Source organism: Candidatus Methylacidiphilales bacterium (assembly GCA_033875315.1).
GTDB lineage: Bacteria > Verrucomicrobiota > Verrucomicrobiia > Methylacidiphilales > CAZTYG01 > JANRJG01.
This window is the reverse complement of the sequence record JANRJG010000038.1, coordinates 1-56,420: the sequence shown is the minus strand read 5'-3', so window position 1 is coordinate 56,420 and position 56,420 is coordinate 1. Positions and strand designations below refer to the sequence as shown.

At 60.9% G+C, this 56,420-nt stretch carries 54 protein-coding genes; 35 read left to right on the top strand and 19 right to left on the bottom strand.

Translation table 11 applies throughout. The features are described from left to right. The first annotated feature begins 36 nt into the window (after positions 1 to 36). The 12 genes from SFU85_10775 (at position 37) to SFU85_10720 (ending at position 12,439) form a co-directional block, all read left to right on the top strand. The gene (locus tag SFU85_10775; protein ID MDX6767261.1) at positions 37 to 723 is read left to right on the top strand and encodes a DUF4230 domain-containing protein; all 687 of its coding nucleotides are present in this window, start codon (positions 37 to 39) and stop codon (positions 721 to 723) included. A 47-nt stretch (positions 724 to 770) separates the two neighbouring features. After that, positions 771 to 3,455 carry an ATP-binding protein gene (locus tag SFU85_10770; protein MDX6767260.1) on the top strand — a complete coding sequence of 895 codons (2,685 nt, stop codon included), beginning with the start codon at positions 771 to 773 and terminating at the stop codon, positions 3,453 to 3,455. Next, positions 3,452 to 4,042 (top strand): response regulator, encoded by a 591-nt coding sequence (locus tag SFU85_10765; GenBank protein MDX6767259.1) that lies wholly within the window; start codon positions 3,452 to 3,454, stop codon positions 4,040 to 4,042. The genes SFU85_10770 and SFU85_10765 overlap by 4 nt, the downstream gene beginning before the upstream one ends. Positions 4,043 to 4,101: 59 nt before the next feature. Continuing rightward, complete coding sequence (locus tag SFU85_10760; GenBank protein ID MDX6767258.1) at positions 4,102 to 4,839, top strand: FHA domain-containing protein; 738 nt, start codon at positions 4,102 to 4,104, stop codon at positions 4,837 to 4,839. Between the two features lie 69 nt (positions 4,840 to 4,908). Further along, entirely contained in the window at positions 4,909 to 5,442 is a 534-nt protein-coding gene (locus SFU85_10755; GenBank protein ID MDX6767257.1) for an Rrf2 family transcriptional regulator, read from the top strand. Between the two features lie 215 nt (positions 5,443 to 5,657). Then, on the top strand, positions 5,658 to 5,840 hold the full coding sequence (locus tag SFU85_10750; GenBank protein MDX6767256.1) for a YezD family protein: 183 nt from the start codon (positions 5,658 to 5,660) through the stop codon (positions 5,838 to 5,840). 97 nt (positions 5,841 to 5,937) lie between these two features. Continuing rightward, positions 5,938 to 7,488 (top strand): porin, encoded by a 1,551-nt coding sequence (locus SFU85_10745; GenBank protein MDX6767255.1) that lies wholly within the window; start codon positions 5,938 to 5,940, stop codon positions 7,486 to 7,488. Between the two features lie 35 nt (positions 7,489 to 7,523). After that, positions 7,524 to 8,525 (top strand): sulfate ABC transporter substrate-binding protein, encoded by a 1,002-nt coding sequence (locus SFU85_10740; GenBank protein MDX6767254.1) that lies wholly within the window; start codon positions 7,524 to 7,526, stop codon positions 8,523 to 8,525. Between the two features lie 14 nt (positions 8,526 to 8,539). Continuing rightward, a complete protein-coding gene (locus tag SFU85_10735) occupies positions 8,540 to 9,361 on the top strand; it encodes a succinylglutamate desuccinylase/aspartoacylase family protein (GenBank protein ID MDX6767253.1) in 822 nt (273 codons plus the stop codon). Further along, the gene (locus SFU85_10730; GenBank protein MDX6767252.1) at positions 9,361 to 10,311 is read left to right on the top strand and encodes a sulfate ABC transporter permease subunit CysT; all 951 of its coding nucleotides are present in this window, start codon (positions 9,361 to 9,363) and stop codon (positions 10,309 to 10,311) included. Before SFU85_10735 ends, SFU85_10730 begins: the two co-directional genes overlap by 1 nt. Beyond that, positions 10,281 to 11,342, top strand: a complete 1,062-nt coding sequence (cysW, locus tag SFU85_10725; protein ID MDX6767251.1) for a sulfate ABC transporter permease subunit CysW — start codon at positions 10,281 to 10,283, stop codon at positions 11,340 to 11,342. Before SFU85_10730 ends, cysW begins: the two co-directional genes overlap by 31 nt. 23 nt (positions 11,343 to 11,365) lie before the next feature. Then, positions 11,366 to 12,439, top strand: a complete 1,074-nt coding sequence (locus tag SFU85_10720; GenBank protein MDX6767250.1) for a sulfate ABC transporter ATP-binding protein — start codon at positions 11,366 to 11,368, stop codon at positions 12,437 to 12,439. Here SFU85_10720 and eda read toward each other — a convergent pair. Then, positions 12,436 to 13,053 (bottom strand): bifunctional 4-hydroxy-2-oxoglutarate aldolase/2-dehydro-3-deoxy-phosphogluconate aldolase, encoded by a 618-nt coding sequence (eda, locus tag SFU85_10715; protein ID MDX6767249.1) that lies wholly within the window; start codon positions 13,051 to 13,053, stop codon positions 12,436 to 12,438. The two genes, SFU85_10720 and eda, sit on opposite strands and share 4 nt — an antisense overlap. A gap of 102 nt (positions 13,054 to 13,155) precedes the next feature. Here eda and SFU85_10710 point away from each other — a divergent pair, with 102 nt between their 5' ends. The 4 genes from SFU85_10710 (at position 13,156) to SFU85_10695 (ending at position 17,243) form a co-directional block, all read left to right on the top strand. Next, positions 13,156 to 14,241, top strand: a complete 1,086-nt coding sequence (locus tag SFU85_10710) for a M23 family metallopeptidase (protein ID MDX6767248.1) — start codon at positions 13,156 to 13,158, stop codon at positions 14,239 to 14,241. A gap of 8 nt (positions 14,242 to 14,249) precedes the next feature. Then, a complete protein-coding gene (mnmA, locus tag SFU85_10705) occupies positions 14,250 to 15,368 on the top strand; it encodes a tRNA 2-thiouridine(34) synthase MnmA (GenBank protein ID MDX6767247.1) in 1,119 nt (372 codons plus the stop codon). 200 nt (positions 15,369 to 15,568) lie between these two features. Continuing rightward, positions 15,569 to 16,348, top strand: coding sequence for an MBL fold metallo-hydrolase (locus tag SFU85_10700; protein ID MDX6767246.1), 780 nt, complete (start codon positions 15,569 to 15,571; stop codon positions 16,346 to 16,348). A gap of 10 nt (positions 16,349 to 16,358) precedes the next feature. Continuing rightward, positions 16,359 to 17,243: an NAD(P)-dependent oxidoreductase gene (locus tag SFU85_10695; protein ID MDX6767245.1), complete on the top strand. Its 885-nt coding sequence runs from the start codon at positions 16,359 to 16,361 to the stop codon at positions 17,241 to 17,243. A gap of 124 nt (positions 17,244 to 17,367) precedes the next feature. Here SFU85_10695 and can read toward each other — a convergent pair whose 3' ends face one another. From can to ilvN, 3 genes are all read right to left on the bottom strand, one after another. Then, complete coding sequence (gene can / locus SFU85_10690) at positions 17,368 to 18,015, bottom strand: carbonate dehydratase (protein ID MDX6767244.1); 648 nt, start codon at positions 18,013 to 18,015, stop codon at positions 17,368 to 17,370. A 357-nt stretch (positions 18,016 to 18,372) separates the two neighbouring features. Continuing rightward, positions 18,373 to 19,398, bottom strand: a complete 1,026-nt coding sequence (gene ilvC, locus SFU85_10685) for a ketol-acid reductoisomerase (protein ID MDX6767243.1) — start codon at positions 19,396 to 19,398, stop codon at positions 18,373 to 18,375. 51 nt (positions 19,399 to 19,449) lie between these two features. Continuing rightward, positions 19,450 to 19,923, bottom strand: a complete 474-nt coding sequence (gene ilvN, locus SFU85_10680) for an acetolactate synthase small subunit (protein ID MDX6767242.1) — start codon at positions 19,921 to 19,923, stop codon at positions 19,450 to 19,452. 407 nt (positions 19,924 to 20,330) lie between these two features. Here ilvN and SFU85_10675 point away from each other — a divergent pair, with 407 nt between their 5' ends. Next, complete coding sequence (locus SFU85_10675; GenBank protein ID MDX6767241.1) at positions 20,331 to 21,671, top strand: hypothetical protein; 1,341 nt, start codon at positions 20,331 to 20,333, stop codon at positions 21,669 to 21,671. Positions 21,672 to 21,820: 149 nt separating this feature from the next. Here the strand turns inward: SFU85_10675 and SFU85_10670 are convergent, their stop codons facing one another. Next, positions 21,821 to 22,219: a hypothetical protein gene (locus SFU85_10670; protein ID MDX6767240.1), complete on the bottom strand. Its 399-nt coding sequence runs from the start codon at positions 22,217 to 22,219 to the stop codon at positions 21,821 to 21,823. 92 nt (positions 22,220 to 22,311) lie between these two features. Here SFU85_10670 and SFU85_10665 point away from each other — a divergent pair, with 92 nt between their 5' ends. Together SFU85_10665 and SFU85_10660 are read left to right on the top strand one after the other, a co-directional pair. Then, a complete protein-coding gene (locus SFU85_10665) occupies positions 22,312 to 23,256 on the top strand; it encodes a glycosyltransferase (protein MDX6767239.1) in 945 nt (314 codons plus the stop codon). Continuing rightward, on the top strand, positions 23,256 to 24,146 hold the full coding sequence (locus SFU85_10660; protein ID MDX6767238.1) for a hypothetical protein: 891 nt from the start codon (positions 23,256 to 23,258) through the stop codon (positions 24,144 to 24,146). Before SFU85_10665 ends, SFU85_10660 begins: the two co-directional genes overlap by 1 nt. Here SFU85_10660 and SFU85_10655 read toward each other — a convergent pair. The 8 genes from SFU85_10655 to SFU85_10620 form a co-directional block, all read right to left on the bottom strand. Further along, positions 24,130 to 24,678: a hypothetical protein gene (locus SFU85_10655; protein MDX6767237.1), complete on the bottom strand. Its 549-nt coding sequence runs from the start codon at positions 24,676 to 24,678 to the stop codon at positions 24,130 to 24,132. The two genes, SFU85_10660 and SFU85_10655, sit on opposite strands and share 17 nt — an antisense overlap. Positions 24,679 to 24,681: 3 nt before the next feature. After that, positions 24,682 to 25,254, bottom strand: a complete 573-nt coding sequence (locus SFU85_10650) for a LysM peptidoglycan-binding domain-containing protein (GenBank protein MDX6767236.1) — start codon at positions 25,252 to 25,254, stop codon at positions 24,682 to 24,684. A gap of 39 nt (positions 25,255 to 25,293) precedes the next feature. Further along, the gene (gene ligA, locus SFU85_10645) at positions 25,294 to 27,480 is read right to left on the bottom strand and encodes an NAD-dependent DNA ligase LigA (GenBank protein ID MDX6767235.1); all 2,187 of its coding nucleotides are present in this window, start codon (positions 27,478 to 27,480) and stop codon (positions 25,294 to 25,296) included. After that, positions 27,477 to 27,869, bottom strand: a complete 393-nt coding sequence (locus tag SFU85_10640; GenBank protein ID MDX6767234.1) for a VanZ family protein — start codon at positions 27,867 to 27,869, stop codon at positions 27,477 to 27,479. The genes ligA and SFU85_10640 overlap by 4 nt, the downstream gene beginning before the upstream one ends. Positions 27,870 to 27,942: 73 nt before the next feature. Further along, positions 27,943 to 28,533, bottom strand: coding sequence for an anti-sigma factor (locus SFU85_10635; protein ID MDX6767233.1), 591 nt, complete (start codon positions 28,531 to 28,533; stop codon positions 27,943 to 27,945). 58 nt (positions 28,534 to 28,591) lie between these two features. Further along, positions 28,592 to 30,181 (bottom strand): TolC family protein, encoded by a 1,590-nt coding sequence (locus tag SFU85_10630; protein MDX6767232.1) that lies wholly within the window; start codon positions 30,179 to 30,181, stop codon positions 28,592 to 28,594. Between the two features lie 4 nt (positions 30,182 to 30,185). After that, positions 30,186 to 31,217 carry a GTPase ObgE gene (gene obgE / locus SFU85_10625; GenBank protein MDX6767231.1) on the bottom strand — a complete coding sequence of 344 codons (1,032 nt, stop codon included), beginning with the start codon at positions 31,215 to 31,217 and terminating at the stop codon, positions 30,186 to 30,188. 74 nt (positions 31,218 to 31,291) lie between these two features. Next, positions 31,292 to 32,557: a CHASE2 domain-containing protein gene (locus SFU85_10620; protein MDX6767230.1), complete on the bottom strand. Its 1,266-nt coding sequence runs from the start codon at positions 32,555 to 32,557 to the stop codon at positions 31,292 to 31,294. A 240-nt stretch (positions 32,558 to 32,797) separates the two neighbouring features. Here SFU85_10620 and SFU85_10615 point away from each other — a divergent pair, with 240 nt between their 5' ends. The 9 genes from SFU85_10615 (at position 32,798) to atpC (ending at position 39,699) form a co-directional block, all read left to right on the top strand. Further along, on the top strand, positions 32,798 to 33,553 hold the full coding sequence (locus tag SFU85_10615) for a F0F1 ATP synthase subunit A (GenBank protein MDX6767229.1): 756 nt from the start codon (positions 32,798 to 32,800) through the stop codon (positions 33,551 to 33,553). Positions 33,554 to 33,642: 89 nt separating this feature from the next. After that, positions 33,643 to 33,855, top strand: coding sequence for an ATP synthase F0 subunit C (locus SFU85_10610; protein ID MDX6767228.1), 213 nt, complete (start codon positions 33,643 to 33,645; stop codon positions 33,853 to 33,855). Between the two features lie 74 nt (positions 33,856 to 33,929). Beyond that, positions 33,930 to 34,496, top strand: coding sequence for a F0F1 ATP synthase subunit B (gene atpF, locus SFU85_10605; protein MDX6767227.1), 567 nt, complete (start codon positions 33,930 to 33,932; stop codon positions 34,494 to 34,496). A 1-nt stretch (position 34,497) separates the two neighbouring features. Beyond that, positions 34,498 to 34,887 (top strand): F0F1 ATP synthase subunit delta, encoded by a 390-nt coding sequence (locus SFU85_10600; protein ID MDX6767226.1) that lies wholly within the window; start codon positions 34,498 to 34,500, stop codon positions 34,885 to 34,887. 32 nt (positions 34,888 to 34,919) lie between these two features. Continuing rightward, on the top strand, positions 34,920 to 36,452 hold the full coding sequence (gene atpA / locus SFU85_10595) for a F0F1 ATP synthase subunit alpha (protein MDX6767225.1): 1,533 nt from the start codon (positions 34,920 to 34,922) through the stop codon (positions 36,450 to 36,452). A gap of 28 nt (positions 36,453 to 36,480) precedes the next feature. Continuing rightward, positions 36,481 to 36,915 (top strand): GxxExxY protein, encoded by a 435-nt coding sequence (locus SFU85_10590; protein MDX6767224.1) that lies wholly within the window; start codon positions 36,481 to 36,483, stop codon positions 36,913 to 36,915. A gap of 6 nt (positions 36,916 to 36,921) precedes the next feature. Continuing rightward, positions 36,922 to 37,806, top strand: coding sequence for an ATP synthase F1 subunit gamma (gene atpG / locus SFU85_10585; GenBank protein MDX6767223.1), 885 nt, complete (start codon positions 36,922 to 36,924; stop codon positions 37,804 to 37,806). A 38-nt stretch (positions 37,807 to 37,844) separates the two neighbouring features. Next, complete coding sequence (atpD, locus tag SFU85_10580) at positions 37,845 to 39,254, top strand: F0F1 ATP synthase subunit beta (protein MDX6767222.1); 1,410 nt, start codon at positions 37,845 to 37,847, stop codon at positions 39,252 to 39,254. Positions 39,255 to 39,294: 40 nt separating this feature from the next. Further along, positions 39,295 to 39,699 carry an ATP synthase F1 subunit epsilon gene (gene atpC / locus SFU85_10575; protein MDX6767221.1) on the top strand — a complete coding sequence of 135 codons (405 nt, stop codon included), beginning with the start codon at positions 39,295 to 39,297 and terminating at the stop codon, positions 39,697 to 39,699. A gap of 10 nt (positions 39,700 to 39,709) precedes the next feature. On the opposite strand, the gene SFU85_10570 is transcribed toward atpC, so the two are convergent. Next, positions 39,710 to 40,579, bottom strand: coding sequence for an AraC family transcriptional regulator (locus tag SFU85_10570; protein MDX6767220.1), 870 nt, complete (start codon positions 40,577 to 40,579; stop codon positions 39,710 to 39,712). Between the two features lie 89 nt (positions 40,580 to 40,668). On the opposite strand from SFU85_10570, the gene SFU85_10565 reads away from it, so the two are divergent. After that, complete coding sequence (locus tag SFU85_10565) at positions 40,669 to 42,828, top strand: alpha-glucosidase/alpha-galactosidase (GenBank protein ID MDX6767219.1); 2,160 nt, start codon at positions 40,669 to 40,671, stop codon at positions 42,826 to 42,828. 6 nt (positions 42,829 to 42,834) lie between these two features. On the opposite strand, the gene SFU85_10560 is transcribed toward SFU85_10565, so the two are convergent. Both SFU85_10560 and SFU85_10555 read right to left on the bottom strand, forming a co-directional pair. Next, entirely contained in the window at positions 42,835 to 43,971 is a 1,137-nt protein-coding gene (locus SFU85_10560) for a hypothetical protein (GenBank protein ID MDX6767218.1), read from the bottom strand. A 110-nt stretch (positions 43,972 to 44,081) separates the two neighbouring features. Further along, the gene (locus tag SFU85_10555; protein MDX6767217.1) at positions 44,082 to 44,735 is read right to left on the bottom strand and encodes a CAAX prenyl protease-related protein; all 654 of its coding nucleotides are present in this window, start codon (positions 44,733 to 44,735) and stop codon (positions 44,082 to 44,084) included. Between the two features lie 109 nt (positions 44,736 to 44,844). Here SFU85_10555 and thiD point away from each other — a divergent pair, with 109 nt between their 5' ends. Both thiD and SFU85_10545 read left to right on the top strand, forming a co-directional pair. After that, the gene (thiD, locus tag SFU85_10550; protein ID MDX6767216.1) at positions 44,845 to 45,654 is read left to right on the top strand and encodes a bifunctional hydroxymethylpyrimidine kinase/phosphomethylpyrimidine kinase; all 810 of its coding nucleotides are present in this window, start codon (positions 44,845 to 44,847) and stop codon (positions 45,652 to 45,654) included. After that, positions 45,647 to 47,971: a ComEC/Rec2 family competence protein gene (locus SFU85_10545; protein MDX6767215.1), complete on the top strand. Its 2,325-nt coding sequence runs from the start codon at positions 45,647 to 45,649 to the stop codon at positions 47,969 to 47,971. Before thiD ends, SFU85_10545 begins: the two co-directional genes overlap by 8 nt. A gap of 25 nt (positions 47,972 to 47,996) precedes the next feature. Here SFU85_10545 and zwf read toward each other — a convergent pair whose 3' ends face one another. Together zwf and pgl are read right to left on the bottom strand one after the other, a co-directional pair. After that, positions 47,997 to 49,481: a glucose-6-phosphate dehydrogenase gene (gene zwf, locus SFU85_10540; protein ID MDX6767214.1), complete on the bottom strand. Its 1,485-nt coding sequence runs from the start codon at positions 49,479 to 49,481 to the stop codon at positions 47,997 to 47,999. A gap of 79 nt (positions 49,482 to 49,560) precedes the next feature. Beyond that, complete coding sequence (gene pgl, locus SFU85_10535; protein MDX6767213.1) at positions 49,561 to 50,235, bottom strand: 6-phosphogluconolactonase; 675 nt, start codon at positions 50,233 to 50,235, stop codon at positions 49,561 to 49,563. A gap of 95 nt (positions 50,236 to 50,330) precedes the next feature. Here pgl and SFU85_10530 point away from each other — a divergent pair, with 95 nt between their 5' ends. The 3 genes from SFU85_10530 to SFU85_10520 all read left to right on the top strand — a co-directional run bounded on the left by SFU85_10530 (position 50,331) and on the right by SFU85_10520 (position 53,204). Next, positions 50,331 to 51,050, top strand: coding sequence for a hypothetical protein (locus SFU85_10530; protein MDX6767212.1), 720 nt, complete (start codon positions 50,331 to 50,333; stop codon positions 51,048 to 51,050). A gap of 43 nt (positions 51,051 to 51,093) precedes the next feature. Further along, complete coding sequence (locus SFU85_10525; protein MDX6767211.1) at positions 51,094 to 51,528, top strand: thioesterase family protein; 435 nt, start codon at positions 51,094 to 51,096, stop codon at positions 51,526 to 51,528. 104 nt (positions 51,529 to 51,632) lie between these two features. After that, on the top strand, positions 51,633 to 53,204 hold the full coding sequence (locus SFU85_10520; protein MDX6767210.1) for a glucose-6-phosphate isomerase: 1,572 nt from the start codon (positions 51,633 to 51,635) through the stop codon (positions 53,202 to 53,204). 84 nt (positions 53,205 to 53,288) lie between these two features. On the opposite strand, the gene SFU85_10515 is transcribed toward SFU85_10520, so the two are convergent. Beyond that, the gene (locus tag SFU85_10515; protein ID MDX6767209.1) at positions 53,289 to 53,525 is read right to left on the bottom strand and encodes a hypothetical protein; all 237 of its coding nucleotides are present in this window, start codon (positions 53,523 to 53,525) and stop codon (positions 53,289 to 53,291) included. 285 nt (positions 53,526 to 53,810) lie between these two features. Here SFU85_10515 and SFU85_10510 point away from each other — a divergent pair, with 285 nt between their 5' ends. Continuing rightward, positions 53,811 to 56,060, top strand: a complete 2,250-nt coding sequence (locus tag SFU85_10510) for an NADP-dependent isocitrate dehydrogenase (GenBank protein ID MDX6767208.1) — start codon at positions 53,811 to 53,813, stop codon at positions 56,058 to 56,060. Positions 56,061 to 56,420 lie beyond the last annotated feature (360 nt).

The following is a 56,420-nucleotide window of genomic DNA, read 5'->3' as shown; positions in this document are numbered from 1 at the left end:
CTTGCCCGGGCGAGGGTCTTGGTGCATCTTGGGGTGATGAAACGCGACTGGACCGGGGTGGCGGTGTTCCTGTGTGCCACCCTTGGCCTGGGCATGGTGGTAAAATCCTGCGGCGACCGCCTGGCCGAGGCCCCGCGCAAGGCGCGCGAGGAAGTGATGGCCGCGGCCCGGGACGCGGGCGCGGTCATCCAGGAAGTCTTCCATCTCCAGCCCCGGGTCACCGTGCAGGAAACCCTCGTCCTGGGCCAGTCGGCGCCGGTGGCCGAACTCGCGGTGATCGAACAGGACTTTCCCCTGACCTTCAATTGGAGCCATGAGTGGCTGGGCAGCACCAAGCGCGTCCTGGTCACGGCCACCTGGCGGGCCAAGGCGGGCTTCGACCTGATGAAGCCGTTCCATGTCGAGATCGACCCGGAAACACGCGCGGTCTCGGCCGATCTGCCCGCGGCGGAGATCCTGAGTGTGGAACTGGGCAGCGACCTGCAATGGCAGGGCGGCAGCGGATGGTGGAACAAGCTGACCGAGGAGGACCGCCAGGGGGTGATGCGGGACTTCCGGGCCCGGGCCCGGGAGAAGATCGAGGCCTCGGGCCTGGCCGCCCGGGCCGAGGCGGAAGTGCGCCAGCGTCTGCAGGAATTGCTGGATCGCCAGGAAAACCGCCGGCCCTTCGAATTCCGCTTCCGGCGGGAGCAACCTCCGGCCGCCACCGGGCCGGCCCGTTGAATTGTGGTGCGCCCCCTCCCGTCTTGGGATACCCTTAATTGCGAAATATGGCGAAGTGGTTTTCTTCCATACCCCTCGAGCGTTGGTTCATCTTCGGGCTGGGCCTGATCGCCCTCATCCTGGTTGGCATGGTGGGGATGCATTGGTATGTCAACCGGGCCTTCCGCGACAGCGTACACTGGGTCGACCACACCCATGCGGAGATTTCCCTGGCCCGGGAGATCGGGGTGGCCGTGGAACGCCTGGGGGCCATGGAATGGGCCTACGTTTCGACGGGGGACCTCCGATATCTGCGCGAGGCGGCCGGATTCCGCAAGCAGTTGGCCGACGACATCCAAACGCTCCAGGGGCTCAGCCGTGACGGGGACAGCATCGAGGGGGAACTGGATGGCTTCAAAAAGAACGCCATGGAAAGTCTGGCCCTCCTCGACCGCATCCTCCCCCTGGCCGAACAGGGTGATTACCCGTCCGCCCGCCGGTTGATCGAGGAACAGTCCGGGGCGGGCAAGGTCGCCGTCATGCAGAAACAACTGCAATCGTTCGTCCAATCCCAAGGGCAGGAACTGGCCCAATACCAGCGCAATCTGGCCTGGGCCAACAAAATGGGGAAGACCGTGGTTTGGATCTTCACCTTTTCCCTCGTCCTCATCGTCGGGGTCGGTCTGGTCATCGTGCGCTACGAACTGGCCGTCCGGCAACGGTTGGTCGCCGCTGAAACCGCCGCCCGGGCCCGGGCCGAGAACGCCGACCGCATGAAGTCGGGGTTCCTGGCCAGCATGAGCCATGAGATCCGCACCCCGATGAACGGCATCCTGGGCATGGCCGGACTCCTCCTCGAAACCCGGCTCGAGCACCACCAGAAGGATTACGTCGACACGATCAAAAACTGCGGGGAGTCGCTCCTGATCCTGATCAATGACATTCTCGATTTTTCCAAGATCGAGGCCGGCAAGCTGGCCTTCGAGACGGTGGATTTTGACCTCCGTGAAACCATCGAGGGCGTGATGGACCTGCTGGCCGATGCGGCCGCACGCAAAAAACTCGAATTGACCTCATTCATCGAACCGGATGTTCCGGTGTTCCTCTGCGGGGACCCCGGCCGCCTGCGCCAGGTGTTGATGAACCTGACCGCCAATGCCATCAAGTTCACCGAGAAAGGCGAGGTCCAGGTCACGGTCTCCAAGGTTTCGGAAAGTGCCGAATCGGTCAAAGTGATGGTGACGGTCCGCGATACCGGGATCGGGATCGAGCCGGAAGTCCAGCGCACCCTTTTCCAGCCTTTTGTCCAAGGGGATGTCTCGACCTCCCGCCGATACGGGGGCACGGGCCTGGGTCTGGCCATCTCCAAGCACCTGGTCGAGATGATGGGCGGGGAGATCGCGGTCGACAGCCAGCCGGGCAACGGCACGGTCTTCCACTTCACAGCCGCCTACCGGCGGCAGCCGTTCAAGGAGAACACCGCCCTGTTGCCCAACTTGGAGCGGATCAAGGGGCTGCCCATCCTCATCCTGGAAGAAAACGACACCGTCCGCCGCAACCTGGAGAACCAACTGGGGGCATGGCGGCTGCGCACCTCGTCCACCCGTGATCCCGACGAGGCCGGCACCCTGCTGGCGCGGGCCCACCGCGAAGGCGACGCCTTCCGCATGGTCCTGGTCGATGCCGCCCTGGTCCCGGGGCGGGGGGAGGAATGGCTGCGTCTGTTGGTGAGGGAGTATGGGGCGAAAATCGTCCTCCTGGTGCCGGTGGACTATCCGCTGAAGCACGAGGGCCAGGAAGGCCTGGAGGACTACCCGACCCTGACCAAGCCGATCAAACAAAACCTGCTCTACCAGATCATTCTCAAATACGGTGGCGTGGGCAGTGCGGTTTCACCCGCCGTCTCCACGGCGCAAAACGTCCGTCGCACGGCACGGAGCACCGGGACCCGACCCGTCCAGAGCCTGTCCTTCTCCGGGCTGAGAATCCTGGTTGCCGAGGACAACCCGGTCAACCAACGGGTGACCGTCGGCCAGCTGCGCCAGCTGGGCATCCAGGCGGAGGCGGTGGCCAACGGCCTCGAGGTCCTGCGTGTCACCCAGGGCATCCCTTACCCGGTCATCCTGATGGATTGCCAGATGCCGGAGATGGACGGTTATGAAACCAGCCGCCAGATCCGCCTGCGGGAGAGCACCGGCCACCCCAGGACCCATATCATCGCGCTCACAGCCAATGCCATGCTGGGGGACCGGGAGCGCTGCCTGGAAGCGGGCATGGACGACTATCTGGCCAAGCCGGTCAAGCCGCAGCAGTTGGAGCAGGCTTTGCGCCGGGCGATGGAGAGCCTGCCCGCGGATCGACGGGTGTCCGGGGCCGTCTCGCCGGCGGACGGTCCGGCGGTGGACCGGAACCTGGTGTATTCCCTGCGCAGCCTGGGCGAGGGGGATGGCTCCAGCATGGTGCTGGAGCTGATCCGGGTTTTTCTGGAGGATGTGTATGTGCGCCAGCAGACCCTGCGCACCGCGCTGGCTTCCGGGGACCGTGAGTCCCTGCGCCGAACCGCCCACAGCATCAAGGGATCGGCGGGCAATTTCGGTGCCCGTCCCCTGGTGGAGATGGCCCAACAGGCCGAGCAACTGGCGGAAGACGGGCGACTGGCCGAAATGCCCCGTTTGGTCGAGGGGATCGAGGCGGAGATCCGCCGGGTGCACCAGGAATTGCACCAAATCAGCCTGGAGATGCAGAGCGCATGAAAATACTCATAGTCGAAGACGATCCGGTTTCCCGCAAGATGCTGGAAGCCGCGCTGCTGCGCGAGGGCCACGAAGTGATCGTGGCCAACGATGGGCGCAGCGCCTGGGCCCTGTTTGATGCCGATCCCGTGAGGGTCGTGGTCAGTGACTGGGTCATGCCGGAAATGGACGGATTGGAACTCTGCGCCAAGATCCGCCAGCGTCCCAAGACGCCCTACACGTACTTCATCCTGCTCAGTGCCAAGGATGCCAGCAGGGAAAATGTCCGCCGGGCCATGATCGAGGGGGTGGATGATTTCCTGAGCAAACCGCTCAATCCCGAGGCCATCTGGGCCCGCTTGCACGTGGCCGGCCGCATCCTCCACTACACCAGCGAAATCCGGCAACTGCAGGAATTGCTGCCCATCTGCATGTATTGCAAAAAAATCCGCGAGGACGCGAGTTATTGGAAGCAGATCGAGCAGTACATATCCGAACGGACCGGTTCCGGATTTTCCCACGGCATCTGTCCGGACTGCTACGAGAAAGTGGTCCTTCCGCAACTCCAGCCCCGGGGCGAGGGTGGTGGGCATGGAACCAGCGTCTAATCGATTGACCTCCCCGGCGTTTGGGGGCTTAATTCCGCAATCTTTTTAAGGAGAAGCTCATGTCGGAAATGGTCACCGCCCGCAAGTTGCTCGAATTGATCTACACGCAGTTCATGAGTACCAAGAGCGGGGTGGTGATCGTGGAGGGCCCCGCCGGAGAGACGGGCGAAGTGGGGATTGAACACGGTCGCCTGATCCATGCCAGCTGGCAGGGACAGGAAGGCGAGGAGGCCTTCTGGACCCTTTTCCGCAATCCCGCGATCACCTTCCGTTTTGTCGAACACCACCGCCGCCGGCCCGCCAACATCCACCGTCCGGCCGAGCTTCTCCTGATGGATGCTTCCCTATCGCTGGAAGTTCCGCCCCAGGACAAACCCCCGGCCAGCTCCGGCGATTCCCGGAAAATCCTCCGCCGGACGACCATGGTGCGCCTGCAACCGGAAGAAACCGCCCCCAACGGGGTCAAGTGTTACGTCCTGGATCCCGGTTCCCACGCCGTCGGGCGCAATCCGGTCTGCGACATTGTCATCGCCGACGCCGGGGTCTCCGGCCACCACCTGACCGTGGATGTCGTGGGCGGGGAGGTTTACATCCGCGATGAGGCCTCGCGCAACGGGACGTATATCAACGGCGTGCCCATCACCCAGCCGGTGTTGCTTTCCGATGGGGACCGGATTGATCTGGGTTCGGTCGGGTTGTGCTACTTCCGCAGCCAGAACGGGCAGCCGGTGTTGATCGAACAGTCGAGCGCCAACCCCTCCCTCTCCGCCACCGGTTCCATTCCCCGTCCGTCGTGATTCCAGAACGATGGGACGGAATGGAGTTCTTCCGTTGCCCGTCGGCCCGGCTGGCGCCATACTGACCCCATGAAGCTTTCCAAGCGGGGAGAATATGCCCTTCGTCTTCTCATCGACCTGGGAATCGCCCCCCATGCGGGCCGCGACATGCTCCAATTGAAAGAAGTGGCCAGACATGAGCGCATCCCCCACCGATTTCTGGAGCAAATTGTCATCCAGCTCCGCGAGGCGGGATACATCGGCACCAAGCGAGGGAAGTTTGGCGGTTACTTTCTCAAGCCCAACGCCGAGGAAGTTTCCATGGGACGGATCGTCCGGCTGATAGACGGGCCCCTGGCCCCGATCAGCTGTGTCAGCCAGACCCAATACCACCGTTGCAGTTGTCCCGACGAGGAACATTGCGGTCTGCGGATGCTGATGTTGGATGTGCGCAATGCCATAGCTGAAATCCTCGACCGCTACACCCTGGGACAGGTCGTGGAGGTGACCTTGAGGAAACTCAGGCGCAACGGCCAACCGATTCCCTTCTCGTCTGATTCACGACAAAAACAATCAGGTAAGTCGGCATTAGCGGGGTTTGGTTTCTCGGATTTCGAGATATAAATTCTTAAATCACAAGGATATACAAAAGTATAGACTCGGGTTTTGTATACACTACTAAAATAGTAATTTAATTCTTGACCGTGTCACGACGATTGGGTCATGATGATTCGCATACTTAACAAGTAGTGATTCATGAAACAACGTGTCCCAGAGCGATTCAAGCCACCCGTTTCCTACCGGGTTGGCCTGCTGTCCTTCCAAGACAGGGGAGGCATATGACCGAATCGGCCACCCACCTGAATCCCCAGGAACTGACGGTTGTCCAGGCCATCCGGGGTCTGCAGTTCGGCTCGGTGGAAGTGGTGATCCACGAGGGACGGATCGTGGAAGTGAATCAGAAACGGAAAGTGCGGTTTGCTGATGCCGCCGCACTGAAGCACAAAAACCGGCGTGAATGATTTCAACAACCGACCGGAACTACCGGAGGCTGCCCAGACCCAGCAAGACGTGGAACGACCGCAACAAGCGGAGGGAAGCAGAAAAGAAAAACCAACCATGAAAATCTCCCAACCGATCATCAAACCCGCCCATGCCCTGGCCGCCGTGCTGTTGCTGGCGGCAACCTCCGCCCTCCGTGCCGACGGTGATACCGCGGCCGGCGAACAATCCACCATCGATGTGCTCCGCGCACAAATCCAGGAGTTGGATGAAAAATTGCGCATCCTCGAACGCAAACAGGAAAACGCCGACGAAACCAACAGTTCCGAGTTCAAAAAAATTCCGACGATCAAGGCGGATGACAAGGGCCTGACGGTGGAGTCCAAAGACAAGTCCTACCAGTTCCGCCTCCGCGGACTGCTCCAGACTGATTTCCGGAGTTACATCGGCAGTGGCGAACAAAATGAATCACTGCCCTCCGGCCAGTTCACGCCCACCGACCAAAATGACGGGTTTGTCCTCCGTCGCGTCCGTCCCCGCTTCCAGGGTAAACTCTGGGACCGGCTGAACTTTGAGTTCACCCCGGAACTGACCTGGAGCAACGGTGGGTCCACGGGCAACACCGTGCGCATCATCGACACCTATGGCGATTTCAAAATATATGACGAATTGAACGTCAAGTTCGGCCTCTTCAAGACCCCCCTCGGCCTGGAACGTCTCCAGGGGGCGGCCAACACCGCGTTCCCGGAGCGTGGTCTGGCCACCAACCTGGTCCCGACCCGCGACATCGGGGTGCAGTTGTGGGGCCGCACCTGGGACCAACAGTTGACCTACAGTGTCGGCTTCTTCAATGGCACGGTCAACAGTGACGACTCCCGCGGCAACCTCGATTTGGATGAAGGCGAAGACTTTGTGGCCGGTATCTTTGTCGAACCCTTCAAGAACAATGGGCCAATCTGGGCCCAGGGTTTGGGAGTCGGTTTCGCCGGTTCGATCGCGGACAACGATTCGACCAACGCCAACACCACCAGTTCGCGCCTGCGATACCGTTCCGCCGGGCAGGATCCATTCTTCGACACCAATACGGCGAATTTTGGGTTCAACGGCGAGTCTTACCGGCTCAACCCGCAGGCCTACTACTACTATGGTCCGTTCAGTTTCCTCGGAGAGTATGTCCTGAGCTCCTATGAGTTCGTCGGCCGCAACAGCGCGCTGGCCAGCTTTGGTCGGGGAGGCAAAGTGGAAAGCCAGGCGGCCACGCTCCAGGTGGGTTATGTTCTGACGGGTGAAGATGCGTCCTACAACGGTGTCAAACCGCTGCGTCCCGCCGGACTCTCCGAGGGCGGAGGATTCGGCGCCTGGGAATTGGTGGCCCGCTTCAACTTCCTCACCGTCAGTGATGATGCCTTCAAAGACTTCAATCCCGGGGCCAACAACGTCGATCGCTTTGCCGCCGGCGGTTCCGCCTCCGAGGCGATCGGCTATGGGGTGGGACTCAATTGGTATGTCAATACCAACACCAAGTTCCAGCTGGCCTACGAGCACACCCAATTCAACGGATATTCCGGACGACAGACCGCCACCAACGCCGGCCAGGCGGCCCAGGTGGGTGCCGGCGACCGTCCTTCGGAGGACTTGGTCACCGCCCGTTTCCAACTCGCCTTTTGATCACCAACCACCAAACTCAATAGCAATCCAAACGCATGAAACCTAACCTTCCCCATCTGACCGCCATCGCGGTGCTCGCCTTCCTTGTGCAGGCCTCCGCTCCGGCCAAGGAAATCAAACTCCTCAACGTCTCCTATGACCCCACGCGGGAATTCTATACCGAATACAACGCATCCTTCGCCAAGTATTGGAAAGCCAAAACCGGCGATGATGTGGTGGTGGAACAATCGCACGGTGGCTCGGGCAGCCAGGCCCGAGCGGTCATCGACGGCCTCCAGGCCGATGTGGTCACGTTGGCGCTGGCCTACGACATCAACAGCATCGCCGAGCGTGCCCGTTCCCTTCCCTTGAATTGGCAGTCCAAGCTGCCCGACAACAGCGCCCCCTACACTTCGACCATCGTCTTTGTCGTCCGCAAAGGCAATCCCAAGGGCATCAAGGACTGGGATGACCTGATCAAGCCGGGCGTCCAGGTCATCACCCCCAATCCGAAAACCTCCGGCGGCGCCCGCTGGAATTATCTGGCCGGCTGGGCCTGGGCCAAGAAGAAGTACGGCTCCGACGAGGCGGCCCAGGATTACCTGAAAAAACTGTATAAAAATGTGCCGGTGTTGGACCGTGGGGCGCGGGGATCCACCACGACCTTCGCCCAAAGAAGGATCGGCGACGTGTTTCTCTCCTGGGAAAACGAAGCCTTCCTGATCGAAAAAGAATTCCCGGGAGCGACCGAAATCGTCGTTCCTTCCCTGAGTATTCTGGCGGAACCGCCGGTGGCCGTGGTTGAAAAAGTGGCCAGCCGCAAAGGCAATCTGGACGTCGCCCGCGCCTACTTGGAGCATCTCTACTCCGAGGAAGCCCAAGAAATTATTGGTAAAAACTTCTATCGTCCCCGCAGTGCCAAGGCCAAGGCAAAGTACGGAGCAAACTTTGCCAAGGTCGAACTGGTCACCATCGATGGAGCCTTCGGAGGCTGGAAAAAGGCGCAGGAAACCCACTTCAATGATGGCGGCATTTATGACGTCATCACCCGTCCCTGATCTGAAGAACGAACATGGTCCGCTTGCTCCCTGCCGCCACCCACCGCGCTCTCCGGAACAGGCGGGCCGTTTCTGACCTAACCGCCCGGGCCCGTGCCCTGGCGGCCCGGTCGGGCCGTCTCTTTTACTCCCCTCTGCGACCCGTGGATTTGGGGGCGGGCCGGGATTATGCCATGCCCCGCTTCTTGTTTATCGGACCGGGGCAGGGTGCCGCCTTCCTCCGCTTGGGCATCTTCGCCGGGATCCACGGGGATGAAGAGGCCGGATGTCTCGCTGCCATGGCTCTTCTTGAGCATCTGGTGGCCGAGCCGGAACACGCCCGTGGCTACGAAATCTTCATTTATCCCGTCTGCAATCCTACCGGATACGAGGACGGAACCCGCTTCAACCGCAGGGGCGCCGACTTGAACCGGGAATTCTGGAAACAATCGTTCCATCCCGAGGTGCGGGTTCTCGAAGAGGAATTGTCCGGCATGCATTTTGATGGATTGGTGGCCCTGCACGCGGATGACACCAGCGAAGGCACCTACGGATTTGTGCGTGGGGCGGCCCTGACCCGGCACGTCCTGCTGCCCGCCTTGGAAGCTGCCGAAGCCCATCTTCCGCGGAATTCAGACCGCATCATCGACGGGTTCCAGGCCGCCAATGGAATCATCACCGGGGGCTATGGCGGTATTCTCAGCGCCCCGCCGCAGGCCAATCCGCAACCTTTTGAGATCGTCTTTGAAACGCCCCAGATGGCCCCGCTGGGCTTGCAAGTCGGAGCCCATGTGGCAGCCTTGCTCTCCGTTCTGGAGACCTATCGGTCGTTCATCAGTTACGGACAGGACCTCTAATGCCAGTCGAATCCGCGCCCCATCGCACCCGCCGAACCCTCAACCAACGCATTCTGCCCGGATTCGGCCTGAGTCTCGGGGTGACCGTTTTTTACCTGGGGCTGCTCATCATCATCCCCCTCGCAGGCTTGTTCTTCAAAAGCCTTTCCCTGGGTTGGGAACATTTCCTTCAGGGAGCCTTCGATCCCCGGGCCCTCGCCTCGTACAAGGTCACCCTGCGCGCCGCCCTGATCGGAGCGCTCATCAACGCGGTTTTTGGTCTGATCACCGCCTGGGTGTTGGTGCGTTATTCCTTTCCCGGGAAGCGTGTCGTGGATGCTTTTGTCGATTTGCCCTTCGCCCTGCCCACTGCCGTGGCGGGCATTGCCCTGACAACGCTCTATGCCCCTGAAGGCTGGATTGGGGCACTGTTCCAGGCCGGAACGCCCCTGGGCTCGATCTTCACGCCGGAAGGCTGGGTGGGTCGCTTCATTCCGCAGGATTCATGGTTGGGAAATTCCATCACCCCGGAAGGCCTCAAGATTGCCTACACCGAGCTCGGCATCATCGTCGCGTTGACCTTCATTGGTCTGCCTTTTGTCGTCCGAACGGTCCAGCCCATCCTGGAGGATCTCAGCGGCGAAATCGAGGAGGCCGCCGCCAGTCTGGGTGCGGGGAGGGGGCAGACCTTCTTGCGCGTCATCTTCCCCGAGCTGATGCCGGCGCTGCTGACCGGTTTTGCCCTGGCCTTCGCCCGCGCGGTCGGGGAATTCGGTTCGGTTGTGTTCATCGCCGGCAACATGCCGATGAAAACGGAAATCTCGCCGCTGCTCATCATCATCAAACTCGAGCAGTACGATTACGCCGGGGCCACGGCCATTGCGGTGGTCATGCTGGTCGCCTCATTTTTCCTCCTCCTTCTCATCAACCTCATCCAGTGGTGGAGCAGCCGGTTTTACGACAACCGCTGACCACCCGGCACTACCCAACCAACGGAACCACCCTCACCATGGGAGCCACCATCGCCAAACGCATCAAAGCCGGGAGCCGCTATGTCCACTCCCCGGCCATGGAGGACCCCCTTTTGGCTCGGGTCGTCCTCATGGTTCTTTGCTTTGGATTCATCGGATTGTTTTTGTTACTCCCGCTGGTCGCGGTTTTTTTTGAGGCCTTCCGCAAAGGAGCCGGTGTTTATCTGGCCACTTTCCAGGATTCGGCGGCCCGCCACGCCGTTTTTCTCACCCTCACCGTCGCCTTGATCGCGGTGCCGCTGAACACGGTCTTCGGCCTGGCTTCGGCCTGGGCCATCACCAAATTCCAATTCAAGGGCAAGCAGATCCTCATCACCCTCATCGATCTGCCATTCGCCGTTTCCCCGGTCATTTCCGGCCTGGTCTTCGTGGTCATCTTTGCCTCGCACGGCTGGGCTCATCCGCTATTGGAAAATTCCGTCGCCGGCCTGGCCGGAGGGTTGCCGATTCTCGGCCAGAACTTGGCGGCCTGGTTCGCCGAGCACCAGGCCGTACTGGCCCAAGGTTTCTGGGGCTTCCTCTATCACGAATGGCGCATCCAAATCCTCTTTGCCGTTCCCGGCCTGGTCCTCGCCACCTGTTTCGTCACTTTCCCCTTTGTCGCCCGGGAAATCATTCCCCTCATGCAGGCCCAGGGCAACCACGAGGAACAGGCCGCCATCAGCCTCGGTGCCGGCGGCTGGCAAACCTTGTGGCGTGTCACCCTGCCCAACATCAAATGGGCCCTCCTGCACGGTGTCATCCTCTGCAACGCCCGTGCCATGGGCGAGTTCGGCGCGGTCTCGGTCGTCTCCGGTCACATCCGGGGACAGACCAACACCATCCCCCTCCAGATTGAAATCCTCTACAACGAATATCTCTTTGCCTCTTCATTCGCCCTCGCATCCTTGCTCGCCTTCCTCGCCCTCGTCACCATCGTGGTCAAGGCCGTCCTAGAATCATTGACCAGGGCCGATATCGAGGAGTCCTGATCCCCGGAACCCCTTTTGATCTTATGAAAATACAGTCCAAAAAAATTTCCAAGACGTTCGGCCAATTCCGTGCGCTCGAATCGGTGGATCTTGAAATCCAGTCCGGCGAGCTCCTGGCTTTGCTGGGTCCCAGCGGCTCGGGCAAGACCACCCTCCTGCGCATCATCGCCGGACTGGAAGTCCCGGATGAAAGAAGCGGCGGGGTCTTCTTCGGGGACGAGGATGTCACCTACAAGTCCGCGCGCGACCGCGGGGTCGGCTTCGTCTTCCAGCATTACGCCCTCTTCCGCCACATGACGGTTTTCGAGAACATCGCCTTCGGTCTCAACATCCGGCCCGCGGCCACCCGGCCGCCGAAAGCGGAGATCCGCGCGCGCGTCCAGCGCCTGCTCAAGTTGGTCCAATTGGATGGATTGGAAAAACGCCTGCCCAACCAGTTGTCGGGAGGGCAACGCCAGCGGGTGGCCCTGGCCCGGGCCCTGGCCGTCGAGCCGAAGGTGCTGCTGCTGGATGAACCCTTCGGAGCCCTTGATGCCAAAGTGCGGAAGGAACTCCGCCGCTGGCTGCGCCAGTTGCACGAGGAGCTGCACATCACCAGCATCTTTGTCACGCACGACCAGGAGGAGGCGCTCGAACTGGCCGACCGCGTGGTCATCATGAGCAATGGGCGGATCGAGCAGACCGGCACCCCTGAAGAAGTCTACGAGGCTCCCGCCAACCCCTTTGTCTTCAATTTCCTCGGTTCGGTCAATACGTTCACCAGCCGGGTGCACGAGGGCCGGGCCCACATCGGCACCCTGGAATTCGACACCCAGAACCGCGACCTTTCCGAGCCGCATGCCGTGGCCTTCGTCCGTCCGCACGAACTCCAGATCCACCGCACCAAGCCCATTGATTCGTATTTCGAGGCGGAACTGATCCACATCCAGCCGGTGGGATCAACCGTGCGGTTGGAACTGGCCCGCAGAGACAACCGGGATTTTTTGGAAGTCGAAATCACCCGCGATCTCCACCGTTCGCTGGCGCTCAAAACCGGGGAAACCGTCTATGTCACCGCCCAGCGCATGCACATCTTCCCGCCGGATTTTTCCATCTAGTGCGTCGGCTGCTTTCCGGTCAGGAGCGCCAGATCGTCCCAGGACCCTCCTGCGTCCGGTCCCGCACAGAGGGCGGCGACCTGCGGCATTTGCAGGAAAGCCGTTGCCGAAGCCGGCGGGAATGTCCCGCGGGGCATGAAATGAAGACCGAGGTGGAGATAGGGTCCGGAAATGGCCGAGAGGAATTCGGGGCCCCCGTTTGGGTCACAGGGGAAGAACGTCAACAGGCGGCAACCCAGGGCGGAAGCGGTTTCAATCTCCGAAGGGGTGCACACGCCCGGTGCGAAGGGTAGTCCGGCATTTTGCGCGGCTTTGACCACTGCGGGATTGAACCCGGGGGACAGGGCGAAATCGGCCCCGGCCCCGTGCACGGCGGCGACTTGATGCTCGTTGAGCACCGTGCCCGCGCCGACGATCATGTTCGGGCAGGATAGTTTGATCCGACGGATGCTTTCCAGACCGGAGGCTTGGCGGACGGTCAATTCCAATCCGGTGATGCCCCGCGCATACAACGATTGGGCCAGGACTTCGGTCTCCGCGGCCGAGTCCGGATTGACCACGGCAAGGATCCGTGTTTTTCGCACCCGTTCGATCCACGGCAGGGGGAAGCTCATGCCCCACACCTTGGCGCATGAACGTCCGCAGGGAAGGAGAAAAGGGGCTGTCCAAGTTGCTCCCGGGCTTGAGCCGGACGAGTCTCCCTGCCATCGTGCGGGATGTCTGTGCAGCGCGCGCCCCGGTGGATTTTCTGTGTTTTTCTGGCCCTTGGTGTCCGCGCCGGGGCAGTTGAGCCTCTGCCTGCCCCCAACGCGCCCTCGGTCACTCGCACACCCACCGAACCGCGTGTCGTCCTGCTTTGGCCGACTGAAAACCGTGCCCTGGCCGAGGGCCGACCGCAGGATTATTACCAACCCACCATCAGCAAGCGGGTGATATCGGGCATGTTCGGCTTCGTCCGGTCCAACCTGCCCGAGCCCCCGCCCTACTTCGAGCGCTTCCATGAGGGCATCGACATCCAACCCGTCCGCCGGGATGAAAACGGGATCCCCCTCGACCCGGTCCGGGCCGCCGCCGCCGGGAAAGTGGCCTACACCAACACCGTGGCCTCCCGCTCCAATTTCGGACTCTACATCATCCTCGAACATGTCTACGGCCCTTACAAGGCTTACACCACCTATGGCCACCTGGCGCGGATATCCGTCAGTCCGGGCCAGGAAGTGGCGGCGGGTGATCCCATCGGCATCCTCGGCCACACCGGCAATGTCGACGGACGATCCCGCGCCCACTTGCACTTTGAGTTCGGCTTCCTCTTCAACGACGACTTCGATTCCTGGTTCAAAAAATATGCCGAGCCTGCCGAGGGGAAAAACATCCATGGATGTTTCAATGGGAACAACCTGTTCGGGGTCGATCCGGCCCGTCTCTTGATGGAAACCCAGGAGGGCCATCCGCCCACCCTCCGGCAGGTTTTGGAGCGTGAGAAGCCGCTCTTCCGCGTGGCCCTCCCGGCCACGGATGGGCTCACCTTCTGGCAGAAACAATTTCCCTTCATGACCGAGCCCGCCCCGCCCGGAGTGAAGGTGGAATCCTGGCTGGTCGATTGCAACCGCATCGGGATCCCCTTGCGCTTCCGTCCGTCGGTCCTCAAAGTGGGTAAGCCCGAGGTCGTCTGGTTCGATGAAAAAGTCACCCTCCAGCAATCCTTCAGCCGGGGCCTGGTGGAAAAACACCAGGGACGCCGTTGCCTGACCGAACGCACCGGACAGAAATGGGCCAGCCTGCTGCTCTGGCGGGCGGAGTGAGACCCTCGATGGAAAAAGAAAAAATACTCGTCGCCCTTTCGGGTGGCGTTGACAGCGCAGTCGCCGCCGCTTCGTTGGTCGAGCAGGGGCACGACGTCTCCGCCGCCTACATGAAGAACTGGGTCAATGAGGAGAATCTGCCCGGCGAATGCCCTTGGGAACGTGATGCCTCCGATGCCGAATCGGTGGCGGCAAAGTTGGGAATCCCCTTCCGTGTGGTCGACCTGGTGCAGGAATACAAGAACCGCATCGTCCTCTATCTCCTTAATGGTTACGAAGACGGCCTCACCCCCAATCCCGACGTGCTCTGCAACCGGGAAATGAAGTTCGGCGTTTTTCTGGAAGCGGCCCGCGCCGCCGGATTCCGGGCGGTGGCCACCGGTCATTACGCCCGGCGGGTGGCGGCCCCCAACGGGGGGTGGGATATCCTGGAAGGCCTCGATCCCAACAAAGATCAGTCTTATTTTCTTTCCCTCCTGCGCCAGGACCAGGCCGCCGCCGCCCGCTTCCCTGTCGGTCACCTGCCCAAACCGGAAGTGCGGGCGCTGGCCCGCCGCTACGACCTGCCGGTGGCGGAGAAAAAGGACAGCCAGGGCATCTGCTTCATCGGCAAGGTCAAGATGGGCGATTTCCTCGAGGCCTATGTTCCCGAGAAACCCGGAAACATCATCGACTTGGAAGGGCGGGTCCTGGGGGTCCACCGCGGCCTGCATTTCTTCACCATCGGCCAGCGCAAGGGCATCCGCGTGGCCTCACCATTCGAGGGGCGGGCCTACGTCGTGGTCGAAAAACGCCACGCGACCCGGGAACTGGTCATCGGTTTCGATGATCCCGCCACACCCGGCCTCTACGCCCAAGGGGCATGGCTGGCCGGCATGTCGTTCGTCAACCGGCCCATCGCCCGGCCATCGAACCTTCTCGCCCGTCCTCGCTACCGTGCGCCCAAAGTTGAAGTGCGGGTCACACCGCACGAGGGTGGTGGCATGGCGGTGTGGTTTGCCGAACCGCAACGGGCCCTGGCCGCCGGGCAGATCTGTGCCCTCTACGACGGCGAAACCCTCCTGGGAGGGGGATTTTTCCAGACCATCTACCACGAAGCCGGTCCAGTCCTCCCACCCGGGAACTGAATAAATCCTTGGTTGGACGCGAAGGCAGAAAAGCATTTGGGAGGCCGGTTTGTAGGGAAGCCCCGCCCTGATGATAGGGAGACGGTCCTTTTTTTCTCTCAAGTCCCGGACCGGGGAAGATGTTCCCGGCTCGGAGTGGGATTCGAAGGCAAAGATGATTTCAGACTTGGGTGACGGGGACATCCTGGATATGCTTTGGCATGAACCTGCCGCTGGAAGACGCCTTTTCTGATATCCTGGGCAAGGCTTTCCGCGGGTTGGGCCTTGGCACCGAAGGTATGGAAGGCTTGCTCTCGGGAAAGTGGGACGCCCCCGCCGCCGAGGCCGCCTGCCGGAAGGCGGGCCTGGATTTTCCCGCCCTTCGGGAGATTGCCCAAGGACTTTGGCAACCACGGCCGGTCGCCCTGCCCGGGGGCCTGGCGATGTTCACCACGCCCTTCGGCGACATGACGGTGAATGCCTACCTGGCCTGGGATGAGACAACACGCGAGGCCGCCGCATTCGACACCGGAGCGGACGCGACACAGCTGCTTCGGAAACTTGAAACCGGAAACCTGAAACTTGAAACGTTGTTCCTCACCCACACGCACGGTGACCATGTGTTGGATATGGACCGATTGGTGGAACGGACCGGTTGCCGGGTCCGGGTGTCACGCTTGGAACCATTCGTGGGGGCGGAGCCTTTTGAGCCGGGGATAACATACAAGGTCGGGAGGTTGGACATCGAATCCCGTCCCACGCCGGGGCACTCACCAGGGGGAACCAGCTATGCCATTCACGGGTTAGGTTCTCCGGTCATGATCGTGGGCGACGCCCTCTTCGCCGGGTCGGTCGGGGGGATCAAGTCCGACTATGCCGGTTCACTTCACCGGATTCGGGAACAGATCCTGGGCGGGCAGGAGAACACGATCCTTTGCCCCGGCCATGGCCCGGTGACCACGGTGGGCGAAGAGAAGAAACACAATCCGTTTTTCGCCTGAAGGGGGGCGCATGAAGAAGCCATTGATTGCCTTTGTGGGTGTCGGACGCATGGGGGCCAACATGGCCCGCCGTTTGCATGATTGTGGTTATGGGGTCGCCGCTGTTTATGACCTGCACCGGCCCTCCGCGGAATCCCTGGCAGGGGAGCTGGGGGCGCAGGTGCCGACCTCGCTCGCGCAAGTGACAGCTTCGGCGGACGTGATCTTCACCGTGGTGACGGATGATGCCGCCATGCGATCGCTTTTCGCAGGCGAAGGGGATTCTCTTCTGGTGGGCGCGCAAGGAAAAGGATTCGTCAACTGCGCCACCCTGTCGCCGGGAATGCATGGGGAAGTGGAAAAAGCGGCGGAGGCCGCCGGGGCATTCAGTCTGGAGGCCTGCATGGCTTCCAGCATCCCCCAAGCGAGGGAGGGCAAACTCATCCTCATGTGCGGCGGAAGGCGCGCGGTCTTCGAGCGCGTGGAGGGCTTGTTGAAGGATCTGAGTGCCTCCCTGCGCTATGTGGGAGAAACGGGCCGGGCGGCGCAGGTGAAGGCATTGGTCAACATGGTCATGAACATCAACACCGCTGGACTGGCAGAGGGTTTGGGCCTGGCCGATGCCTTGGGCCTGGATCTGGCGATGGTCCGGGAAATCTTTTCCGAAACCGGGGCGGCGTCACGTGTTTTGCAAACGGATGGTGAGGACATGCAACGCCGGGACCACGCCTGCTTTTTCTCGGCATCGCACGCGGCCAAGGATTCGGGCATCGCCCTCGACCTGGCCAGGGCGGAAGGACTCCACCTTCCCTTGGCGGAAGCCACGTTGCAACAATACCTCCGGCTGGTGGACAAGGGGCTTGGGGAACTGGACAAATCGGGTGTGGCCGAGTTGACGTTCAAGGGGCGGGGTTAGAGCATTTAATCAGCACTCGTTCTCATACTCTTTCTCATTCTCGTGCTCACTGAATGGGAGAGAACGAGCACGAGAGCGAGTAAGAGAAACGAGTGGGAGCTGCCGCCCAACAGGAAGAGGATAATCAAACACTCCGAAGGGCGATGGCCTGGCGGTAGTTTTCCAGGACCTCGGCCTCGTGGCGGCAGCACATGCCAAGGTCACGGAGGAATCCGTCGTCGAGGGAGTAGATCCAGCCGTGCAGGCTGACGGGCTGTTGCCGGGCCCAGGCATCCTGGACCACGGTGGTGCGGCTGACGTTGAGCACCTGTTCGATGACATTCAATTCACAGAGCCGGTCTCCCCGGGCCTTGTCATCGGGACTGCGGTCCAGGGCGGGTTTGTGCTGGTGGCCGACGTCCTGGACGTGGCGGAGCCAGTTGTCGATGAGGCCCATCTTGCGCCCGGAGAGTGCGGCTTGGACGCCGCCGCAGCCGTAGTGGCCGCAGACGATGATGTGGCGGACTTTCAAGACATCGATGGCGTATTGCAGACAGGACAGGCAATTGAGATCGGAGTGGACGACCACGTTGGCCACGTTCCGGTGCACGAAGACCTCGCCGGGCAGGAGACCGATGATCTCATTGGCCGGCACACGGCTGTCCGAGCACCCAATCCAGAGGTATTGGGGGCTCTGTTGGTGGGAAAGTTTCTCAAAAAAACCCGGGTTCTGGGCCTTGATCCCGAGGGCCCAGTGGCGGTTGTTTGCGAACAGGTTCGGCAGCTCTTTCACGTTGGGAGTTTACCGTGAATAACGCAGAGAACGCCAAGGGGAAATTGAGTGGTAGACTGGAATACCAAAGCGCACTGACCGAGCGACAGAATCAGCGGGAGGGCGAGGCTCCCGCCGAGCCGGTTCGAGGTTTGTCTTCCCAGGGCGGCTCAGCCCCGCAGGCCAGCGGGGGAGCCAGGAGCTTTGCCCTCCCGTAAGGCGCTTGATCGTCTACTCAATATGATTTGGTATAACTGCGAGTCATTGTGACCACGCTCGCAGGGGGGCGGGCAAAAGACAAAAAAAGGCCGGGCGTCACCGCCCGGCCTATGTTCCGACAGCCGACTTCCGTCGTCTGTCCTCAGTCTTCGGTCCCGATCAGTAGGCTGCCTGGGCGCCCTTGATGTCGCGCTTTTTCATCCACGGCATCATCGAGCGGAGCTTGGCCCCGGTCTTTTCGATGGGGTGCTTCTCGCCCTTCTTGAGGAGGGCGTTGTACTTCTTGTAACCGGTTTCGTATTCCTTGACCCATTCGCGGGCGAACTTGCCGGTTTGAATATCCTTGAGGGCGGCTTTCATCCGTTTTTTCACACCCGCGTCGATGACTTTCGGGCCGACGGTGATGTCGCCCCATTTGGCGGTTTCGGAAATGGAGAAGCGCATGCCGGAGATGCCGGACTCATTCATCATGTCGCAGATGAGTTTGAGTTCGTGCAGGCATTCGAAGTAGGCCATTTCAGGGGAGTAGCCGGCCTCGACCAGGGTTTCGTAACCGGCCTGGACGAGCGCGCTGGCGCCGCCGCAAAGGACGGCCTGTTCGCCGAAGAGGTCGGTTTCGGTTTCTTCCTTGAAGGAGGTTTCAAGCACGCCGGCGCGGGCGCCACCGATGCCCTTGGCCCAGGCCAGGGCGATCTTCTTGGCGTCCTTGCCGGGATTCTGGTAGATGGCGATGAGGGTGGGAACGCCTTTGCCTTCTTGGTATTGGCGGCGCACGGTATGGCCGGGGCCTTTGGGGGCGACCATGATGACGTTCACATTCTTGGGGGGGACGACGGTCTTGAAGTGGACCGAGAAGCCGTGGGAGAAAACGAGGGTTTTGCCCTTGGTGAGGTTCGGCTCGATGTCCTTTTTGAAAAGCTTGGGCTGCTTGGTGTCCGGGGCGGCGATCATGATGACGTCGGCGCGTTTGACGGCTTCGGCGGTTTCCAAGACTTCAAAGCCTTTGGCTTTGGCGACGGCAATCGATTTGCTGCCCGCGTAGAGGCCGATGATGACGTGGACGCCGCTCTCCTTGAGGTTGAGGGCATGGGCATGGCCTTGTGAGCCGAAGCCGATGACGGCGATGGTTTTTCCTTTGAGCACGCCGAGGTCGGCGTCTTTTTCCGTGTAGATTTTAGCAGGCATGGGGCTTCTTTCTGGGTTGGTTTTGAAGGGATTGAAGTAGAAGAACGACGGTCAGTTACGGGGCAGGGCGACTTTGCCGGTCCGGGTGAGGTCGAGGACGCCGAAGTTGCGCATCAGCTCGATGAACTTCTCCACCTTGCCCTCGTCCCCGGTCAGTTCGACGGTCAGGCTCTTCGGTTGGACATCGACAATTTTGCCGCGGAAAATGTCGCAGACCTGCATGACTTCGGCGCGGGACTTGGAGTCGACCTTGACCTTGATGAGGATGAGTTCGCGGTCGACGGACTCGCCTTCTTTGAAATCACGGACGTCGATGACATCGACGAGGCGGTTGAGTTGTTTGAGGACCTGGTCGAGAACCTTGTCATCCCCCTTGACGACCATCGTCATGCGGGAAGTGTCCGGGTTCTGGGTCGGGGCGACGTTCAGGGTGTCGATGTTGTAACCCCGGCCGCTGAAGAGGCCGGTGATGCGGGTGAGAACGCCGAACTTGTTCTCAACCAAAACGGAAATGGTGTGTCTCATGGGGTCTTTCGGTCCGGGCCCTCCTGGCCGGGGCGGGAAGGACCGGAAATGGCCTGTCTTCCCCTGTCCGGGAGGGGCAGGCGAAGGGTGATTAACGCAAGGGGCCGTGGCAGGGTCAACCGGAAAAAATGGAAGTCTGAAGTCCCAAGTTGGGCGAGAAAAGCTGTTTTTTCATCGTGTGCACTGTTATTGGGTGTGTTGGAACGATCCCCTATTCGTTCAAAGCCCTGCGTGAACAATACTCCCCAAGCCAGCGTCGTGGTCGCCTGTCTGCCGCTTAATGACCGGTGTCCGTGGATCATTCCGGGCTACTGCCCCAAGACCCTGCCACGGCATACCCCAAAGAGAGGCATCAAACTTTAATGAAGTCCGAAAATGCTCGGGGAGGGTTGTTGTCTGGCTGCTTGATGAATCATCGCCTGCCGGGGGTCTTGGCAGCGCTGGTTTTCCTCGTGTTGTTTCTGCGTCTCTACTGGTTCGTCGACCACCATGCGGTGAATATGTTGTTTTGGGATCAATGGGACTTTTATCTTCCCCTGTTTAAAAATCTCAGCTGGTGGGATTTTTTTCTTCTGCAACACGGGCCTCATCGACAGGGGATCGCCTTTGTGCTGATGGGCGAATTGATTCCGCTTTTTGGTTGGAATTCACGGGTGGATGCCTGGGTGGTTTTCGCATGGATGACGCTGGCGGCCCTGGGGGGCGTATATCTGGCACGACTTTGCGGGGTCGGTGCCCTTTGGGCCTGGTTGGCGGGTGGATTGTTTTTCTTCAATTTGCGGATGTTTGAAATCTATCTCAGCGCCGCCAATCCCTCGCTGGCAAGTGCACCGCTTTGCTTGATTGTGATGGCGGGTTGTTGTTGGTTTTTGCCCTCGACCGGTCTGCGGTTGTCGCTTCTGGCCTTGCTGGGTTTTCATCTGGTTTTCAGCGGTTTTGGATTGTTCATGGGGGGGGTCCTGCTGATTTTATTCGGTGTGGAAGCCGTGCAAGCCTGGAAGGCCGGGGAAAAGCGGCGTGCCGGTTGGGCGCTGGGAGCGTGGGTTATCTTGGTGTCCGGCTGGGCTCTTTTTTTCCATGGGTGGCGTTTTTCGCCGGCCGTGGATCATTTCCAATTTCCCTGCGAAAGACCGCTGGACTATCTGATTTTCAGCAGCCACATGCTGGCCCATCTGCATGGGATATCCGGCACTTCGGGGTTTGCCCTGGCTTTGGGCTTGGTGCCGTTCCTGGCACTATCCGCGTTGTCGGCCTGGAGCGGTTGGCTGATGATTCAACAAGATCTGCTGCACCGCCGGGCCCTGGTGGTCATTTTCATGCTTTCCACGTTTGCCTTGTGTTTTGTGATTCATACGGCAATCGGGCGTGTGAGCCTGGGTATGGAGGCATCCCAAGCATCCCGCTACCTGACCTTGATGACGACGGGGGCGTTGGCCTTCTTTCTTTTTTTTGCTGGAGTATCCGGATTGAAGAAATGGCGCTGGTGGGGGGTGCTTTATCTGGGTTTTTTCGCTTGGGGGAACCTGCAGCCCAGTCAGGATGACTGGAGAGCCATCAAGTATTTCCACGACGGATTGTCCAATTGGAAGGCGAGCTATTTGGAAACTGGAGATGAATTGGCTGCCAATGAAGCCAGTCACTTCAAAGTCTATCCCAAACCGGGGGTCATCACCGGACGACTGGATTACCTGGAAAAGCACGGTTTGAATCTCTTTCTGCCCACAGGCGAAAAGCCATCACGCCCTTGATGATGTCGTGCCTGCATGGGGTTGGACCGTTCATACACCTTCTCGTTCTCCTGCTCGGGTGGGTCGAGAAAACAAGCACGAGAACGAGTAAGAAAAAAGAGATCCAAAACGGGCGGGCTAGAGGGGAAGCGATCCAAACACAAAACGCACTACCCCGACCGGGCAAGGACCTCGCGGACATAGTCTTTCCCGATGACTTCCTCGAGGGACTTTTCTTCCTTGGTCTGGGCGTGGCGCAAGCGTTGCTCCGGGGCGATCTCCCCGTGGACAAAGAATTCTTTCAGGGTTCCCACGGTAGTGGGGCCGTAAATGGCTTCCCGGTCGACGAGGATATACCAGACCATGCCGAGCGCTTTGAACTCATGGACATGGATCCAATGGCGTCCGTCGACGGAGATTTCATCCATGGGATGGAGGTGGGCCCAGTCGGCCAGGGCCCGCAGATCGGTTTCGGTGAGGCCGCTCTGGCATTCCGCCTGGCCCATCCGCCGCAGGGAAAAAGTGATGCCCGACTTTTCTTCTTTTTTGCCCCCTTTTTTGCCGCTCATATGAAAAAATTAATTTCCGAAGGCAGGCAAGGCAAGCCCACGAACTTGTCTTATTGCTCCGCCGGACATTGTTTGTTATGCACAGCCTGACCATGACCATCCCCCCAAAAATCAGTGTCATTGTCGTATGTGAGCCCATTGACGACACGCACAAGCTGGTCTTGCCCGATTTCAAAGCCCAGACCCTTCCTTTGGCAGATTACGAGGTTCTCTTTGTCGATGGCACGGGCGACGGGCGTCACGTGGAAATAATCGAGTCCATGGCAAAAAGAGAGGGCGCCGGGGCATCGTTTCGCCATCTTCCCGTAAGCAGTCTGAGCAGGTCCTACGCGCGCAACCGGGGTTTGGAGGCGGCCGCGGCCCCGCTCGTGTTGTTGCTGGCGGAGGATTTTCAAATCAGGGCGGAAACATTGGAGGCCCATGTCCGCTTCCATGAGCGACATCCCGAACCGCACATCGTGGGCGTGGGGGCGGCTTTTTTCCCGCCAGATCTGGCCTCGGATCCGTTCATGCGCTGGCTGGACGAAACGGGCACCCTGTTTGGCGTCAGCTTTTGCCCAGGCTCCATTCCGCCCCATTTTTTTTACGGGGCAAACACCTCGCTCAAAACCCATTTCCTGCGCTCGGTCGGGCCGAGCCATGAGGCCTTTCCTTTCCATGCCTGGGACGACTACGAACTGGGACTGCGATTGCAAGATGCGGGGATGCGGTCGTTGCTGGTTCCCGGAGCGGAGGTGGACCATGTCCACCACGTGAATCTGAGGGGCCGGTGCAAGCAGGTGGGGGAAGGCGGGGCCTCGGCGGTGGTTTTTGAGCGCATCCAGCCCGCGCGTCCACGCTCCTGGGGCGCACTGGTGGACACCCCGCTTGCCTGGCTGGCTTGGAAGGTTTGGCTCGCCTGGCTGGGAAAGACCCTTCTGCCACATGTGAAGACCCATGATCGTTACTATCGGGCCCGCCTGGATCAGGCCTTTGTCCGTGCTTACCGGGCCGCGAAATCGGGCCCTGCGACGGTCAATGGAGTGGGTCTCCCCTGATGCAGCGTTTTCTTGCTGGAGGTTGGCCGTCTTGGCTCATCCGCTTGGGACTAACCAAACCCCGTGTGCTGATTTTCGGCCAAGGTAAGTCAGGCAGCAGTGCGTTGTTCCATGCCCTCCGGGAGCAGACACCTTTCCCTCCAGGAACCACATTCTTCGAGCCATCGCTTGAAATCCAAGCCGCCTTCCCCAAGCAGGGTCGTTTGTTGGCCAAAATTCTGATCAAGAACATCGACTCTCAGCAGGCGTGGGGTGGTCTTGCGACGTTCAACCGCCGCATCCTGTTGGTGCGTGATCCGCGGGATCAACTGGTCAGTCGTATGCTTTACAAAATTTGGGATGTCCCCGCTTTTCGTGACGATGTCGCCATGGGGCGCTGGCTGGATTTGCTGCGCCGCAAAGAGACCTCCCCGGGTTCTATTAGTCTGCTGGAGCTTCTGCGCGAATATGGCTCGTGGTTCGGGGATGATTGGGAGTATCTTCTTCGCGACAACAGGCGGGACTATGACAGGCGTTGTGCCATCGTGGAGGCGGTGGGTGGTTTTTTTGTGTTTCGATACGAGGACTTTGTTGATGGACGGACGGAGGGACTCTCGGCCTTTCTGGGGATTCCAATCCACAACAGGGTCGAGGTTCCGCAGGAATTGGCGCGGGTGCGGCGGACCAAACAGCGGGGGGATTGGCGTCATTGGTTCATACCCGGGGATGTGGACAAGCTGAGGCCCTGGCTCCAGAAGCCTCTGGCCGAGCACTACCCTGGAAGCGATTGGGAACTGAGTCCCGCACCGCACATCAATCCGGGGCATGCCTCCGGCTATGTCAGGCGCATCGTGAATGAAAGGCGGGCCTTGGACGGCCTTCCGCCCCTGCCGGTCAGTTCTTCTTCTTGAGCTGCAAGAGTTCCTCGCTCACGCGACGGTATTGGTGCATGAGGAGATCGTAATCCTTCTTGGTCTTTTCCAAGTCGGCCTCGAGCTGGTTGATGCGCAACTCGCGTGCCACCTCGAGGGTTTCCTCGAGCTGGGGGTTGTCGGCCTCGGGATTGTCTGCCGCGTCGACGGCGGTATGGGCGGCGAGGAAGGCCTCCCCCAGCAATTCGGCCACAGTCTGGGTCTGGCCGTTGGTAACATGGGATATTTTCTGCTCCTTGGTCAGCTCGCCCGCGCTGAAGAATTCCCGGATGGTGCCGGTGCTGGTCGGGCCATAGGTCTGGCCGTCTGCCATGACCACCTTCCAGATCATCTCCAGGTCGGGCCATTCATGGGCCAGTTTCCAATTCTGGCCGTCGGTGGAGATTTCGTCCTCGGGGGCGACGTAGGCCGTATCGACCAGTCCCTTGAGATCCGGGAAGTCCATCGGGCCGAAGACCTCGGTTTCATTTTTTTTGCGGAGGCTGTATCGGATGTTAGGGGAATCGCTCATGGTTTATTTCCTGGGGATGAAGAGTTTTTGGCCGGTGTGGAGATTGTTGTCCTTGAGGTGGTTGGCGTTGCGGATGTCTTCGACGCTGACCTTGATGCCCTGGTCCTGGAAGGCCTTGGCAATGGACCAGAGGCTTTGGCCGGCCTGGACAATGTGTTCAAATCCCTCCTCGGCGCCTGCGCTTGGTGTGGGACCGGGGGCAGCCGGTGGCGTCGGGGGCGCGGGGGTGCTTTTCCCGGAGGCGACGATGTTGCTGACTTCTTTGAGCAGGGCTTCTTTTTCGGCGGCGCGGGCTTTTTCCTGGGCGGCCAGGGTCTTCCGCAATTCGGCGTTTTCTCCGCGGAGTTTGTCGATGTCGGCCCGCATTTCCTGGACTTGGAGGCGAAGTTGCTCGTTTTGTTGGACCAAGAGTTCGATCTGGTCGGAGGCCTTGAGGATTTTCTGGCGTTCGATGGCGGCATCCTCGGCCGCAGCGGGATCGAAGGCTGCCGGCAGTGTGGAGGCCAGCCCGCAGAGGATCATCCCCAGGATGGCCGGACGGCCAAGAGGAACAAGGGAGGGCAGGCAGGCGGGCATGACAGGTAGAGGGTAGTTTTTACTCAGGTTTCGTAAAAGCTAAAAATTGCCCCAGGTGCGCGAGGCGAGGGCTTCGAATTCCGATTCCGAAAGGACGGTGACGCCCAACTCCCGGGCTTTATCCAATTTGGAGCCGGCTTCCTCACCGGCCAGCAGGTAATCGGTTTTGGAACTGACCGAACCGCTGACCTCTCCTCCAAGGGCCAGGATGCGTTTCTGGAATTCCGGGCGGGGTTGGCTGAGGGTGCCGGTGATGACGAATTTCTTGCCGGTGAATGGGGTGGGGCCGTCTGATTTTGAAGGTTCTGAGGAAGGATGGATTTCCCATGCGGCCAGACGTTTGAGGATGCGGGAACCCGTCGGAGCTTGGAAGTAAGCCAGAACCTGAGCGGCCACGACCGGACCGACCTCAGTCACGATATCGTCCTCATTCTTGGAGGGTTGGGCCATGCCGGCGGTGAGCAAGCGGCCATGGGCCGCCTGCAGGGCGGCCAGGGCCGTTGCATGGGCCTCGGGTCCGGCTTTTTTGGCTGGAGAAATCGCGGCACGCAGGCCGGGGAGGGCGGCGATGTCGGTGAGAAGAGGGGAAGCCGCCAGATCCGGCAGCGAGGAATGGAAGCGGGCCAGGTCGCGGGCGGTGGTTTCTCCAACTTCCGGGATGGCCAGGGCGAGAATCCAACGGGAGAGAGGCAGGGTCTTGGCGCGTTCGAGGGCTTCCGCGAGCTTGCGGGCATTTTTGGGACCGAAGACGCGGGGTTCCTCCGGGGAGCCGAGGTTGAGGGCGGCAAGCCGGTCCTCCGTCACCCCGAAGAGATCGAGGGGTTCATCGACCAGACCGGACTCGACGAGTTTGTCGGCCACAATCCCGCCGAGGCTGGCCAGGTCGAGGGCTTCGCGCTTGGCCATGAATTCGAGGCGGCGGGTTTTCTGGGCCGGGCAGGAAAGGTTCTCGCAACGCCAGGCGACGAATTTTTCATCACGCGTGATCGGTCCGCTGCAGGCCGGGCAGCGGCCGCCGAGGGAGGCGAAGAGGTCGAAGGGAACGGACCCAACCGGGCGTTTTTCCGCAATGGCCTGTACGACGGCTGGGATGACGTCGCCGGCCTTCTCTATCACGACGGTATCGCCTATTCTCAGGTCTTTTTTCCGCACTTCGTCCTCGTTGTGCAGGGTGGCGCGGGAGATGGTGCTGCCGGCGAGGAAGACGGGCTGCAGTTCGGCCACGGGCGTGAGGACGCCGGTGCGTCCGACCTGCACGGTGATGCCGAGCAGGAGGGTTTCGGTTTGTTCGGCGGAATATTTGTAGGCGATGGCCCAGCGGGGAGACTTGGCGGTATAGCCCAGTGGCTTGTAGAGGGAGAAGTCGTCGACCTTGATCACCGCGCCGTCTGTCGGGTAGCCGAAGGTGCGGCGGCGTTCCTCCAATTCGGCCACGGCGGCAAGGACTTCGTCCTCAGAGACGCCACGGCGCCACCATTCGGGGGCGGGGAGGCCGGCGTCCCGAATCCAGCCCAGGAGGGCATCCTGTGTGTGGACCTGGAGGCCGTCGGTTTCGCCGGTGGCGTAGAGGACAATCGAAAGGGGCCGGCGGGCGACCAGGCGGGAGTCGAGGAGTTTGAGGGTGCCGGCGGTGGCGTTGCGGGGGTTGGCGAAGAGCGCTTCACCGGCTTCGCGGCGTTCATCGTTGAGCCGCTGGAAACCGGCATGGGTCATGTAAACTTCGCCGCGCAATTCAAGAATCCGGGGGGCATGGTCCAGGTGCAGGCGGACCTGTTTGAGCGTGCGGATGTTTTCGGTCACGTCATCGCCGCGTTCGCCATCACCGCGGGTGGCCGCCTGGACCAGGTTTCCATTTTCCCAGCGCAGCGTGACGGCCACGCCATCGACTTTGGGTTCGACGGTGAAGGCAGGCGGGTGGCCCGGGGGGAGGGCCTTGCGCACCCGGGCCAAAAAATCCGCCAGTTCCCCGGGCGCATAGGTGTTGTCCAGGCTCATCATGGGCTGGCGGTGGACGACGCTGCGGAAGGATTCGAGGGGGGCGGCACCGACTTTCCGGGTGGGGGAATCGGGGACGATCCATTCCGGGTGGGCTTCCTCGGCGTCGCGCAAGCGGCGGAAAAGGGCGTCGTAATCCCGGTCCGATATGGTGGGCGCGGCATGGACATGATAGGCCACGTCGTGCCGGCGGACTTCGTCCACCAGGCGCAGGTAGTCGTCGCGATTCATGGGTCGGAGGGGGGTGGGGATGGGCGCTTGCCGGGAAAAATCTTTTGCAGGATGGGGTAAAGAACAGGAAAGAGGACAACTCCACAGGTGATGCCGAGGGCATCGGCGACCCAATCGAAGACGTCGGGTGAGCGCCCGGGAGTGAAGGCTTGGTAGGTTTCGTCAAACCCTCCCAAGGCCATACCGAGGGCGATCATGGCGAGAGGGGCGAAGCCGGTTCGGGCCAGAAGGAAACCAAGGATGCTGTAAACGCCGAAGTGGATGATTTTGTCGCCAAAGGTGAGGTCGGTATGGGGAATTTGGGAGCCGGGGATGGATGAAAGGATGAGGATGAGCGCATAGAAGCTGAAGGGGGTCAGCAGCGGACGGAGCCTGGAGAGTCCGGGCATGGAGGGCACAGCGAGTTGAGGGTTGTAGGTTGGGTGATGTGGGAGGACTTAGGGTGGGAATAGGGTGGCGGGTTCAGCGTGTTTCCAGCGAACCTTGGAGCAGCGTCTTTTCGCGCATGTTCTTCTGGCCAAGGGCATCGCCGAGCGTGAGGACAAACTTCTGGGCTTTGAGTATCCGTTTGGGCGGAGAGAAAGCGCGGCGGATCGAGCCATCAGGGGCGGGTTCGAGGCGGGCGCAGGGCAGAAGGGTGCCGCTGCCGTCATCGGCCCAGAGGAAGAAGGCCTTGCCCTGTGGGGGCGGGGGTTCCGGGAGATGGGCCACGAAGACAAAACCTTGTTGGAGGGACTCGTCCCAGACGATTTTACCCCGGGCGGATCCCCCGTCCTCGATGGGGCCGAGCACGGCGACGCGACCCTCGACCTGGCCGAGCATTTTTTTCAGGAGGGTGTTTTCTGCTTCCAGACTGATTTGGGCGGGGGTTTTGGGAGCGTTGTGGGTGCGGTTGCGTTCCAGGGTGCGCATGTTGAAGAAGACGGCCAGGAGGACCCCACCGGCTAGGATGGGGAGCATGAGGATGCAGAAGATGACGGGCCGAGCCCAATCGGTCTTGGGGGTGGGGTTGGAAGTGGGAGAAAGGTCTTCGGGAGCGGCAGGCGTGGTCATGTTTCCGGATTAGACGAGGATCGGCGCTTTGCCACCGGTAAATGTGTTGTGGATGCGGTCAAGGAGTGGAGGTTGGACCCGTAGGCGAGACAGCTTCCGATGCCGAGGGGGTCTTTTCCACCCGTACCCCGCTGAGCGGGGTGAGGATGCCCTGGGCGAGGCGGAGGTTGACCAGCGCGAGGTGGTAGTCGGTGAGTGCGCGGAGTTCCTGGGTGCGGGCCGAGGCCGCGTCGCGCTGCAATTGGAGGACGGTGTAACTGGTGGAGATGCCGGCCTTGAGTTTTTCCTCCTCGGCGATGGCGCTCTGTTCGGAGATCGTGCTGGCGACCAGGTTGGACTCGTATTTTTTCCAAGCGGATTCGACGGTTTTGGCGGCGTTGTCGACTTCCAGGAGGATCTGTTGTTCGGTGTTTTTCAGGCGGAGGAGGGTCTGTTGCCGGACCAGTTGGGCGTCCTGATGGCGGGCCTTTTCGGCTTGGCTGCCCCAGGGGATTTCCACGCTCAAGCCGACGAACCAACCCGGGTCGCGGGTGTCGGCGACGCGGTTGAAGCTTTGCACGAGGTCGCGGTCAAGGCCGTTGAAGCCGTAGCTGCCTTCGAGGTCGACCTGGGGCAGGAGTTGGTTTTTGGTGAACTCCAAGCGCAGGCCGTCGGCCTCGGCCTGGCGTTGGAGGGCGAGGTAATCCTTGCGGTTTTGTAGGGCCAGGCCGAGGTCGACAAAGGAAGGTGAGAGAGCCTCGGGGGCGGGCAGAGTTTCGCCGGGTTCCAGGGGTTGGGCCAGGGAGGTGGCAAGGTCCCGGCTGATCAGACGGCGCAGGCGGTTGAGGTTTTGATCGACGGAAAGTTGGGCCTGGATGACATCGCTGCGGCGGAGGGCGGTTTCGCTGCGGGCCTGGGCGACGTCGAGCGGGGTCATGATGCCGTTATCCAGGCGGCCTTGGTTGTCCTTTTGCAGACGTTCGGCAAGAAGGAGGGTTTTTTCCTTCGAACGCAGGTCATCGAGGGAAAAGATCCATTCGTAATAGGCCCGGTGGACCTCGGCCACCAGCTGGTCGATGCGGTTGAGGAAGGTGGCGTCGCTTTGTTCCTTTCCTTTGGTGGCGATGCGGAACTGGGCGCGGTTGGCGGTGGGGCCGGCGTTCTTGAGGAGGGGGTGGCGGAGGGTGGCGCCGGCAAAGGCGGTGTATTCGTCCTCGAAGTTGTTCGAGGTGTTCATGCGGTTGGTGGTGTTGGCGGCGAGGCCGACTTCGGTCCCGAGGATGGTGGGCTGGGTGACGCCGGTGGAGGCGTTGAAGGTGCGGGATTCGAAGGAGGGAAAGCCGTCGGCGGCCTGTTGCTCGGAGGAACGTGGGGTGCTGTTTTCGCTATAGCGGGAGGCGAGGTTGAAGCGGGGGTCGAAGGCGGCGCGGGCGGCGAGGATGTTGGTGGCGGCCCGTTCGGGGTTCATGCGCTCGATGGCGAGGTCGAGGTTTTGTTCCAAGGCCAGCCGTATGGCCTCATCCAGGGTGATCACCCCCTGGGCGGGCGCGGTGGAGGAAGGGGACGGGGGCGCCGGTGCAGGCGTGGGCGTGGGCGTGTATTGGGCAACTCCGGCCAAAGGTGCCAGGAGCAGGACCAACGCCAAACCGGGGATGCGGTTCGGTTTCATGCCCCTAAGATGATGGACGGAGGGCTTCGTCCAGAGCCCCCCGGAGCGCCGGCAATCCGGTGCCGGTGGAAGCGGAGACGGGGAAAATGGCGTGGCGCACTTTGCGGCGGAAGAGTTTGAGTTGCTCATCGGCGCCGGGCACGTCCATCTTGTTGGCGACCAAGATGTGAGGTCTGGCGGCGAGGGCGGGGTCGTAGTTCTTCAGTTCCTTGCGCACGGCCCGGTAGTCGGCCACCGGATCGCGGCCCTCGGTGGCGCCCATGTCGATGATGTGGGCCAGGACGCGGCAGCGTTCGATGTGGCGGAGGAAGTCGAGGCCGAGGCCGACGCCGAGGTGGGCGCCTTCGATGAGGCCGGGGATGTCGGCCAGGGTGAAGCGGTGGGCCAGATCGACCTCGACCACGCCGATCATGGGTTCGAGGGTGGTGAAGGGGTAGGGGGCGATCTTGGGCCGGGCGGCCGAGAGGGCGGCCAGGAGGCTGGATTTGCCGGCATTGGGAAACCCGACGAGTCCGACATCAGCGATGGATTTGAGAACGAAAAAGAACTGCCCTTGTTCGCCTGGAAATCCCGGTTCGGTCCTGCGCGGGGCCTGATTGACCGAGCTTTTGAAGCATTGGTTGCCCCGCCCCCCGCGTCCGCCCGCGCAGAGGACATGGCGTTGACCGGGTTCGATCAAATCGATGACCTGGGTGGCCAGGGACAGGTCGCCGGAGCGTTCAAAGTTTTCCAAGGTGGTGGGGATGACCATGACGACGGTCCCCGGGGGGACCTTGATGACATGGTCTTTGCCGGTGCGGCCCGTGCGCTGGCTGCCTTTGCCATTCTGGCCCTTGTCGGCAAAATGGTGGGGGGACAAGCGGAGGTGGAGGAGGTTGTTCAGGTGGGGATCGACTTCGAGAACCACGTCGCCGCCTTTTCCTCCGTCGCCACCATTCGGTCCGCCACGGGGAATGAATTTTTCGCGGCGGAAGGCGCAACAGCCGTCTCCTCCCTTTCCTCCGCGGGCCCAGATGCGAACACGATCAACGAACATAACAAAACGAACGCTAGCGGAGTTTTCCCCGAAAGACAGGGTAAAAGCGATGCAAGAGCCTTGCCTTTGGGCTTTTAGGTGCTTTGGACGTCCGGGGTGGTGTTTTTGGAAGCGTCCCAATCCAGGAGTCCCCGCCAAGTGAAGGCCAGTAGCCAGGAGCTGGCGATGGCGGTCAGTACGGCACCCAGGGGGAGGGTCATCTTCAACACAAAGAGCGAAAAAGCACTATCGAGAGCCAGAAAGAAGAGAAGCCCGCCCAGTCCCAACAGGGCTTGAAGTGTCTGGTCGAGTTGTCCGGCCCATGTGGCCATCACAGCGGCGGCCAGCAGCAGCACAAAACCGACGAGAGGTGGGGCAAATTCGCGTGTTTCCCGCAAAAGCAATTGTTGCAAGACGTGTGCCTGGATGCCACCCGGATAGGCCATTCCGTCCGGTGTAACCACCGGGGTGACGGTATCCGGGTGTTCCATGGAAACGAGCACCAACTGACGCCGCATTTTGTTCAAATCAAAGAGGGGGCGGGCTTCGTTGTGGATTTGTTCGGCGGAAAGAACGGCGGTGTAAAATTCGACCTCTAACGGGGGTGGCAACAGACGGGAGGGAACCATGCGGAGGCGTCCCTGGATGTCGACCGGAATCCGGGCCAGCACGGCTTTTTGGTAGTCGCGTAGAATGATGTCTTCGCCGGGTTGCCATTCGCAGTGGGGCCAATACACCCCGATGGATTTGCCATAGATCACCAAGGGGAAGGCCGGAACCAGGGAACGCCCCAGACGGAAGATCAAGGGCACCCGGCCGGATTCGACTCCGGTGGTGGCGGACAGGCTGATGCGGTTGTTGCCCTGGTAGCTCTCGATCGGCCAGCGGGCGGAGCCGGCGAAAGGCAGTCGGAAGGAAATCCCGCTTTCGGAGAGCGGTTCGACACCGGGAGGGACCTGGTTTGGGCGCGTTTCCAGGGAAGGTTTGGCGGCCAGGACGACATCGCGGAAGGATTTCATCTGGCGGGAGAGCTGGCGTTCGTAGACCGGGTGCAGGGTGTCCGGGTATTCCAGAGGAAGGTCCAGGGCCAGAACCTCGGGTTGGAAAGGAGCTAGGGCGTGCAAGAGAATGGCATAATCCAGGTGAGGCCAGGGCCAGGCTTCATCCGACAAATCCTGGATCTTGATCTGCACCAATCCGCTTTCCCTGGCGGGGCCTGCACCCTGCCACTCCATCATCCGGTAGTGGGCGATATCTTCCCATTGGGTGTGCACTTCGCCCACCCAGACCATCCAGCCCGCGATCAAGCCCCCTGCGGCGAGCAACACCCAAGCCAGCCGGGCGCGCGCCCGGGCGATCATCCGGGAAGTGTCATCAGGCGTCGTCGTTTTATCCAAAGCGGGCCTATTTAAACGGATTCGCGAAAAAACAAAACATTCTCTTCCGGCAGAAAAAACCAACTTTTGCTTGCCATCGAAATAGAGTTGGCGAATCTTTCACACCCTACTAAGCGTTTTATGTTCATTTTGGCCAAGACAGAAGGTTTGCCAATGGCGGCTCCGGTGCTTTTCAGTCTCGGACCCCTCCAAGTCACGAATTCGATGATTGTTGCTTTGGTGGTGGCTGCGTCTTTGATCGCATTCGCCCAAGTTTCATTGCGTCAGCCCGCCTTGGTTCCCGGTCCTCTGCAGAACTTTTGGGAAGCGCTGATTGAGGGCTTGGCCAGTCTGCTCGAAAGCATCCTGGGCTGGAAACTGCTCCAATCGACCTTCTGGTTTTTTGCCACCATCTTCATTTTCATCCTGGCCTCCAACCTTCAGGCCCTCATGCCTGGTGTCGGGACCATCGGTTCCGGCTACGGCGAGCACTGGTGGGCCTTGGATCATATCACGATGCCCTTTATGCGTGGGGCCAATGCGGATGTCACCCTGACCTTTGCCATGGCTGTTTCCTTCTTTTTTCTCTGGTGGTATTGGGCCTTCAAGTTCAACGGCCCCCTCGGCGTGCTCAAACATCTCTTCGGTTCCCAGGCAAAACTCGGTGGCGTTCTCGGCCTCTTTGTCAGTGTCATCTTCCTATTCGTCGGACTCATTGAGGTCGTTTCCATCATGGTCCGCCCGATCTCCCTCACCTTTCGTCTATATGGCAACATCTATGGCGGCGAGGCCATGATCGATCAAATCAAGCACATGACCGGCTATTGGGCTGGTTTGGCGCTCATCCCTGTTTATACATTCGAGTTGCTCGTCGCGCTTGTGCAGGCGTTGGTGTTTTGCCTCCTGACGGCGGTCTTCACCGCCCTCATGTGCAAGCACGACGACTCCCACAGTGAAGAAGGAGGCCACGGCCACCATTAAGCACGGATCTCTCTTTTGCCTTCCGGACCGTGGGCCACTGCGGGGGAAGGCGGAAAACCTAAACAACAAAACCAACGAAAGACAAAACCATGCTCCCCATGTTCGCTGAAATCTCCGGTAACTTCCACTTTGCCCTCGCTGCCGTTGGCGCCGCCATTGGTGTTGGACTCATCGGGGCCAAGGCCGCCGAGGCCGTCGGCCGCAATCCTGGCGCCGCCACTCCGGTTCTCGTCCAGTCCATCATCGCCATGGCGCTCGCTGAAGGGGTGCTTTTCATCACCATCTTCCTCGGCGGCAAATAATCCACCGAACCAACCTCCCGGAGCCCCGGTTCGCGTAAACGAACCACGAACCGGGGCATCCAATCCTGCCCGCTATGTTTACATTCCTCTTGGCCGAAACCGCCCATGCTGAAGCAGCCGCTTCCGGTGACATCGCTCACGACCTCGCGGCCAAATTCCATGACCTGGGTGTCTATCTTCCCGGTCTGGTTTCTCAGATCGTTGTCTTCCTGCTCCTCGGATTGGCCTTAAAAAAATTCGCCTTCGGGCCGGTTCTGGCCGTCCTGGATGAGCGGAGAAAGAACATCGAGCAGAGCCTCCGCAACGCCGAACGCATCAAGCAGGAACTGGAAGAAGCCGAAAAAACCCGTGCTGAATTGATCAAAAAAGCCAACGAACAGGCCACCGCCCTGATCGAAGAAGCCCGCGCCAGTGCGGACAAGATCGGGGGCCAGAAGATCCAGGAAGCCATCGCCCAGGCCGAGAACGTCCTGCGCAAGGCCGAAGAAGCCTCTGCCCGCGACCGCGAGCGCATCATGTCCGAGATCAAGCAGCAGATGGGCCAGTTGGTCGTTGCCACCACCGCCAAGGTTGTCGGCCGCACGCTGACCCCGGAAGACCAAGCCCGCCTGCAAAAGGAAGCCCTGGGCAGCCTTTCCTGAAATGAAGATCCCCCGCAAAGCCCGCGCTTCCGCCAAGCGCCTCCTCCAAGTCTGCCGTCCGGAAGGACGCCTGGATGAGTCGCGTGTGCGTGAAACGGTGAAATGGCTGGGCGCGGAAAAACCCCGCCACTACCTCGCCATCCTCCAGCACCTCGCCCGCCTGGTTGCCGTCGACGAGGCCAATTCCACCGCGGTGATCCAGAGCCCTGTCCCCCTGGGCGCTGCCGAGGTCGGCATCGCCACCGCCCTCCGCCAACGGTTCGGAGAGCGCATCCGCATCCGCTCCGAGGTCAAACCCGAACTCCTCGGCGGACTCCGCATCCGCGTCGGCTCCGACGTCTGGGATGGCTCCCTCCGCGGACGGCTCGACACGCTGGCCAGAACCTTTTAACGGAATCCTAACCCCCGAAACCTATCCCCATCATGAGCACGCTCCTCGACGAAATCCAAGCCTCCATCCAGGGTCTCAAGACCCAGGCCAACCGAACCAACACCGGCACCGTCCGTGAAATCACCGACGGCGTGGCCAAGATCGAAGGCCTCACCGATGTCGCCTACAACGAAATGATCGAACTTCCCGGTGGCGCCACCGCCCTCGCCCTCAACCTCGAAGAAACCGAGGTCGGTGCCATCATCCTGGGCGACTATCAACACGTCAAGGAAGGCGACGAAGCCAAGACCACCGGGCGTCTCCTCTCGGTTCCCGTTGGCAAGGGCCTCCTCGGCCGCGTGGTCGATGCCCTCGGCCGCCCGCTCGATGGTAAAGGTGCCGTCAGCTCCGACACCACCTACCTCGTCGAACGCATCGCCCCCGGCATCATCAAGCGCAAGGCCGTCAGCCAGCCCGTCCAGACCGGCATCATGGCCGTCGACGCCATGATCCCGATCGGCCGCGGACAGCGCGAGCTCATCATCGGCGACCGCGCCACAGGAAAAACCACCGTCGCCATCGACACCATCATCAACCAGGCCCGCATCAACAAAGAAGCGGAAGCCCGCGGGGACAAGGATTTCCGCCCTCTCTATTCCATCTACGTCGCCATCGGCCAGAAGCGCGCCAACATCGCCCGCGTCGTCGGCGTCCTGGAGGAAAATGACGCCCTCCGTTACACCATCATCGTTGCCGCCACGGCCTCCGACACCGCCACCGCCCAATACCTCGCTCCGTTCTCCGGTGCCGCCATGGGTGAATGGTTCATGGAAAACGGCATGGACGCGCTGATCATCTTTGACGATTTGTCCAAGCACGCCGCCGCTTACCGCCAGATCTCCCTTGTGCTCAAGCGCCCCTCCGGCCGCGAAGCCTATCCCGGCGATGTGTTCTACCTGCACAGCCGCCTCCTCGAGCGCTCGGCCCGCCTGAACGAGAAATCCGGGAACGGATCGCTCACCGCGCTCCCCATCATCGAGACCCAGGCCGGGGACGTTTCGGCCTACATCCCGACGAACGTGATTTCCATCACCGACGGTCAGATCTTCCTCGAGTCCGACCTCTTCTACCAGGGTGTCCGCCCGGCCATCAACGTCGGGATCTCCGTCTCCCGCGTTGGTTCCTCGGCCCAGATCAAGGCCATGAAACAGGTCGCGGGCAAGGTCAAACTCGAATTGGCCCAGTTCCGCGAACTCGCCGCCTTCGCCCAGTTCGCCTCCGACCTCGACGCCGCCACCAAGGCCCGTCTGGAACGCGGGGCCCGCATCGTGGAAGTCTTCAAGCAGCAGCAGTACAATCCGATCCCGGTCGAGATCCAGTCCTGCATCCTGTGGGCGGTCCAGAACGGGCACTTTGATTCCGTCAAAGTCGAGAACGTCAAAGCCACCCAGATCAAGCTGACCGAGTTCCTGGCCAACCGCAAACAGGCGATCTTGGAAGAACTCAAAACGAAGAAAGCCTTCGACGACGGCCTCACCGCCCAACTCAAGGCCGCCATCGAAGAGTTCAAGACCATCAACAGCTGAAGACAAAATTTTCACCACGAAGAACGCGATGATCGCGAAGATGAAAGATATTGAGGAAATTGGAGGCCAGGTTCTGGATGCCGCTTTGGCGGTACACCGCGAACTCGGTCCCGGTCTACTTGAGTCGACTTATGAAGCCTGCCTGCTTCATGAGTTTTCTTCCCGCGGCATCCATGCACGCGCTCAAGTTGCCCTGCCGGTTGCGTACAAGGGACTTGAGCTGGATGCGGGTTATCGCATCGACATTTTGGTCGAGGGGCAAATCATCGTGGAACTTAAATCAGTGGAACAGTTGCTGCCGGTACATCAGGCTCAGATGATTTCATACCTCAAACTTTCGGGCCTATCTTTGGGCTTCTTAATTAACTTCAATGTCCCTCTGCTCAAGCAGGGATTCAAACGGGTGGTCCTCGGGGCTTCCGACATCAAAAACACTTCGCGGGCTTCGCGCCCTTCGCGGTAAAACATCATGGCCAACACACGCGACATCCGCCGGCGCATCAAGTCGGTCAAAAACACCGCCCAGATCACCAAGGCGATGCAGATGGTGGCCGCGTCCAAGATGCGCAAGGCCCAGGAGGCCGCCCTTTCCGGCCGTTCCTATGCCGAGGGTCTTGACCGCATGATCCACGATCTCAAGGAACGGGCCGAAGACATCCACCATCCTCTTTGGGGCAGAAGCAAACAGGGATCGAAGCAGTTGGTTCTGGTCATCAGCACGGACAAGGGGCTTTGCGGGGCGCTCAATACCAACCTTTTGCGCGAAACCAATTCCTTCCCGGATGATGCCTCCTTCGTCACCATCGGCAAACGGGCCAAGGCCTTTGTCGCCCGCACCGGAAAACACCTCCTGGCGGATTTCGAAATCAGCGAGAAGGCGTCCTTCTTGGAGTGCAAACAGGTTTCCCAGTTCCTCATCGACCGATTCACCGCCCTCGAGGCCGATGCGGTCACGGTCCTCTACACCCACTACATCAACACCCTGGTGCAGAAGCCCGTGGCGACCCGGATTCTCCCCATGGAAGAATTGACCGGCGCCGGGATTGCCCTCGCGGGCAAGGATGCCGGCGAGTCCCTCGACAAGGCACCGAACATTGATTACCACTACGAACCCAGCTCGCAAACGGTCATGTCGGAATTGCTCCCGGCCTACATCCACTTCCAAGTTTACCACATGATCCTCGAAGCCCGGGCCTCCGAGCACAGCGCACGCATGGTCGCGATGAAGAGCGCGACCGACAATGCCAAGTCCCTGATCAAGGACCTGACCCTCGAATACAACAAGGTGCGCCAGGCCGGCATCACCAACGAAATCCTCGAAATCGCCGCCGCCCAGATGGCGATGAATTCCTAAGAATCTCAAATCAGAAATCACCAATCAGAAATAACTCCATGAGTAACACCGGTAAAATTGTCCAAGTCATTGGCGCTGTCGTCGACGTGGAATTCGACTCAAAAAACATGCCCTCCCTCCTCCAGGCACTGGAAGTGAAATTCACCTCCCAGGGCAAGGAACAACGCATCATCCTCGAAGTGCAACAACACCTCGGCGATGGTTGGGTCCGCGCCGTCGCCATGACCTCCACCGATGGTCTCAAGCGGGGCATGCCCGTGGTCGACACCGGCGGGCCCATTTCCGTCCCCGTCGGCGAGGGCATCCTCGGACGCATCTTCAATGTTCTCGGCGAACCTGTTGACGAACTCGGTCCAGTCCCGCACACCAAGCGTTACCCCATCCACCGTCCCGCCCCGGATCTCACCGAGCAGGACACCAAGGCGCAGATCCTTGAAACCGGCATCAAGGTCATCGACCTCATCTGCCCGTTCACCAAGGGTGGCAAAGCAGGGGCCTTCGGCGGCGCCGGCGTCGGCAAGACCGTCGTCATCCTCGAACTCATCAACAACATCGCCAAGGCCCACGGCGGTTACTCCGTCTTCGCCGGCGTCGGCGAACGCTCCCGCGAAGGCAATGACCTCTACCATGAAATGGCCGATGCCGGCGTCATCAACCTCAAGGACATCGGCAAATCCAAGGTCGCCCTCTGCTACGGCCAGATGAACGAACCCCCAGGCGCCCGTATGCGTGTCGCCCTCTCGGGTCTCGCCATGGCGGAATACTTCCGCGATGAAAAGAACCAGGACGTGCTCCTCTTCATCGACAACATCTTCCGCTTCTCCCAGGCCGGCTCCGAAGTGTCCGCGCTCCTCGGACGTTCCCCGTCGGCGGTGGGTTACCAGCCCACCCTGGCCACGGAAATGGGCGAGCTCCAGGAACGCATCACCTCGACCAACAAGGGCTCCATCACCTCGGTCCAGGCCGTTTACGTGCCCGCTGACGACTTGACCGACCCGGCCCCGGCCAATACCTTCGCCCACCTTGACTCCACCATCGTGTTGGAACGGTCAATCGCCGAATTGGGCATCTACCCCGCCGTCGACCCGCTGGCCTCGACCTCCAAGGCCCTGGCCCCCGAAGTCGTCGGCCAGGAGCACTACGAGGTCGCCCGCGGTGTACAACGCGTGCTGCAGAAGTACAAGGACCTCCAGGACATCATCGCCATCCTCGGGATGGACGAATTGTCCCCGGAAGACAAACTCACTGTGTACCGCGCCCGTAAAATCCAGCGCTTCCTGTCCCAGCCCTTCCACGTGGCCGAAGTCTTCACCGGCACGCCCGGCCAGTATGTCTCGATCGTCGAGACCGTGCGCGGCTTCAAGGAAATCCTCGAAGGCAAACATGATGAAGTCCCCGAAGCCAACTTCTACATGAAGGGCGGCATCGACACCGTCGACAAGAAATAATCCGTCCACGGTTGTCCGTCCTCCGTCATCGGTATTCCATATGCCCACCATCCACCTCGAGATCATCACCCCCGAGAAAAAAGCCTACGAGGCCGAGGTCGACTCCGTCGTCGTCCCCGGCAGCGAGGGCGAGTTCGGGGCCCTGGCCATGCACGAGGCCTTCCTGACCCTGGTCAACCCCGGGGAACTGCGTGTGACCAAGCGCGGGAAGACCGAGCACTTGGCGGTGGGCCGCGGATTTGTGGAAGTGACCGGCCAATTCGTGCGCGTGCTGACCGACATGGCCCTGCAGGAATCCGAAATTGACGAGAACAAGGTGGAAGAGGCCCTTGAGCGGGCCCGGAAAGCACTCCTGGAAAAACCCACCGGCTCCGAAGCCGAAGCCCTCGCCGCCAGCATCCAGAAGTCGGTCGCCATGCTCAACCTCAAGCGCCGCAAGCGCTGAGGGTTACCCCCTAGGTGGGCATTTCCTTTGCCTCGGCTGGGACATTCGCCCGGCTATCACCTCGTTTTATAGTTTTCCCTCTAGCGGATTGCTCTCTGTTCTTCCGGTATGCTTCCGGCGACATCTTTTGAGCTATCCGGAATGCCCGGCAAAAATGGGTGCTGCTGCCGAACCCGCTTTGTTCCGCCACCTGTCGCACCGGCATGTTCGTGCCACACAAAAGTCGTCGTGCGGTTTGTAGGCGTAACTCCCGCAAGAAGACAGCTGGGGTTTTCCCCGTTTCCGCATGGAACATGCGTGCGAAATGTTCCCGTGAAATCCCAAACTGGGCGGCCACTTCCTTGATGTTGATGGGTCGCCGATGGTGGTCGCGGAGGTAATCCTGGGCGTGTCGCACTGGGGATTGGTTGACCTCCCGTATTTGCCCCAATTCGCGGGCCAAGGAGGAAAGCAGGCGAACCAAGAGTTCGCTCGTGTGGTAGCGGTCTTGAAATTCCTTGTTGTGATAGAGCCGGGTGATTTGTCTGAGCAAGCCGATGGTTTCTCCGTCGCTATCCAGGGTCACGATATCCCCATAGCGCTGGATCAATCCCCCCCAAAGTGCTTCTGCCCCGACAAAGTTGATCCAAGAGTATTCCCAGGGGATCGTTCCATCAGTGGGATAATAGTAAGTGGTGGGATCGCCCTGTCGCATCATCATCGCTTGGCCGGGTCCGCAAATTTGTTCACGCTTGTTCCGCCGGAGACGCCCTTCCCCGCTCCATGTGTATTGCAGGATCAAACTGAAAGGACGTCGGTCGTGGTTATCCCAGTGGTAGGAGGAGTGGATGGCGGCCTCGTGCGGGGATGCGGCATACAAATCAAGGAGGATGTCTTTCACGGGCTCTCTAAGAAAGAATATCACAAATTGTATATCAAAGATCACATTCTGCAAGTTGTGGTCCAAGGCTTGGATGGCTTGTATGAGCTATGGCCAAAATCACTTTCGTCGGCGCTGGCTCGGTTGTCTTCGCCAAAACCCTCATCTGCGACATCCTACAAAACAAGGCACTGGAAGCTTCCACCCTCTGCCTGATGGACATCGACCCGGCCCGCCTGCGGGTGGCTGACATCCTCGCCCGCAAGGTGGTCGAACAACTAGGGGTGAAAGCAAAAGTGGAATCCACCCTCGACCTCAAAAAAGCCTGCACCGGAGCCCGCTATGTCATCACGATGATCCAAGTGGGAGGATACAAGCCTGCCACGGTGACGGACTTCGAGATTCCCAAAAAATACGGCCTGCGCCAGACCATAGCGGATACCCTGGGTGTGGGCGGGGTCTTCCGCGCCCTGCGCACCATGCCGGAGTTGGTCAAGGTGGGGAATGCCCTGCGCGATTTCGGTGCCCCCGATCCGCTCTATCTCAATTACTCGAATCCCATGGCCATGAATATGATGGCCATCGACCGGGTGTGCCAGATTCCCTCCGTCGGTCTCTGTCACAGCGTGCAGGGCACTTCCCATCAACTGGCCAATTACGCCGGCCTGCCCTACGAGGACATCAGCTACAAGGTTGCCGGGATCAACCACGTGGCTTTCTTCCTCGAATTCAATTATCGCGGCCAGGATGCCTATCCGATCCTCTTCAAGGCCCTCGAAAATCCGCGGGTCTTCGCGCGCGACAAGGTCCGCTTTGAAATGATGCGCCGCCTGGGGTTCTTCGTCACTGAATCAAGCGAGCACTTCTCCGAATACTGCCCCTGGTTCATCCACCACGGTGAAAAAACCATCGAAGCATTCGGCATTCCGCTGGATGAATACCTCCGCCGCTGCGAATCGATCATCGCCACCTGGAAGGACACGGAGAAGCGCATGTTGGCCGATAGCAAGGTCGCCATCGGCAAGAGCCTGGAATACGGATCACAAATCATCAACGCCATGGAAAGCGGCACCCCCGCCGTGGTCTACGGCAACGTGCCCAACGACAACCTCATCACCAACCTGCCCGACACCTGTTGTGTCGAGGTGCCCTGCCTGGTTGACAAACAGGGCATCCAGCCCACGGTCATCGGCGATCTTCCACCGCAATTGGCTGCCATCTGCCGTTCCAACATCGCCGTGCAGGAACTCGCAGTTGAAGCCTTCTTGACCGGCAAACGCGAACACATCTACCACGCCGTCATGATGGATCCGCACACTTCCAGTCAGTTGACCTTGGACAACATCTGGAAGATGTGTGACGAACTCATCGACGCCCACCAGCGGGACGGTTTCCTGCCGCAATTCAAACCCGTGCGGAAAAATACCGGTCGATCGGAGGCCGCCTTGCAGCGTGTTTTCGTCTCAGTGGAGGAAACAAACAGCGTGCAAGCCGATGCTCGCAAGGTTTCACTTGAGTTGGTGGTGGAAAATGGAACCCGGATACCGTTCAAAGGAGACATTGTTCTGGCAGTCGATGGAGCAGCATTCCGTCTCAAAGGGCCTTCCCGCCAGCATTGTCAGGTGGCGGTCGGTGCAACTAAACGGATTCCCCTCGAGGTCGCACGTTTGAAAGAAAAAGAAGGTGCCGCGCTGGAGATCGGTGTTTTTTCAGATTCACCACATGTCCTTGCCCGCTCCTTCCGTCAACCCTTGAGAACGATCGTGAAGGTTGGATCAGGCAGACAGGCAGCTGCGCTGGAACTGGTCTGGTCGGGTAATCAGGTGGCCCAGGGAACCCTGGCCCGCGCAAAATCCGGGTTGCTTTTGCAATTGCGTGTTCATGATACCGATATCCTCACCCATTTCGGCCCCTTCTGGGAGGGCAGTGCCATTGAACTCTTCTTCGCTTCCCCGGGGCCTGCCCGTGAGTTGCCGAAGCATTGGGTCGTTTTACCGGACAAGAAAAAACCCACGATCCGCGACGTCCATCACGAAGGCGAAATCGTCGGCACCCGTGTCAAGGTTCAGGCCGATAAAAGTGGCTACGACTTTGAACTCCTGATTCCCTACCGTGCGGCCGGGCTTTTTCAGGACAATCCCTTCCTCTTCGAATTGCAGGTCCGGGTCAATGCCCTCGGAGACGCCCACGGGCGGGTGTGTCAAACTTGGCAGGGCTCGCCTGATGCTCACTTGGACACCGGGCACTACGCCCTCATCCAGCCAGTGTGAGAACGGTTACAGTTTTTCCAGCATTTTGGGGATCACCACCCGGCTGGAGAAAACAGTTTCGGCCAGTTTCCGGGCGCCCCGCCGCTCCGCCGGATAGTTTTCCCGTACGGTCCCGCACGCCCGGACGGCTTCTTCCAAAGTGCGGAAGTAGTGCAGACCGGCTTGTGGGGGAAGATCGGGTTCGAGTCCGGTGCTCTCGACAATGACCGGACGGCCCGCGGCCAGGTAACAAACGCTGCGGTCGCTGAACCAGCCGCAGCGGGATTTCACGTAACCTCCCTTGGCCGCACTGAACTCTCCGCCCGATCCGCGGATGAAGGCCTCATACGAGGGAAAGTCCGCGCAGACAGACCTCGCATCGCTCAAGTGCCAACCGGCCTCGGCATACTTTTGCAATTCTTCGCGGTTGTCGGCTATTTCAGTGGCGATCTCCAAAGGCACTTGGGTCTTTTGCGGCACCTCGCGATAAAGGGCGAATTGCTCGCTTTTGCCCGTGTACCATTCGCCCTTCCACTCGCACCAACTGTAGCCCTGCCAGTGGGCCACCGTGGTCAGGCGGGTGAAGTCGTCATCCCGCGTCTCGGGCCAGTGCCCCAGACAAACCGGCGGGAAGGTGTGCTTCCAATTGATCCCCAGGTGGGGGGCGCGGCAATCGTCCTTCCCCAGCCGGCTGCCGACAGTGAAAAACACATCATGACCCGCGAAGTTCATGTCGCTGCCGTAAACCTCGGCCCAAATCTGGGTGAAAGCCGGGTCGACATCGAGGTAGACCTTCTTCGCCCGCGGGAATTGAATCACCGTCGATCGGAAATGACCCGACATGTTCAGGAAGACATCGGCGTTGGCGGCGAAGTCGCGGGCCTCTTCCAGATTGGCGGCTTGGTCGTCGATCAGGAGCGTGGCATGGTCGTGGAGACCGTAACGGGTGAGGGTGGCCTGCCAGTGGCGTTCGTTGGCCGATAGCCCGGGCCGGGCGGGTTGCCAGCGGTCATCGATCAATTTTGCCGAGGGTAGGGATTCGACCAACCAGACCTCCCAGCCGAGGTCGCGGAAGCCGAGCACCCATTGGAGAAAAAACCAGGAATTGCCCGCAGCGGCGATGGGGTGCCCTGCGAAGCCGACGGCGATGACAATGCGGGGCATGGAGACCTTTTTACCGCGAAGGGCGCAAAGAACGCCAAGGAATTCTCAGGACTGGAAGCGAACCAAACCAGGCATCGGGCTGCAGGCAGGGGGAAGCATGCGGAGTCAGATTACCAAAAGTACCACTTCTTCGTGACCAGTACGTAGATGCCCAGGGCGAGGTTGGTCACGGCGTGCAGAAGGATGACGTCGCCGAGGGACTTGGTGCGAATGAACCACCAACCGGCCAGGGTGCCCCAGAGCAGGGCCACGCCCCATTGGTCGGCATGGGCCAGGACGAACATCCCTGTGGTGGCGGCAAAGGAAAAAAGAGTAAAGTGGCCGAGGTCGACTTTCTCAAAGTCCTCGTTCACCAGGAAGCGCTGGAGAAAGCCGCGCCAGAAAATTTCTTCCATGATGGGGACAACGAGCACGAAGCCGGCCATACGGAAGGCGATGAGGCCCCACTGGATGGCGGTTGATTCAAAAAGTCCGGGGTTGAAGCCCTCGGAGGGGTCTGGATTGGATTTGCCCAGCCAGGGGTAGAGGCCGACCCACAGGACCGTGCCGGCCAGACCGAGGAGGGTGCTGGCGAGGGGCCGGGTGAAGCGGACCGGGGGCAGCCGGTGCCAGATATAGCCGATGGTCAAGCCGACCGCAAAAACAGTGATCGGGTAGGTGAGATAAACCGCATGCTCGTGCAGGTCGCGAGCGGCCAAGAGAAGCATGAAAAGGACAAAAGGCGCGGCGAAGGGGAAAATGGGGTGGCGGATCAGGTCTTTCATGAATTCAATCAGAAGCTAACTAAGGTGACAGACAAGGCAAGTGCACTGGTGAATGGGCGGTTTTCAAAAAGGCTTCGTTTACGACAGGGTCTTCTGCTTAATTTTAACCATGCCCAACCGCCGTATCCCCGTCACCCTGACCATCGCTGGTTCCGACAACAGCGGGGGGGCCGGGCTGCAGGCGGACCTCAAAACCTTCACCACCCTGGGCACTTATGGCACCACGGCGGTGACCTGTGTGGTGGCCGAGCATCCGGGCAGGGTCACGCGCATCGACCCCCTCCCGCCCGAGGCGGTGTCGGAGCAGATCCGATTGGTTTTTGAAGCCTTCCCGGTGGCCGGGGCGAAAACCGGCATGCTCTATTCGGGAGCCATCATGCGCGCTGTCGCCGGAGCTTTGGCGGCGCTGCCGCCCCGCAGGCGACCGCCGCTGGTGGTCGACCCGGTTTTGGTGGCCAGCAGTGGGGCCCTTTTGTTCAAGCCTGCGGCGGTGCGGGCGATGCAGGCCCTCATCTTTCCCCTGGCGGCCCTGGTCACGCCCAACCTCGATGAGGCCGGCGTGCTGACCGGAAAAAAACTCACCTCCCTGGCCGATGTGGAAGGGGCGGCGGAATGGCTGGCAAGGCGGTTCGGCGTCCCGTTTCTGGTCAAGGGCGGCCACCTCCGCCTTTCCCGCGCCGTCGATGTCCTGCACGACGGGCGTCGCCTGCGTCATTATTCGGTCGCGACGGTGGCCGGGGTTTCCCCGCACGGGACCGGGTGCACGTATTCTGCAGCCATCGCGGCCGGACTGGCCCATGGACTTCCGCTGGAGGAGGCGGTGGCCGGGGGCAAGCGCTTCATCACCACGGCGATCCGTCGCCACCTGAAGCTGGGATCCTACCCATGCCTCAACCACCTGCCCGGCGTCCATGGCTGATGAGCATGATGTGGGCGACCGGGGGGTGCCCTGCCCTCTTTTCTGGATGGCCCTGGCTTCGGCCGCAGGCATTCTCCTCGGACATATCAAAGCAGTGCCACCAATCGCCTGGGTGGTGTTCTTTCTTCCGGCGGCCGGCCTGGCCTGGGTGGCCGGCAAGCGGTGGCGGGTGGTGGCTTTGTGGATGGCGGTGGGGGCGGCCTCAGCCCTCTGGTTCCAGGCCCGCGCGCTCAGTTTGCCGCCGGCACATCTTTTCCACCAAGTGGGTTTGACCCCGACCGAGGCGCGTTTACGCATCGAGGTGGCGGAGGACCCGGTAGAACGCCGGGCCCGCGGGGGCGGCGATTCCACCCGTTGGGAGTTCCGCGCGCGTGTCGTGGGTATCAATCAGTCGGGTCAATGGCGGGAAACGGACGGCTGGGTTCAGGTGCGTTTCGAAAATCCGTCGGATCCGGATCCGGCCTACGGCGACGTCATCGAGGGCTCCGGTTACCTGGCCCCGCCGCGGGTGACGATGAATCCGGGGCAGTTCGATTATGCGGCTTGGTTGCGGAGCCGTGGGGTGCTCTACCAGTTTTACCTCCATGGCCCCGATGCCGTGGCCGTCGAACACGGGCGGGGTTCATGGCTTCTCCATCGTGCGGTGGCGTTCAAACGCCACATGCGCCGCCTGCTCAACCTGGGATTGGAGGACCGGCCGGAACCCGCGGGACTGCTCTCGGCCATGTTGTTTGGTTACCGCGATGGCATGGCCGAGCCGGTGGAAGAGGCGTTCCGGGTCACGGGGACGATGCACCTCTTTGCCGTCAGCGGACAGAATGTGGGCATCATTTTGGGAATGTTGGTCTTGGTGCTGAGGACCGCGGGGTTGATCCGTTGGCGTTGGAGTTGGCTGGTGTTGCCACTGCTGCTTTTGTTCTGCCTCAGCACCGGAATGCAACCGAGTGCCTTCCGTGCTTTTGTCATGGCCGGTTTGGTATCCGTAGGTTGGGCCCTGTATCGTCCCGTGGGTCTTTTCAACATTCTCGGGGCGGCGGCCCTTTTCATGTTTGTCTGGGATCCCCGCATACTGACGGATCTGGGATTCCAGTTGTCGTTTGTTGTGTTGTTGGGGCTTTCCCTGTTGGCCCCGCCTCTGCTGCGTTGCTGGGTGCGGTGGGGTGCCCCTGATCCGTGGATTCCACGGCGGTTGCTCCCGGCCTGGCGCCTGCGGGTCGAATCGGCCTGGCGCGCCGTCGGAACGGTGGTGGCGGTTTCTTTGGCCGCATGGCTGGCCTCGCTTCCGCACAGCATCGGCTGCTTCCATCTCTTCGCCCCCGTGGCTTTGCTGGCAAACATCCTGGTCGTTCCGCTGGCGGGAGTGGTCCTGGTTCTGGGGTCGGTATCGGTGGCGGTGGGTTCGGTCTGGGGTGCGCTGGCCCTGCTGCCGAATTTGTGCAGTGCGCGGATCCTGGAATTCATGGCTAGTGCCATCACCTTTTTGGCGGGAGTTCCCGGCGGCCACGGCTTTGTCGTTCTGCCCTGGGACCGTCCGCCGGCCGGGGCGGTGGTGATGACGGTTCTTCACGATGGACCCGCCGCCCCGGTGGTGGTGCAGGCGGAGGGTCGTGCCCTGCTCCTCGATCCCGGTCCGGAAAGAACCTGGGAATACCTGGTCGATTCCTTCCGTCGTTGGCAGGGGATCAACGAGTGGGAGGCCGTGGTCCTCGGACACGGCGGTGCCCGGCGGATGGGTTCGGCCACGCAGATCCTGGCCGGGGTGCCGGTGCGGGAATGGGTCGACTCCGGCTGGCGTTCCCGTTCGGGGGTCCAGCACCGCTGGCTGGCCGCGTTGCAGGAGCAGGGCAAGGGCAAACGATTCTGGCGCAGGGGGGACCGCTTTTCCTGGCCGGGCGGCTGGACCATCGAGGTGTTGTGGCCGGGGTCGGAAATGGACCTGGAACGATTGGAAGACCGCGGCCTTGTCTTCCGCGCCTCCGGCCCCGGTGGGGCGGTTTTGTTCGCGGGGGATATCTCGGCCGAAGTCGAGCGACGCCTTCTGGCCGCGGGTGCCGGGTTGCGCGCGGATGTTCTGCTGCAGGGGGAACACTCGGCCGGGCTCAATCTTTCCAGCGCGTGGCTGGAAGCGGTTCGGCCCTCGGTCCTGATCCGTCCGGGTCGCGGCTACCAACCTGACCATTCACTCGACGACCATTTTTGGCGGGACGTGGAGCGTTTGGGCGTGAGGGTGCTGCAACAGGACGATTGCGGGGCGGTGGAGCTGCGCTTCCGGCCGGAGGGGCTGGAGACGGTGCCCTTCCGGAGCGCTAGCGATTGATACAACCGCGACCCTGGCAGGCTTTTCAGCGCTGGCCGAGTTCGATCCAGCGGTTGCCGTCGCGGGCGAGGAGCTTGTCCGATTCCACCGGGCCCCAGCTGTTTTCCTCGTAGTTGGCCACGGGGGCGTCCTTCCAACCGGCGTAGATGGCATCGGCCAGACGCCAGGCTTCCAAGACTTCATCGGCGCGGGTGAAAAGGGTGGAGTCACCGACGGTGAAGTCGTGCAGGAGCCGTTCGTAAGCCTCGGGGGAATAGGAACCGAATTTGCTTTTGTATTGGAAGTCCATGTCGACCGCGCTCATGACGCTCTTCCCGGGAACCTTGGCGTTGAAATTCAAGTGGATGCCTTCCTCGGGTTGCAGGCGGATGTGGAGGCGGTTGCGGTGGACGTATTCCCGCTCGCTGGCCTGGAAGAGGGACATCGGTGGCCGTTTGAAGACAACGACGATTTCACTGGCGCGGGTGGAGAGGGCCTTGCCGGTGCGCAGATAGAAGGGAACACCGGCCCAGCGCCAGTTGTCGATGTAGAGCTTGAGGGCGACGTAGGTTTCGGTGACGGAATCGGGGGCGACCCGGTCGGCCGTCTTGTAGCCATTGTATTGCGCACGGACGGAGATCTGGGGCACGACTTCCAACCGGGGTGTCGGGATCGAGCGCAGGACCTTGACCTTTTCATCGCGGATGGCTTCGGAGTGGAGCGAACCGGGGGGTTCCATCGCGGTGATGGTCAGGAGTTGCATGAGGTGGTTTTGCACCATGTCGCGCATCGCCCCCACACCGTCGTAGTAGCCACCGCGCGTGCCCACGCCTTCTTTTTCCGCCACGGTGATCTGGACGTGGTCGATCATGGAGCGCTGCCAGATGGGTTCGTAGATCGAGTTGGCGAAGCGGAAATAGAGCAGGTTCTGGACGGTTTCTTTGCCCAGGTAGTGATCGATGCGGTATAGGGATTCCTCGTCGATGCACTTCTGCAGATCGGTGACCAGGGTGCGGGCGGACTGGTAGTCGTGGCCGAAGGGTTTTTCGATCACCACGCGGGAGGGCAGGCCGTGGCCGACGAGGCCGACCTTTTTCAATTCCTCCATGACCGGGGAGAAAAACTCCGGGGCGGTGGCCATGTAGAAAAGCTGTTGTTCCAGGCCACGTTCCTTGGCCAGTTTTTTCAACTTCTCGGCCAGTTTTTGGTAGGAGGTGGCGTCGTCGAAATTGCCCACGTGGTAGGAGACATGCTTTGAGAATTCGTTCCAATCACTGTCGCTCACCGGGGCCAGACGGGAGAACTTGGTCGTGCCTTCCTTCATTTCTTCGCGGAAGGATTCATCGGTTTTTTCGCGGCGGGCGAAGCCGATGATCTCGAAATCCTGGGGAAGGGCCTGTTCCTTCCACAGGCCGAAAAAGGCCGGGACGAGCTTGCGGCGGGTCAGGTCGCCGCTGGCGCCAAAGATGACCACGCTGAAAGGTTTGGCGTTGCGGGTGGGAGCGGAAGGAGTGGGGGTGGAGGTGGGCATGGGGGGTCCCTTCGGGGAGTGAGGAATTTAGTCCAAGGTGCGGGGTGCGGCAACGGATTTTTCCCGCCTCCTGCGGGGCTCAAGCCGCGCAGTGGTGGATGACCGGCTCGGTCAGGTCGCAGTGCACGCGGGCTGCGGGGAAGGCGGACGCCTCCCCGGCGGCCATCCGGTCGACCCAGGTTTTTTTCCTGGTGCCGCGGGTCAGGAACCAGACGGCACGCGCCCGTTTGAAGGCCGGGTAGGTGAAGGTCAGCCGTTTGGCCTTGAGTTGGGGCACTTCATGGACCACCACCGGGCGGATCGACTCTTCGAGGGCGGTCGTTCCGGGGAAAAGCGATGCGGTATGGCCATCGTCACCCACTCCGAGGAGGATGAGGTCGAATTTGGGCGGGTCACCGGTTTCCCGTTTGATCAGGTGTTCGTAATCCAGGGCGGCCGAAGCATAATCGCGCATTTCCGTTTTCCACCGGTGCAGGACGGGTTTTTTCGGGTAGAGGGATTCAAAAATCATCCGGTAATTGCTGTCTTTGTGTTCAGGCCCGACGCAACGTTCGTCGCCGATGAACAAGTGGGTGGCCGACCAGGGCCAGTCGGACCGGGCCAGGGCACGGTAGAAAGCCCCCGGGGTGGATCCGCCGCATAACGCGACCTGGAAGGCCCCCCGCCGGGCCACCGCTTCCCCGCCGAGCGCCCGCCACTCAAGGAGCAGTGTTTCCAGCCAAGAGGACTCGTCCGGGTATTCGCGCAGGATCATGGACTGACCATGACAGCGCAATGCCCCCCTCAGGCAAAGCCAAATCCGGTCCAGTTTTCCCTCGCCTCAGGCGCGGCTTCCTCTAGGAAAAGGGCATGGGATTGCTCGACGAATTGGACCTGCAGAAACAAATCGCCTCGAAGGAGGAATACAAGGAGCGGTTGAGCAAGTACCAACTCGAATTGCTCCACCGCCAGCGCATCCTCCTGGAAAAGCGCCGGAATCTGGTTCTGGTATTCGAGGGGCCGGATGCCGCCGGCAAGGGCGGCGTCATCAAACGGGTCACCGAGAAACTCGACCCCCGCAACATCCGTGTCTATTCGATCGTCAAGCCCACACCGGAAGAATACGCCCACCACTACCTCTGGCGCTTCTGGGGGAAGATTCCGGCCTACGGGCAGGCGGTCATCTTCGACCGCAGTTGGTATGGGCGCGTCTTGGTCGAACGGGTTGAGGAGTTCGCCACGCGCAAGGAATGGCGGCGGGCTTATGATGAAATCAATTCCTTCGAGAAGACTCTGGTCGATGATGGCACCATCCTGCTCAAGTTCTACATCCACATCACCAAGGAGGAGCAATTGATGCGTTTCAAGCGTCGTGAGGCCGATCCCTACAAGCACTGGAAAATCAGTGATGAGGACTGGCGCAACCGGGAGAAGTGGGACCAGCATAATGAGGCCGCGGAGGAGATGTTCCGCCTGACCAGTCCTCCGCACGCCCCCTGGAACCTGATCGAGGGCAACTACAAATGGCACGCCCGGGTCAAAGTGGTGAAGGCCATCACCAAGGCTTTGGAAAAGGAAATCGGGGACTGATCCCAACCCGGCCTGCCTCCGACACACCCGACCACTCGCTTCCATGTCCGCCCACAGCCATCCTGAAGTTCCGGAACTGGCCCTGCCGGTGAAGATTTATTTCTACGACACCGACGCCGGGGGCGTGGTGCACAATGTGGCCTACCTGCGCTTGATCGAGCAGGCCCGGAGCGAACTGGCGGAGCATCTGGGGTGGCCCCTGGCCGAGATGACCGGTGGAAGGGACTGTCCCGTGGTGGCCCGCACCGAGATCGATTATTTGCGCCCGGCCCGCCTGGGAGATCCCTTGGAGATCGTCGGCCGTTTGACCGGAATCGAGCGGGTGCGCTTCCATCTGGAATTTGAGATGCGACGCACCGACGATGCCACGGTGTTGGTGCGCTGCCGCCAGATCATGGTGCCGGTCAACCTGGCCACCGGCCGCCCGCAGCCGCTGCGCCCTGACTGGAAGGAAAAATGGCCCCACCTTTTCCGTTGAGACCGGCATGGATAACACTTGCGCCGGATACCGACGTTTAACAATCTGAGTCAACTTTCGCCAACCCCACCCCCCAATAAAGAAGAGATACCAGGACATTCCCCATGAGCACCCCACACTGGAAAAAATACACAGAAACCCTCTACCGCCACGAGGGCCTTGACCTCAGCCTCGACATCAGCCGGATGAATTTTCCAGAGGGCTACTTCTCCACCATGGCACCGGCCACCACCAAGGCCCTGGCCGATATGAAAGCCCTCGAGGGCGGGGCCATCGCCAATCCCGATGAAAAACGGATGGTCGGCCACTATTGGCTCCGCAATCCCGCCATCACTCCGGATGCGGCGTTGAAAAAAGAAATCATCGATACCCTGGCCGATGTGAAACAATTCGCGGCCTCGGTGCACAGCGGGGCGGTCCGCCCCCCGAAGTTTCCCAAGTTCGAACGCGTCCTCATCGTCGGCATCGGGGGCTCCGCCCTGGGGCCGCAACTGCTGGCCGATGCCCTCGGCACTTCTGCGGACAAGATGCATGTCCACTTCCTCGACAACACCGATCCGGAAGGCATGGCCCGCGTTTTGACCGCCATCGGCACCGACCTGGGCCGCACCCTGGTTCTGGTCATCTCCAAGTCCGGGGGCACCCCGGAAACCCGCAACGGCATGTTGGAAGTCCAAGCCGCCTACCAGGCCAGGGGTCTTGATTTCGCCCCGCATGCCGTGGCCATCACCGGCGTCGGCAGCAACCTCGACAAGGTTGCCGTGGCGGGTGGCTGGCTCAAGCGATTCCCCATGTGGGACTGGGTGGGCGGGCGCACCTCGGTCATGAGCACCGTCGGCCTCGTCGGCATGGCCCTGCAGGGCATCGACATTGATGCCTTCCTCGAGGGGGCGAAGGAAATGGACGCGGCCACCCGGGCTGGGGAAGTCCGCCAGAACCCGGCCCTCCTCCTGGCCCTGATGTGGCACCATGCCGGCAGTGGCCGCGGGGCCAAGGACATGGTTGTCCTGCCTTACAAGGACCGTCTTGTCCTCTTCAGCAAATACCTCCAGCAATTGGTGATGGAGTCGCTGGGCAAGGAAAAGGACCTGGATGGAAAGACCGTCCACCAGGGCATCGCGGTCTACGGCAACAAGGGGTCGACCGACCAGCACGCCTACGTCCAGCAGTTGCGCGACGGGATCAACAACTTCTTCGCCACCTTCATCGAAGTCCGGCAGGCGGGCGGGGCCCGGGTCGAAGTCGATCCCGGTTTCACTTCCGGCGACTACCTCCAGGGATTCCTCCGCGGAACACGTGCCGCCCTCAGCGAGGGTGGCCGGGAAAACATCACCGTCAGCATCGCCGCCGTTTCTCCCCGCACACTTGGTGCGCTGATCGCGCTCTATGAACGCGCGGTCGGCTTTTACGCCTCCTTCGTCAACATCAACGCCTACCACCAGCCCGGGGTCGAGGCGGGCAAGAAGGCGGCCTCGCGCCTTTTGGAATTGCAGTCGAAAACGGTGGCGGCTTTGGCGTCGGCATCGGCCTCCGGGCCGGTCACGGCCGAGACTCTGGCGGCCGGATTATCCGCAGATCCCGAGGATGTCTATCACGTCCTGAACCACCTCGCCGCCAACGGCGGAGCCCGGGTGACCCGGGGAACCTCGCCTGCCTTGGATCAATTCACGAAATGACAGGAAACTGGGAAAGAGGGAAAAGAGATCGGGCGGATGAGCGAGATAAGGAAAACAAGGAAAATAGGGGAGCGAGGGTCCCGGTCAGTTCAGGCTGATCCAGGCTTTCATCCCGGGTCGGTCCTTGGACTTGTGCCGCTTGACGATGCGGACCTGTCCCGACTGGTCGCGGATCTTGAAACAACCGTTGACCGTATAGCCGATCAACTCCGACACCCAGGTCATTTGGGTGCCGGTGCCGGATATCGTGGCCAAGCCCGGAACGAAAACCTGTTCGGATTCGCGCGGGGTTTCCATCGCTTGGGGTTGGATCGCTTCCATAACACTGTGATATTAGCACAGAGCGTACCCGGTTGACGTGAAAAAGAGGTGTCGAAGCGGCTTGAATCGCCTAAATGCCTATCTCCCAAGTGCTAACCTTCCATTAATATTCTGTTCACCATCGCTGCCCAAGCGGCAGGAAGCACGATGAAAGGGCAAAAGTGACCTAGCGCCCCCCCCTTGGATGGGCCCCCAAAGGGCCGGTCCGGCAGGCATCCGCCCCATTGACTCCCGGCTTCAAAATCCTTTAACTCAAAGAATCCATTCTTCCAACCCAAGGCACCCATGACCCAACCCACCATCCTCTACACCCTGACCGACGAAGCCCCCGCACTGGCGACTTATTCCCTCCTTCCCATCGTGCAGGCCTACAGCAAACAGGCCGGAGTCAGCGTGGAAACACGCGATATCTCCCTTTCCGGTCGCATCCTCGCCGCTTTCCGCGACCTGCTTCCCGCCGGCCAGCAGGTTCCGGACGCCCTGGCCGAGCTCGGGGCATTGACCCTCAAGCCCGAGGCCAACATCATCAAGCTGCCCAACATCAGCGCCTCCGTTCCCCAGCTTAAGGCCGCCATCGCGGAGCTTCAGGCCAAGGGATACGCCCTGCCCGCTTATCCCGAAGTGCCGCAGAACGCCGCCGAAAAAGATGCCAAGGCGCGCTACGACAAGGTCAAGGGCAGTGCCGTCAACCCCGTCCTGCGCGAGGGAAACTCCGACCGCCGCGCCCCCAAGGCGGTCAAGGATTACGCCCGCAAACACCCCCACTCCATGGGGGCCTGGACGAAGGATTCCAAGACCGCCGTCGCCACCATGGGTCGGGACGACTTCTTCTCCAATGAAAAGTCGGTCACCGTGCCCGAAGCCGTCACCGTGCGCATCGAATTCGTCCCGACTGGATCTGCCACGGCGGTAGTCCTCAAAGACAACCTCCCGCTCCAAGCCGGCGAAATCCTCGACGGCACCTTCCTCAGCCGCCGGGCCCTGGTGGCCTTCTACCAGCAGCAAATCGCCCGCGCCAAGCAGGACGGCGTGCTGTTCTCGCTCCACCTCAAGGCCACCATGATGAAGGTCTCCGACCCCATCCTTTTCGGACACGCGGTGAAGGTCTTCTTCCGCAACCTCATCGCGGATCACGGCCCGTTGTTGGAAAAACTCGGGGTCGATTTCAACAATGGATTGGGTGATCTGGTGGCCAAGATCGCCTCCCTCCCGCCGGACCAGAAGGCCGCCATCGAGGCCGGCATTCTGGCCGCCTATGAAGCCGGCCCCGCGCTGGCCATGGTCAACTCCGACAAGGGCATCACCAACCTCCACGTGCCCAGCGACGTCATTGTCGATGCCTCCATGCCCGCCATGATCCGCACTTCCGGCCGGATGTGGAACGCCCAGGGCAAACCCCAGGACACCCTCGCGGTCATTCCCGACAGTTGTTACGCCGGCGTTTACCAAACCGTGATCGACTTCTGCAAAAAACAGGGGGCCCTGGACCCGCGCACCATGGGTTCCGTTTCCAACGTCGGCCTCATGGCCCAGGCGGCCGAGGAATACGGCTCCCACAATAAAACATTCGAGCTTCCCTCAAATGGAACGGTGCGCGTGGTCACCGTTCCGACGCCAGGCGGCGGAGGTCAGAAGGCGGAAGTTTTGATGGAGCACGCAGTCGAAGCGGGAGACATCTGGCGCGCCTGTCAAACCAAGGACGCCCCGGTGCGCGACTGGGTCAAACTGGCCGTGAGCCGGGCCCGTGCCTCCAAGACCCCCGCCGTCTTCTGGCTCGATGAAAAACGCGCCCACGACGCCCAGATCATCGCCAAGGTGAACACCTACTTGAAGGACCACGACACCTCCGGTCTGGACCTGCGCATCCTCCCGCCCGCCGCCGCCTGCCAGTTCAGCCTGGAGCGGATTGTCCAGGGACTCGACACCATTTCGGTCACTGGCAACGTCCTGCGGGACTACCTCACCGACCTCTTCCCGATCCTGGAAGTGGGCACCAGCGCCAAGATGTTGTCGATCGTCCCCCTCATGAACGGGGGCGGCTTGTTTGAAACCGGCGCCGGGGGTTCGGCTCCCAAGCACGTGGAGCAGTTCCTCCAGGACAACTACCTCCGCTGGGATTCACTGGGGGAATTCTTCGCCCTGGCCCCGTCCTTCGAGCACATCGCCACCACCTACCAGCATGAGAAAGCCCGCGTCCTTGCCGAGACCCTTGATGCCGCCACCGGCAAGTTCTTGGAAAACGACCGTTCCCCCGGTCGCAAACTCGGCACCCTCGACAACCGCGGCAGCCACTTTTATCTGGCCCTGTATTGGGCCCAGGAATTGGCCGCACAAACCAAGGACCGGGAACTGCAATCCGTGTTCACGCCCATTGCCCGGGAGTTGGAGGGGAACGAAGCCCGGATTGTGGAGGAACTGAAATCCGTCCAGGGCCACCCGGTCGACATCGGGGGCTATTACCGCCCCGACGAGGCCAAGGCCGTGGCCGCCCTGCGCCCCAGCAAGACGCTCAATACCATCTTGGCGAAGCTTTAGAGATGTTCCATTTCACTGGCACGTTTTCAACTCGTTCTTATGCTCGTTCTCCTAACCCCGGAGGGCAGGAGAATGAAAACGAGTAAAACCAAATCGTATTGACTGAATGACAGGGCCAGCGGGAGGGCGAGGCTCCTGCCGAGCCGGTTTGCATTCATTCTTCCCAAGAGCCTATCCGGATAACCCCCGTGGCCCGCGTGATGAGTGCCACCTGCCCGGGCCCGAGGAGGAGCGACCGCGCATATCGGGACGAGATACGCAAGGAAGAGACGACGAAGGGGGTGGGCAGGTGCCGCCATCACCCTCTGGGCTGGGGCCAAAAAGCCGCCCCGCTTTGTTGCTCGTCGGTCACGGGTATAT

Coding starts and splice junctions, on each gene's coding strand:
- SFU85_10590 (MDX6767224.1), top strand. CDS start 36,481: ATGATCGCGAAGATGAAAGATATTGAGGAAATTGGAGGCCAGGTTCTG.
- SFU85_10615 (MDX6767229.1), top strand. CDS start 32,798: ATGATTGTTGCTTTGGTGGTGGCTGCGTCTTTGATCGCATTCGCCCAA.
- zwf (MDX6767214.1), bottom strand. CDS start 49,481: ATGCCCACCTCCACCCCCACTCCTTCCGCTCCCACCCGCAACGCCAAA.
- SFU85_10695 (MDX6767245.1), top strand. CDS start 16,359: ATGAAGAAGCCATTGATTGCCTTTGTGGGTGTCGGACGCATGGGGGCC.
- SFU85_10555 (MDX6767217.1), bottom strand. CDS start 44,735: ATGAAAGACCTGATCCGCCACCCCATTTTCCCCTTCGCCGCGCCTTTT.
- SFU85_10755 (MDX6767257.1), top strand. CDS start 4,909: ATGAAGCTTTCCAAGCGGGGAGAATATGCCCTTCGTCTTCTCATCGAC.
- SFU85_10765 (MDX6767259.1), top strand. CDS start 3,452: ATGAAAATACTCATAGTCGAAGACGATCCGGTTTCCCGCAAGATGCTG.
- SFU85_10720 (MDX6767250.1), top strand. CDS start 11,366: ATGAAAATACAGTCCAAAAAAATTTCCAAGACGTTCGGCCAATTCCGT.
- SFU85_10630 (MDX6767232.1), bottom strand. CDS start 30,181: ATGAAACCGAACCGCATCCCCGGTTTGGCGTTGGTCCTGCTCCTGGCA.
- SFU85_10770 (MDX6767260.1), top strand. CDS start 771: ATGGCGAAGTGGTTTTCTTCCATACCCCTCGAGCGTTGGTTCATCTTC.
- SFU85_10565 (MDX6767219.1), top strand. CDS start 40,669: ATGGCCAAAATCACTTTCGTCGGCGCTGGCTCGGTTGTCTTCGCCAAA.
- SFU85_10620 (MDX6767230.1), bottom strand. CDS start 32,557: ATGATCGCCCGGGCGCGCGCCCGGCTGGCTTGGGTGTTGCTCGCCGCA.
- ilvC (MDX6767243.1), bottom strand. CDS start 19,398: ATGCCTGCTAAAATCTACACGGAAAAAGACGCCGACCTCGGCGTGCTC.
- SFU85_10760 (MDX6767258.1), top strand. CDS start 4,102: ATGTCGGAAATGGTCACCGCCCGCAAGTTGCTCGAATTGATCTACACG.
- SFU85_10510 (MDX6767208.1), top strand. CDS start 53,811: ATGACCCAACCCACCATCCTCTACACCCTGACCGACGAAGCCCCCGCA.
- SFU85_10710 (MDX6767248.1), top strand. CDS start 13,156: ATGTCTGTGCAGCGCGCGCCCCGGTGGATTTTCTGTGTTTTTCTGGCC.
- SFU85_10600 (MDX6767226.1), top strand. CDS start 34,498: ATGAAGATCCCCCGCAAAGCCCGCGCTTCCGCCAAGCGCCTCCTCCAA.
- SFU85_10740 (MDX6767254.1), top strand. CDS start 7,524: ATGAAACCTAACCTTCCCCATCTGACCGCCATCGCGGTGCTCGCCTTC.
- SFU85_10650 (MDX6767236.1), bottom strand. CDS start 25,254: ATGCCCGCCTGCCTGCCCTCCCTTGTTCCTCTTGGCCGTCCGGCCATC.
- thiD (MDX6767216.1), top strand. CDS start 44,845: ATGCCCAACCGCCGTATCCCCGTCACCCTGACCATCGCTGGTTCCGAC.
- SFU85_10665 (MDX6767239.1), top strand. CDS start 22,312: ATGACCATCCCCCCAAAAATCAGTGTCATTGTCGTATGTGAGCCCATT.
- SFU85_10745 (MDX6767255.1), top strand. CDS start 5,938: ATGAAAATCTCCCAACCGATCATCAAACCCGCCCATGCCCTGGCCGCC.
- SFU85_10735 (MDX6767253.1), top strand. CDS start 8,540: ATGGTCCGCTTGCTCCCTGCCGCCACCCACCGCGCTCTCCGGAACAGG.
- obgE (MDX6767231.1), bottom strand. CDS start 31,217: ATGTTCGTTGATCGTGTTCGCATCTGGGCCCGCGGAGGAAAGGGAGGA.
- atpF (MDX6767227.1), top strand. CDS start 33,930: ATGTTTACATTCCTCTTGGCCGAAACCGCCCATGCTGAAGCAGCCGCT.
- SFU85_10525 (MDX6767211.1), top strand. CDS start 51,094: ATGTCCGCCCACAGCCATCCTGAAGTTCCGGAACTGGCCCTGCCGGTG.
- SFU85_10660 (MDX6767238.1), top strand. CDS start 23,256: ATGCAGCGTTTTCTTGCTGGAGGTTGGCCGTCTTGGCTCATCCGCTTG.
- SFU85_10675 (MDX6767241.1), top strand. CDS start 20,331: ATGAATCATCGCCTGCCGGGGGTCTTGGCAGCGCTGGTTTTCCTCGTG.
- SFU85_10730 (MDX6767252.1), top strand. CDS start 9,361: ATGCCAGTCGAATCCGCGCCCCATCGCACCCGCCGAACCCTCAACCAA.
- pgl (MDX6767213.1), bottom strand. CDS start 50,235: ATGATCCTGCGCGAATACCCGGACGAGTCCTCTTGGCTGGAAACACTG.
- SFU85_10545 (MDX6767215.1), top strand. CDS start 45,647: ATGGCTGATGAGCATGATGTGGGCGACCGGGGGGTGCCCTGCCCTCTT.
- SFU85_10610 (MDX6767228.1), top strand. CDS start 33,643: ATGCTCCCCATGTTCGCTGAAATCTCCGGTAACTTCCACTTTGCCCTC.
- atpD (MDX6767222.1), top strand. CDS start 37,845: ATGAGTAACACCGGTAAAATTGTCCAAGTCATTGGCGCTGTCGTCGAC.
- eda (MDX6767249.1), bottom strand. CDS start 13,053: ATGAGCTTCCCCCTGCCGTGGATCGAACGGGTGCGAAAAACACGGATC.
- atpC (MDX6767221.1), top strand. CDS start 39,295: ATGCCCACCATCCACCTCGAGATCATCACCCCCGAGAAAAAAGCCTAC.
- SFU85_10560 (MDX6767218.1), bottom strand. CDS start 43,971: ATGCCCCGCATTGTCATCGCCGTCGGCTTCGCAGGGCACCCCATCGCC.
- SFU85_10515 (MDX6767209.1), bottom strand. CDS start 53,525: ATGGAAGCGATCCAACCCCAAGCGATGGAAACCCCGCGCGAATCCGAA.
- SFU85_10670 (MDX6767240.1), bottom strand. CDS start 22,219: ATGAGCGGCAAAAAAGGGGGCAAAAAAGAAGAAAAGTCGGGCATCACT.
- atpG (MDX6767223.1), top strand. CDS start 36,922: ATGGCCAACACACGCGACATCCGCCGGCGCATCAAGTCGGTCAAAAAC.
- SFU85_10750 (MDX6767256.1), top strand. CDS start 5,658: ATGACCGAATCGGCCACCCACCTGAATCCCCAGGAACTGACGGTTGTC.
- SFU85_10655 (MDX6767237.1), bottom strand. CDS start 24,678: ATGAGCGATTCCCCTAACATCCGATACAGCCTCCGCAAAAAAAATGAA.
- SFU85_10635 (MDX6767233.1), bottom strand. CDS start 28,533: ATGACCACGCCTGCCGCTCCCGAAGACCTTTCTCCCACTTCCAACCCC.
- SFU85_10530 (MDX6767212.1), top strand. CDS start 50,331: ATGGGATTGCTCGACGAATTGGACCTGCAGAAACAAATCGCCTCGAAG.
- atpA (MDX6767225.1), top strand. CDS start 34,920: ATGAGCACGCTCCTCGACGAAATCCAAGCCTCCATCCAGGGTCTCAAG.
- ilvN (MDX6767242.1), bottom strand. CDS start 19,923: ATGAGACACACCATTTCCGTTTTGGTTGAGAACAAGTTCGGCGTTCTC.
- SFU85_10640 (MDX6767234.1), bottom strand. CDS start 27,869: ATGCCCGGACTCTCCAGGCTCCGTCCGCTGCTGACCCCCTTCAGCTTC.
- mnmA (MDX6767247.1), top strand. CDS start 14,250: ATGGAAAAAGAAAAAATACTCGTCGCCCTTTCGGGTGGCGTTGACAGC.
- ligA (MDX6767235.1), bottom strand. CDS start 27,480: ATGAATCGCGACGACTACCTGCGCCTGGTGGACGAAGTCCGCCGGCAC.
- SFU85_10520 (MDX6767210.1), top strand. CDS start 51,633: ATGAGCACCCCACACTGGAAAAAATACACAGAAACCCTCTACCGCCAC.
- SFU85_10775 (MDX6767261.1), top strand. CDS start 37: ATGAAACGCGACTGGACCGGGGTGGCGGTGTTCCTGTGTGCCACCCTT.
- SFU85_10700 (MDX6767246.1), top strand. CDS start 15,569: ATGAACCTGCCGCTGGAAGACGCCTTTTCTGATATCCTGGGCAAGGCT.